55 protein-coding genes (2 of these 55 running past the window's edge) are annotated in these 57,671 nt (G+C 39.7%); 23 read left to right on the top strand and 32 right to left on the bottom strand.

Annotation, left to right across the window (positions count from 1 at the left end):
* Positions 1 to 485 carry the 3' portion of an outer membrane protein OmpK gene (locus ON073_RS01920; protein WP_274760164.1) on the top strand. 229 nt of this gene lie to the left of the window's left edge, so the window shows 485 of its 714 coding nt (coding positions 230-714); its start codon lies beyond the left edge, outside the window; its stop codon occupies positions 483 to 485.
* Positions 486 to 535: 50 nt separating this feature from the next.
* Here the strand turns inward: ON073_RS01920 and ON073_RS01915 are convergent, their stop codons facing one another.
* Both ON073_RS01915 and ggt read right to left on the bottom strand, forming a co-directional pair.
* Positions 536 to 2,230 (bottom strand): NAD-dependent malic enzyme, encoded by a 1,695-nt coding sequence (locus ON073_RS01915; protein WP_274760163.1) that lies wholly within the window; start codon positions 2,228 to 2,230, stop codon positions 536 to 538.
* A gap of 184 nt (positions 2,231 to 2,414) precedes the next feature.
* Positions 2,415 to 4,154, bottom strand: a complete 1,740-nt coding sequence (ggt, locus tag ON073_RS01910) for a gamma-glutamyltransferase (protein WP_274760162.1) — start codon at positions 4,152 to 4,154, stop codon at positions 2,415 to 2,417.
* A 66-nt stretch (positions 4,155 to 4,220) separates the two neighbouring features.
* Between ggt and rrtA the strand changes: the two genes are divergently transcribed.
* Positions 4,221 to 4,811, top strand: coding sequence for a rhombosortase (gene rrtA / locus ON073_RS01905; RefSeq protein WP_274760161.1), 591 nt, complete (start codon positions 4,221 to 4,223; stop codon positions 4,809 to 4,811).
* 33 nt (positions 4,812 to 4,844) lie between these two features.
* Here the strand turns inward: rrtA and ON073_RS01900 are convergent, their stop codons facing one another.
* Positions 4,845 to 7,322, bottom strand: coding sequence for a S9 family peptidase (locus ON073_RS01900; protein WP_274760160.1), 2,478 nt, complete (start codon positions 7,320 to 7,322; stop codon positions 4,845 to 4,847).
* A gap of 308 nt (positions 7,323 to 7,630) precedes the next feature.
* Between ON073_RS01900 and ON073_RS01895 the strand changes: the two genes are divergently transcribed.
* Entirely contained in the window at positions 7,631 to 7,924 is a 294-nt protein-coding gene (locus ON073_RS01895) for a hypothetical protein (protein WP_274760159.1), read from the top strand.
* Between the two features lie 30 nt (positions 7,925 to 7,954).
* Here ON073_RS01895 and ON073_RS01890 read toward each other — a convergent pair whose 3' ends face one another.
* Both ON073_RS01890 and purE read right to left on the bottom strand, forming a co-directional pair.
* Positions 7,955 to 9,100, bottom strand: coding sequence for a 5-(carboxyamino)imidazole ribonucleotide synthase (locus tag ON073_RS01890; protein WP_274760158.1), 1,146 nt, complete (start codon positions 9,098 to 9,100; stop codon positions 7,955 to 7,957).
* A 1-nt stretch (position 9,101) separates the two neighbouring features.
* Positions 9,102 to 9,584 carry a 5-(carboxyamino)imidazole ribonucleotide mutase gene (purE, locus tag ON073_RS01885; protein ID WP_274760157.1) on the bottom strand — a complete coding sequence of 161 codons (483 nt, stop codon included), beginning with the start codon at positions 9,582 to 9,584 and terminating at the stop codon, positions 9,102 to 9,104.
* A 213-nt stretch (positions 9,585 to 9,797) separates the two neighbouring features.
* On the opposite strand from purE, the gene ON073_RS01880 reads away from it, so the two are divergent.
* Positions 9,798 to 9,977: a hypothetical protein gene (locus tag ON073_RS01880; RefSeq protein WP_274760156.1), complete on the top strand. Its 180-nt coding sequence runs from the start codon at positions 9,798 to 9,800 to the stop codon at positions 9,975 to 9,977.
* A 16-nt stretch (positions 9,978 to 9,993) separates the two neighbouring features.
* Here the strand turns inward: ON073_RS01880 and htpX are convergent, their stop codons facing one another.
* The 5 genes from htpX to bioB all read right to left on the bottom strand — a co-directional run bounded on the left by htpX (position 9,994) and on the right by bioB (position 14,597).
* Positions 9,994 to 10,854, bottom strand: a complete 861-nt coding sequence (gene htpX, locus ON073_RS01875; protein ID WP_274760155.1) for a protease HtpX — start codon at positions 10,852 to 10,854, stop codon at positions 9,994 to 9,996.
* Positions 10,855 to 10,987: 133 nt separating this feature from the next.
* Positions 10,988 to 11,674 (bottom strand): dethiobiotin synthase, encoded by a 687-nt coding sequence (gene bioD / locus ON073_RS01870; protein WP_274760154.1) that lies wholly within the window; start codon positions 11,672 to 11,674, stop codon positions 10,988 to 10,990.
* Positions 11,671 to 12,429: a malonyl-ACP O-methyltransferase BioC gene (gene bioC / locus ON073_RS01865; RefSeq protein WP_274760153.1), complete on the bottom strand. Its 759-nt coding sequence runs from the start codon at positions 12,427 to 12,429 to the stop codon at positions 11,671 to 11,673. The genes bioD and bioC overlap by 4 nt, the downstream gene beginning before the upstream one ends.
* Complete coding sequence (locus ON073_RS01860; RefSeq protein WP_274760152.1) at positions 12,426 to 13,556, bottom strand: aminotransferase class I/II-fold pyridoxal phosphate-dependent enzyme; 1,131 nt, start codon at positions 13,554 to 13,556, stop codon at positions 12,426 to 12,428. The genes bioC and ON073_RS01860 overlap by 4 nt, the downstream gene beginning before the upstream one ends.
* The gene (gene bioB / locus ON073_RS01855; protein WP_038641515.1) at positions 13,557 to 14,597 is read right to left on the bottom strand and encodes a biotin synthase BioB; all 1,041 of its coding nucleotides are present in this window, start codon (positions 14,595 to 14,597) and stop codon (positions 13,557 to 13,559) included. It lies immediately after the preceding gene.
* 96 nt (positions 14,598 to 14,693) lie between these two features.
* On the opposite strand from bioB, the gene bioA reads away from it, so the two are divergent.
* Complete coding sequence (gene bioA, locus ON073_RS01850) at positions 14,694 to 15,971, top strand: adenosylmethionine--8-amino-7-oxononanoate transaminase (RefSeq protein WP_274760151.1); 1,278 nt, start codon at positions 14,694 to 14,696, stop codon at positions 15,969 to 15,971.
* A gap of 16 nt (positions 15,972 to 15,987) precedes the next feature.
* On the opposite strand, the gene ON073_RS01845 is transcribed toward bioA, so the two are convergent.
* Together ON073_RS01845 and ON073_RS01840 are read right to left on the bottom strand one after the other, a co-directional pair.
* The gene (locus tag ON073_RS01845; protein ID WP_274760150.1) at positions 15,988 to 16,419 is read right to left on the bottom strand and encodes an AAA family ATPase; all 432 of its coding nucleotides are present in this window, start codon (positions 16,417 to 16,419) and stop codon (positions 15,988 to 15,990) included.
* Positions 16,416 to 16,667, bottom strand: coding sequence for a hypothetical protein (locus tag ON073_RS01840; RefSeq protein WP_274760149.1), 252 nt, complete (start codon positions 16,665 to 16,667; stop codon positions 16,416 to 16,418). The genes ON073_RS01845 and ON073_RS01840 overlap by 4 nt, the downstream gene beginning before the upstream one ends.
* Positions 16,668 to 16,932: 265 nt before the next feature.
* On the opposite strand from ON073_RS01840, the gene asnS reads away from it, so the two are divergent.
* Positions 16,933 to 18,330: an asparagine--tRNA ligase gene (gene asnS, locus ON073_RS01835; protein ID WP_274760148.1), complete on the top strand. Its 1,398-nt coding sequence runs from the start codon at positions 16,933 to 16,935 to the stop codon at positions 18,328 to 18,330.
* A 265-nt stretch (positions 18,331 to 18,595) separates the two neighbouring features.
* On the opposite strand, the gene ON073_RS01830 is transcribed toward asnS, so the two are convergent.
* Both ON073_RS01830 and ON073_RS01825 read right to left on the bottom strand, forming a co-directional pair.
* A complete protein-coding gene (locus ON073_RS01830) occupies positions 18,596 to 19,522 on the bottom strand; it encodes an FAD-binding protein (RefSeq protein WP_274760147.1) in 927 nt (308 codons plus the stop codon).
* A complete protein-coding gene (locus tag ON073_RS01825; protein ID WP_274760146.1) occupies positions 19,522 to 20,271 on the bottom strand; it encodes an electron transfer flavoprotein subunit beta/FixA family protein in 750 nt (249 codons plus the stop codon). Before ON073_RS01825 ends, ON073_RS01830 begins: the two co-directional genes overlap by 1 nt.
* A 169-nt stretch (positions 20,272 to 20,440) precedes the next feature.
* Between ON073_RS01825 and ON073_RS01820 the strand changes: the two genes are divergently transcribed.
* The 4 genes from ON073_RS01820 to ON073_RS01805 all read left to right on the top strand — a co-directional run bounded on the left by ON073_RS01820 (position 20,441) and on the right by ON073_RS01805 (position 25,273).
* Positions 20,441 to 22,087 (top strand): electron transfer flavoprotein-ubiquinone oxidoreductase, encoded by a 1,647-nt coding sequence (locus ON073_RS01820; RefSeq protein WP_274760145.1) that lies wholly within the window; start codon positions 20,441 to 20,443, stop codon positions 22,085 to 22,087.
* A 119-nt stretch (positions 22,088 to 22,206) separates the two neighbouring features.
* Entirely contained in the window at positions 22,207 to 22,683 is a 477-nt protein-coding gene (locus ON073_RS01815; protein WP_038641500.1) for an acyl-CoA thioesterase, read from the top strand.
* A 62-nt stretch (positions 22,684 to 22,745) separates the two neighbouring features.
* A complete protein-coding gene (gene tsaA, locus ON073_RS01810) occupies positions 22,746 to 23,456 on the top strand; it encodes a tRNA (N6-threonylcarbamoyladenosine(37)-N6)-methyltransferase TrmO (protein ID WP_274760144.1) in 711 nt (236 codons plus the stop codon).
* Between the two features lie 92 nt (positions 23,457 to 23,548).
* Positions 23,549 to 25,273, top strand: a complete 1,725-nt coding sequence (locus ON073_RS01805) for a proline--tRNA ligase (protein ID WP_274760143.1) — start codon at positions 23,549 to 23,551, stop codon at positions 25,271 to 25,273.
* Positions 25,274 to 25,387: 114 nt separating this feature from the next.
* On the opposite strand, the gene ON073_RS01800 is transcribed toward ON073_RS01805, so the two are convergent.
* The 12 genes from ON073_RS01800 to lrp form a co-directional block, all read right to left on the bottom strand.
* Positions 25,388 to 26,605 (bottom strand): sensor histidine kinase, encoded by a 1,218-nt coding sequence (locus ON073_RS01800; RefSeq protein WP_274760142.1) that lies wholly within the window; start codon positions 26,603 to 26,605, stop codon positions 25,388 to 25,390.
* Positions 26,606 to 26,654: 49 nt separating this feature from the next.
* Entirely contained in the window at positions 26,655 to 28,022 is a 1,368-nt protein-coding gene (locus ON073_RS01795) for a sigma-54-dependent transcriptional regulator (protein ID WP_274760141.1), read from the bottom strand.
* 6 nt (positions 28,023 to 28,028) lie between these two features.
* Complete coding sequence (locus tag ON073_RS01790) at positions 28,029 to 30,425, bottom strand: ABC transporter permease (RefSeq protein ID WP_274760140.1); 2,397 nt, start codon at positions 30,423 to 30,425, stop codon at positions 28,029 to 28,031.
* A gap of 3 nt (positions 30,426 to 30,428) precedes the next feature.
* The gene (locus ON073_RS01785) at positions 30,429 to 31,151 is read right to left on the bottom strand and encodes an ABC transporter ATP-binding protein (RefSeq protein WP_274760139.1); all 723 of its coding nucleotides are present in this window, start codon (positions 31,149 to 31,151) and stop codon (positions 30,429 to 30,431) included.
* Between the two features lie 12 nt (positions 31,152 to 31,163).
* The gene (locus ON073_RS01780) at positions 31,164 to 32,414 is read right to left on the bottom strand and encodes an efflux RND transporter periplasmic adaptor subunit (protein WP_274760138.1); all 1,251 of its coding nucleotides are present in this window, start codon (positions 32,412 to 32,414) and stop codon (positions 31,164 to 31,166) included.
* A gap of 244 nt (positions 32,415 to 32,658) precedes the next feature.
* Positions 32,659 to 33,951 carry a serine--tRNA ligase gene (gene serS / locus ON073_RS01775; RefSeq protein WP_274760137.1) on the bottom strand — a complete coding sequence of 431 codons (1,293 nt, stop codon included), beginning with the start codon at positions 33,949 to 33,951 and terminating at the stop codon, positions 32,659 to 32,661.
* Between the two features lie 6 nt (positions 33,952 to 33,957).
* Entirely contained in the window at positions 33,958 to 34,344 is a 387-nt protein-coding gene (crcB, locus tag ON073_RS01770) for a fluoride efflux transporter CrcB (protein ID WP_010560173.1), read from the bottom strand.
* Complete coding sequence (locus tag ON073_RS01765) at positions 34,331 to 35,674, bottom strand: replication-associated recombination protein A (protein ID WP_274760136.1); 1,344 nt, start codon at positions 35,672 to 35,674, stop codon at positions 34,331 to 34,333. Before ON073_RS01765 ends, crcB begins: the two co-directional genes overlap by 14 nt.
* The gene (gene lolA, locus ON073_RS01760) at positions 35,667 to 36,035 is read right to left on the bottom strand and encodes an outer membrane lipoprotein chaperone LolA (RefSeq protein ID WP_274760180.1); all 369 of its coding nucleotides are present in this window, start codon (positions 36,033 to 36,035) and stop codon (positions 35,667 to 35,669) included. Before lolA ends, ON073_RS01765 begins: the two co-directional genes overlap by 8 nt.
* A gap of 4 nt (positions 36,036 to 36,039) precedes the next feature.
* Entirely contained in the window at positions 36,040 to 36,291 is a 252-nt protein-coding gene (locus ON073_RS01755; RefSeq protein WP_274760135.1) for a hypothetical protein, read from the bottom strand.
* 1 nt (position 36,292) lies between these two features.
* Complete coding sequence (locus ON073_RS01750) at positions 36,293 to 38,899, bottom strand: DNA translocase FtsK (protein WP_274760134.1); 2,607 nt, start codon at positions 38,897 to 38,899, stop codon at positions 36,293 to 36,295.
* Positions 38,900 to 38,994: 95 nt separating this feature from the next.
* Complete coding sequence (gene lrp / locus ON073_RS01745) at positions 38,995 to 39,462, bottom strand: leucine-responsive transcriptional regulator Lrp (protein WP_274760133.1); 468 nt, start codon at positions 39,460 to 39,462, stop codon at positions 38,995 to 38,997.
* Positions 39,463 to 39,609: 147 nt separating this feature from the next.
* Between lrp and ald the strand changes: the two genes are divergently transcribed.
* Positions 39,610 to 40,728 carry an alanine dehydrogenase gene (gene ald / locus ON073_RS01740; RefSeq protein WP_274760132.1) on the top strand — a complete coding sequence of 373 codons (1,119 nt, stop codon included), beginning with the start codon at positions 39,610 to 39,612 and terminating at the stop codon, positions 40,726 to 40,728.
* Positions 40,729 to 40,797: 69 nt separating this feature from the next.
* Here the strand turns inward: ald and pssA are convergent, their stop codons facing one another.
* Positions 40,798 to 42,123, bottom strand: a complete 1,326-nt coding sequence (pssA, locus tag ON073_RS01735) for a CDP-diacylglycerol--serine O-phosphatidyltransferase (RefSeq protein WP_274760179.1) — start codon at positions 42,121 to 42,123, stop codon at positions 40,798 to 40,800.
* A 245-nt stretch (positions 42,124 to 42,368) separates the two neighbouring features.
* Between pssA and trxB the strand changes: the two genes are divergently transcribed.
* The 4 genes from trxB to infA all read left to right on the top strand — a co-directional run bounded on the left by trxB (position 42,369) and on the right by infA (position 45,094).
* Entirely contained in the window at positions 42,369 to 43,322 is a 954-nt protein-coding gene (gene trxB, locus ON073_RS01730; RefSeq protein ID WP_274760131.1) for a thioredoxin-disulfide reductase, read from the top strand.
* Positions 43,323 to 43,363: 41 nt separating this feature from the next.
* Positions 43,364 to 44,083, top strand: coding sequence for a leucyl/phenylalanyl-tRNA--protein transferase (aat, locus tag ON073_RS01725; protein WP_274760130.1), 720 nt, complete (start codon positions 43,364 to 43,366; stop codon positions 44,081 to 44,083).
* Positions 44,076 to 44,786, top strand: a complete 711-nt coding sequence (locus ON073_RS01720; protein ID WP_274760129.1) for an arginyltransferase — start codon at positions 44,076 to 44,078, stop codon at positions 44,784 to 44,786. The genes aat and ON073_RS01720 overlap by 8 nt, the downstream gene beginning before the upstream one ends.
* An 89-nt stretch (positions 44,787 to 44,875) precedes the next feature.
* On the top strand, positions 44,876 to 45,094 hold the full coding sequence (gene infA / locus ON073_RS01715; RefSeq protein WP_010560183.1) for a translation initiation factor IF-1: 219 nt from the start codon (positions 44,876 to 44,878) through the stop codon (positions 45,092 to 45,094).
* 65 nt (positions 45,095 to 45,159) lie between these two features.
* Here infA and clpA read toward each other — a convergent pair whose 3' ends face one another.
* Together clpA and clpS are read right to left on the bottom strand one after the other, a co-directional pair.
* The gene (gene clpA, locus ON073_RS01710; RefSeq protein ID WP_274760128.1) at positions 45,160 to 47,427 is read right to left on the bottom strand and encodes an ATP-dependent Clp protease ATP-binding subunit ClpA; all 2,268 of its coding nucleotides are present in this window, start codon (positions 47,425 to 47,427) and stop codon (positions 45,160 to 45,162) included.
* Between the two features lie 24 nt (positions 47,428 to 47,451).
* Entirely contained in the window at positions 47,452 to 47,769 is a 318-nt protein-coding gene (gene clpS / locus ON073_RS01705; RefSeq protein ID WP_274760127.1) for an ATP-dependent Clp protease adapter ClpS, read from the bottom strand.
* A gap of 257 nt (positions 47,770 to 48,026) precedes the next feature.
* Between clpS and cspD the strand changes: the two genes are divergently transcribed.
* From cspD to ON073_RS01665, 8 genes are all read left to right on the top strand, one after another.
* Positions 48,027 to 48,242 carry a cold shock domain-containing protein CspD gene (gene cspD, locus ON073_RS01700; protein WP_010560186.1) on the top strand — a complete coding sequence of 72 codons (216 nt, stop codon included), beginning with the start codon at positions 48,027 to 48,029 and terminating at the stop codon, positions 48,240 to 48,242.
* Positions 48,243 to 48,518: 276 nt separating this feature from the next.
* Complete coding sequence (locus tag ON073_RS01695) at positions 48,519 to 50,747, top strand: NADP-dependent isocitrate dehydrogenase (protein ID WP_274760126.1); 2,229 nt, start codon at positions 48,519 to 48,521, stop codon at positions 50,745 to 50,747.
* Between the two features lie 89 nt (positions 50,748 to 50,836).
* A complete protein-coding gene (locus tag ON073_RS01690; protein WP_274760125.1) occupies positions 50,837 to 51,505 on the top strand; it encodes an rRNA large subunit pseudouridine synthase E in 669 nt (222 codons plus the stop codon).
* 87 nt (positions 51,506 to 51,592) lie between these two features.
* Positions 51,593 to 52,693 carry a tRNA 2-thiouridine(34) synthase MnmA gene (gene mnmA / locus ON073_RS01685; protein ID WP_274760124.1) on the top strand — a complete coding sequence of 367 codons (1,101 nt, stop codon included), beginning with the start codon at positions 51,593 to 51,595 and terminating at the stop codon, positions 52,691 to 52,693.
* Complete coding sequence (gene hflD, locus ON073_RS01680) at positions 52,693 to 53,292, top strand: high frequency lysogenization protein HflD (RefSeq protein ID WP_274760123.1); 600 nt, start codon at positions 52,693 to 52,695, stop codon at positions 53,290 to 53,292. Before mnmA ends, hflD begins: the two co-directional genes overlap by 1 nt.
* Positions 53,293 to 53,320: 28 nt before the next feature.
* Positions 53,321 to 54,691, top strand: a complete 1,371-nt coding sequence (purB, locus tag ON073_RS01675; RefSeq protein ID WP_274760122.1) for an adenylosuccinate lyase — start codon at positions 53,321 to 53,323, stop codon at positions 54,689 to 54,691.
* Positions 54,692 to 54,782: 91 nt separating this feature from the next.
* Complete coding sequence (locus ON073_RS01670) at positions 54,783 to 55,952, top strand: cupin domain-containing protein (protein WP_274760121.1); 1,170 nt, start codon at positions 54,783 to 54,785, stop codon at positions 55,950 to 55,952.
* 11 nt (positions 55,953 to 55,963) lie between these two features.
* The gene (locus ON073_RS01665; protein WP_274760120.1) at positions 55,964 to 56,422 is read left to right on the top strand and encodes a GNAT family N-acetyltransferase; all 459 of its coding nucleotides are present in this window, start codon (positions 55,964 to 55,966) and stop codon (positions 56,420 to 56,422) included.
* Here ON073_RS01665 and ON073_RS01660 read toward each other — a convergent pair.
* The 3 genes from ON073_RS01660 to gltS form a co-directional block, all read right to left on the bottom strand.
* A complete protein-coding gene (locus ON073_RS01660; protein ID WP_274760119.1) occupies positions 56,406 to 56,846 on the bottom strand; it encodes a DUF4826 family protein in 441 nt (146 codons plus the stop codon). The two genes, ON073_RS01665 and ON073_RS01660, sit on opposite strands and share 17 nt — an antisense overlap.
* A gap of 68 nt (positions 56,847 to 56,914) precedes the next feature.
* Complete coding sequence (locus ON073_RS01655) at positions 56,915 to 57,445, bottom strand: DUF924 family protein (RefSeq protein WP_274760178.1); 531 nt, start codon at positions 57,443 to 57,445, stop codon at positions 56,915 to 56,917.
* 11 nt (positions 57,446 to 57,456) lie between these two features.
* On the bottom strand, positions 57,457 to 57,671 hold the final stretch of the coding sequence (gene gltS / locus ON073_RS01650) for a sodium/glutamate symporter (RefSeq protein ID WP_274760118.1). 991 nt of this gene lie beyond the right edge of the window; only the last 215 of its 1,206 coding nucleotides appear in the window; its start codon lies off the right edge, out of view — the gene reads right to left on this strand; the stop codon is at positions 57,457 to 57,459.

Here is a 57,671-nt window from a genome sequence, read left to right as displayed (position 1 = left end):
TTTACGGTGAATTTTCACCACGTTTCAAAATTACTGATTTTGAAAACAGTCCAGTTAAAGCTTTGTATGTTGCAACCACTATTGAATATGGAAATTTTTCATCTCATGATGGTTTTGGCTCTAGCTTAACAAATTACTTATATGGTGTAGGTGCGGGTATTAATGTACCCTATTTCGACTATGTTAATGTGAACATGTATTACCGTAATAACGAGCATGGTGATAACAATTACCAAACTACCATTACTTGGGGTTTGCCTATCGGACCACTCTACTATGACGGCTTTATGGATTATGCCACCAGCCGTGATAACAGTGTTTCGCAAATGAATCTTACTTCTCAATTAAAATATGATGTTGCTCCACACCTTAATTTAGATTCAAAACTGTATGTGGGCATTGAATATGTTTATTGGCTTGATAAATTTGGCATTGATGGTGTTAACGAAAACAATGTGAATTTATTAGTTAAATATCACTTTTAACAAACACAAATAAAAAGCCCTGCAATTGCAGGGCTTTTTTATATTTTCGATTAAATGCTTACACGCTTGTAGTCACGGTATTCCGGTAACCAGTAATTCTTCTCAATTAAACTTGCAAGCTTTTCATCTGAAATTTCAAGCGCGACGTTTTGTTCAATGGCTTTTTTAGCAACGTTAAAGGCAATTTCCTTTGAAAGCGCTTCAACTTGCGTTAATGGTGGTAACAAGCTTCCTTCACCAGTATTAGCACGTGGTGACGCAGCAGCTAAGGTTTCACTTGCAACCATTAGCATTTCATCAGTAATTCGCTTAGCACCTACAGCGACAACTCCCAAACCAATACCAGGGAAAATATAACTGTTATTACATTGCGGAATAATATGCTCTTTACCATTAAAGCTAACAGGTTCAAATGGGCTACCTGTTGCTACAATTGCTTCACCATTTGTCCAAGCAATCACATCTTCTGGCATTGCTTCTACTTGTTTAATTGGGTTACTCAGTGGGAAGATAATTGGTTGCTCACTGCCCTGATGCATAGCCTTAATAACTTGTTCAGTGAATAAGCCTGGTTGACCTGATACACCAATTAGAATATTTGGTTTTGCACAGTGCATTACATCGAGTAACGACGCATAGTCACCACTAAAGGTCCAGTCACTTAACGCGTCTTTCTTCTGCGTTAGGACTTCTTGGAAATCTCGTAGGTCGCTCATACCTTCGGTCAATAAGCCAAAGCGGTCAACCATAAAGATTTGTGAACGAGCCTGCGCTTCACTGATACCCTCGCTTACCATTTGCGCAATGATCTGCTCTGCAATACCACAACCTGCTGAGCCTGCACCAACAAACACTACTTTTTGTGATGAAAGAGCTTCACCTTTCACGCGACACGCAGCAAGTAATGAACCTACTGTTACCGATGCAGTACCTTGAATGTCATCGTTAAAACTACAAATTTGGTTGCGGTAGCGTTGTAGTAATGGCATTGCATTTGGTTGTGCAAAATCTTCAAATTGCAGCATCACATTTGGCCAACGACGTTTCACTGCGTTAATGAACAAATCCAAAAACTCATCATATTGTTCTTGTGAAATACGCTTATGGCGACGACCCATATACATAGGATCATCAAGTAATGTTTGGTTATTAGTACCCACATCAAGCATTACAGGTAAGGTATATGCTGGGCTAATGCCACCCACAGCGGTATAAAGTGATAATTTACCAATTGGAATACCCATACCACCAATACCTTGGTCACCTAAACCAAGAATACGTTCACCATCAGTCACTACGATAACTTTCACTTTACCTTTGGTGGCGTTACGTAAAATGTCATCAATGTTATGGCGGTCTTCGTAAGAAATAAATAATCCACGGTGTTTACGGTAAATATCTGAGAAGCGCTCACATGCTTCACCTACCGTTGGCGTGTAGATAATAGGCATCATTTCTTCTAAATGATCACGCACTAAACGGAAGAAAAGCGTTTCATTGGTATCGTGGATAGCACGTAAATAAATATGCTTATTCAGATTGTTTGTGAAACTTTTATATTGTTGATAACAACGTTCAACTTGCTCTTCGATTGATTCAAAAATTGGCGGTAATAAACCCGCTAAGTTAAATTGCTCACGTTCACGTTGACTAAAAGCACTGCCTTTATTCAATAGCGGCGTTTCAATCAGCGTTGGCCCTGCATATGGGATATACAAGTAATTCTTTTGTGTGTGTTCTGTCATTATATTCTTGGTGGTGTGTTGTAATAGCTTTAATTATTAAACTAAAGTTTAAAAATGCAAAACTATAAGATAATTAACGGATAATTGAAAACATTATCTAAGCAGCAATAAGTTAAAGCAATGGTTGATGCGAAGAATTAACCAAGTTTAACTTATTCCTAGCATTTTATTTACGTGCTTTGGTTTATTGCCCTAAAGCAATGCCCTCTCTGCGAGGATCGGCTGCGCCAAGTAGTTTATCGCCCTCAATCATCACAGCATGAATACCCGAATTTAAGTCGCGAATAACAACGGTGTGGCCTTTTGCTTCGAGCGCCGGTTTTATGAACTCGATATCCGAGCCTTTTTCAAGCGTAGTAACACGATTACGGTTTGTAATATTTGCAAGTTCAATTGCTTGTTGCGGTGACAAGCCAAAATCTAAAATGCCAACAAGCGCTTTTGCAACATAATTTATGATGCGTGAACCACCCGGTGAACCAATTACTAATTTTAGCGTGCCGTCTTTGTTAAACACCATTACCGGTGCCATAGAAGAACGAGGACGTTTAATAGGCTCAACACGATTTGCAACTGGTTTACCATCAATTTTGGGATTAAATGTAAAATCTGTAAGTTGGTTGTTGAGTAAATAGCCATTCACCATTAGGGCTGAGCCAAAACCCATTTCAATGGATGTTGTCATAGACACAGCATTTCCGTCAGCATCGACAATCGATACATGCGAGGTATTGGGCTGTTCATAATTAACTTGTGCTACTGACCAGTCAGTTGAAAAATCACCCGGTAATGCACGGCCCATATCCGATTGACTAATTAGCAAACTACGCTCTTTTAAATACGTGGCGTTTAACATATTTTCGGTAGGTACTTTTACAAAATCAGGGTCTGCTATGTAGAAGTCTCTATCTGCAAAGGCCAATCTAGACGCTTGTGTAAAGGCATGAACAGAGTCAACATCCCAATTTTCTTTTAATGGCGCATTACTTTGTTCCAACAGTGCCATGATTTGTAACACGGTAATGCCACCAGAACTAGGTGGTGCCATTGAACACACGTTGTAAGCTTTATAAGGTGCACATACAGGCTTGCGTTCAACACTACGATAGTTAGCAAGATCTTGCTCTGAAATTGTGCCAGGCGCAATATCTGATTTGGTCACTGTGTTTACTAATTGTTTGGCATTATCACCTTGATAAAATGCCAAAACGCCTTTTTCTGCTATTTCACGATATAGCGCTGCTAACTCGGGGTTTTTCTTAACTGTTCCGGCTTTTAACGGCTCTCCATTTGGCATAAAGTAGGCTTTGGTATTATCAATTAAAGAAACACCTGGGTTTATTTTAAGGCTAACAAGCTTTTCTAATCGCGGGGACACAATAAAGCCGTTTTCACTTAACTTAATTGCATCGACAAATAATTCTGCCCAAGGTAATTTACCATACCGGCTATGCGCCTGGTTAAGTGCTGCAAGAGCGCCAGGTACTCCTACTGAACGACCGCCAACAACCGCTTCAATCCAACGAATAGGTTTACCCTTACCATCTAAGAAGAGTGATTCAGTGGCTTTTGCAGGTGCTGTTTCACGACCATCAAAGCTCGTCAGATGTTGCTGTGATTTATCATAATGCAATAGAAATAAGCCACCACCAATACCCGATGATTGCGGCTCTACTAAGGTTAGTACTAATTGCACGGCAATAGCAGCATCAACCGCACTGCCGCCTTTTGCAAGTACTGCGGCTCCTGCTTCAACAGCATAAGGGTTTGCTGCAGATACCATGTATTTGTGGGCGACAACCTGCTGTTTTTCAGTTAAACCGGTATTAGCTTCTGGCTCACCAACAATCGTTGCGAAAGTATTGAGTGAAACGAGGCTTGACGCCAAAATTACGCGCGAGAGAGTTTGTTTTAATTTTTTCATAATTATGGAATCAATTTATTTGTGATAATCTTACCTACATTTAATGCCTATTAACACCTATCACTTATGTTAAACCTGCCATTTGATAAACGATTTATCTCTGCACCGATTATTTTAATACTTGCCGCCCTTATCATTTTCGCGACGCCGTTAAGTGAATTGTTCGAATATAACCGTGCCCTATTTGCCAAAGGAGAATATTGGCGCATTGTAACGGGTCATTTTAGCCATTCTAACAGCTACCATTTAATGCTTAATTTAGCGGGAGTTGCTCTTATTTGGACACTACACGGCGAATATTATGACAGTAAAAAATATGCCTTAGCTTTATTACTCCTGGCACTTTACACCGGTGGTGGTATCTATATTTTCTACCCAGAAAATACCCTATATAACGGGCTTAGCGGTGTTTTGCATGGTCTCATTATTATCGGTGCATTAATCGATTGCCAAAAAGGCATGAAAACGGGTTACTTATTATTTATTGGTGTGTGGCTAAAAATTGCGTGGGAGCAATATTCTGGTCCAAGTGCTGAACTTGGTGAACTAATAGAAGCACGTGTGGCGATTGAGGCACATTTAATCGGTGCAATTTCAGGGATATTTGTTTATGCAAAACTCAATCGGCACGCTATGCGTCAACAACTAACACAATAAAAAAGGCCGCTTAGCGGCCTTTTTCTATTTAAATTATAAGTTCTGTTCAAATAACTTATAAATGCGACGATATTCATCTAACCAGCTTGATGGTTGTTTAAAACCATGCGGTTCTACTGGGTAAATCGCCGTTTCATAATTTTCTTTTTCAAGTTCAATAAAACGTTGTACCAAACGTACTACATCTTGGAAAAATACATTGTCATCAACCATTGGCGCATTGATTAGTAATGGTTTTTCCAGCCCTTCTGCAAAATAAATTGGCGAGCTACGCTTATACGCAATTGGATCAACATCAGGATGGTTTAAGATATTTGATGTGTATGGGTTGTTATAATAAGCCCAGTCAGACACAGGGCGAAGTGCAGCGCCTGCTTGGAATAACTCAGGCCGCGTTAATAACGCCATAAATGTCATAAAGCCACCATATGAGCCACCATAGGTACCCACGCGTTCTTTATTTACATTGGCATTTTCTGCCATCCAGTTTACACCATCCGCCAAATCTTCAATTTCTGGTTTACCCATATGACGATAAATCGCGGTGCGCCAATCACGGCCATAACCTTTAGACGCTCGGTAATCCATATCCATTACCACATAACCCTGCTCTGCAAGGAAAGAATGGAACATAAATTCGCGGAAATAACCTGACCAACCTAAATGAGAGTTTTGTAAATAACCTGCACCATGGTTAAAAATAACCGCTTTACGTGCTTGGCCTGTCTCACCTTCTTTATAATCACGCGGGTAATACACTTTTGCGTAAATTGGCTGCTCTGTATTGCTCGATGGCACCGCAACCACTTTTGGTGCAATAAGTTGGGTATTTAAAAACTTTTCAGAAACAGTATTTGTTAAACGCGTCACCTTTTCGCCATCAACATCTGATACATACAACTCTGGCGGTAACGCTAATTTAGAATGTGTCAGTAATAACTTAGATTCATCCGGGCTTAACTGGTAATCCGTCATACCATTTAAATCTGTTTGAGCGCTACTTTCACCCGTGGTCAGATCTAATTTATAAATTTCATAAATGCCAGGGTGTTTCTTATTTGCTTTGTAAAAAATAGATTGGCTATTACGCGCTTGTGTTAATTCTGAGACAACAAACTGACCTTTCGTAAGTTGCTTGGCTTTGCCCTTTAGCGGTTTTGTATAAATGTGGCTATAGCCCGACTCTTCAGACAAATAATAAAGCGTATCGTCTTGCTGATTTAACCAGCCAAAGTTGTTGTAAGTGTAATTAACCCATGCTTTGTCATGTAGACGATGTTGAGATACAAGCGTGTTTTGCTTGAAATCAACGGTAGCTATCCAACGGTCTTTATTGTCAAACGCTTCTAGCATTACTGCCACTTGAGAGCCAGATTGATTCCATTGAATTGCACTTTGTGACCAGCCCCAATCCATCATTAAATTAATATGACGTGGCGCTTTTTGAGATTTATACGTTTTACCCTCTGCTTTTGCATTTTCAGCTTTAACATCCGCTAAAACATCTTCGTCAAAACCAGGTAATGTATTAAACGGCAAAGTCGTATGCGTGTTTTCTTCTAAATTTATAAGAATAAGTTCTGAACCAGATGGTTTTGTATCCGCTACGCGACGACGTACTTTTTCAGCAACAATTTCACCGTTTTGACCAATGTAATTTGGCATAATATCGCCATCATCACGCCAAGGTTTGCTTTCACTAATAACAGTGATTAACTTATCACCCGCAGGTGATAAAACCGCACTAACAATACGATTACCTTTACCAAGGTAATAGGTATCGTTCATGATGCTGTTATTTTGCTCAGTAAGACGTTGATTATAACTTTCTTTATCTTTTGAGTTTTTGTGGGTAAGCGCCACAAAATCAATGAGTTTATGTTGCTCTTTTGCAATGTAGCTAGATGGCTCAGCGACCCCTTTTGGTTTGTCAGCCGCTTTTAATGCAACAATTTGCTGACGCATGCCAGATTCAACATTTACTTTATAAAAACTATCTTTAACACGGTAAGACAATTCACCCGATGTTAAAAATTGAAGCTGAGATGCACTATCGTCAGATAAGGTTAATTGCTTTAACTGGCCGCTTGACTGCTCTAACGCAAAGATATTCCCTTTGAAAGTATAAGCAACCCATTTGTTATCTTGGCTAAATGTAAGCTGTTTTGCACCAAGTGTATGTAGTTTATCAAGGCTGACTAATTGCCCATTGCCTTCACCACTAAGTGATTTTGTAAATGTATCTCTTAACTCATTGCCTGCTTGTTTACGTGAATAATGAACTGCGTTTGAATCAAGCGACCAAAATGCACGTTCAGGCTGTCGGCCTAACCAATCCGGATGTGCCATTGCTTGTTTAAGTGTGATTGTTTCAGGTCCCTGGTGTGTCGTTGTTTCAACAACGGTTGGGAATGTTTGTGATGCTTCTTGCTGTGTTGAATCGGTTGTTTTACAACCTGTTAAACTGATACATGCAGTAACAGCTAACGCGATAAGAGATTTATTATACATGGGTATTTTTTTATAGTTTAAATTATCCCAATTTAATCAAACTACATTGCAAATTAAAACTGTTCTTATCGTTTAAATATGTGATTTTGACGATTACATTTGCAGTAAAAAAAAAGGCCAACGAGGTGTTGGCCGAATACTCTGCGCTAGCAATTTAGGTCGAAACGAAATGATTAATTGTCGTTTCATAATAATAGACCGTGACCATTTCAAGATAGTTCAAAATTTATTCAAAAAATTTAAATTTATTTCTCAAAGTTGAAAGCCATTGTCTACCCTTAACATATATGGAACAAGGTTAACCTGTTATGAGCAAATTTAGATTACGCATTTATCGCGGACCTGATAAAACAAGTATAGCTAAATGGCTTAAACAAGATGAGCTTGCTAACTGGTCTCGCTATCAATATTTTTATTGCGATGGCAATGAATCAATTATCTCACTTTATATTGGTGACTTTTGGCAAAATATGCTGCGCAACAAACAAACTCATTACGAACAAGGTTTAAAAGGGCAAGAGCGATTGTTGCAAGGCAAATACATTTCTAATGCAACAGTGCCTTTTTATGTTGAAGTGGATATACGAAATGAAGCAAACTGACACTGTAGTGGCGTCAGTTTGCTTAGAAGATTAGTTAGACAGCAATTGTGCTCTTGCTGCAACACCTGGGTAGGCATCTTCTGGTAAATAATTTGCAAGCTGCGCTAACTTTTCGCCAAGTTCTTTATCACTGTTAGCAACAACGTTGATGTGGCCCATTTTACGACCCGCACGAACACCTTTACCATACCAATGACTTGTTACACCAGGTACAGTTAACACTTCTTTTGGAATATCAGCTTGACCAAGCACATTGATCATCGCACTTGGGCCAATCATCTGCGTATCACCTAACGGTAAATTAGCCACTGCGCGAAGATGATTTTCAAACTGACTACATACCGTACCTTGCTGAGTCCAATGGCCAGAGTTATGAACACGTGGTGCAATTTCATTCACCATAAGCTCGCCATCAACATCGAAGAACTCAATAGCAAGCACACCAACATAATCCATTTCTGCACTTAACTTGTTAAATGCGTCTAATGCTTGAGATTGAATGCCAGCATCCATGTCTGAAGCAATTGATAATGTCAGTACACCGTTTGTGTGCTCGTTTTCAGTAACAGGATAAACAGCGGTATTACCTTGTTTGTCGCGTGCACCAATAACAGACACTTCACGGTTAAATGGGATCATTTTCTCAGCAATAATGGTATGCGGAAAATCAACTGTACCACTTGCAATAAATGCCGCCATTTCAGACCAAATCTCATCTACATTTGAATCCGCTTTGATACGCCATTGCCCTTTACCGTCGTAACCTGCTTGGCACGTTTTAATTACAAGTGGCAACTCTAAATTAGCAATAGCCTCGTCTAAATGTGCACGTTCGGTAATTAATTGATATGGAGCGCAGTTAACACCGGCTTTATCAAGTAACGCTTTTTCAATACTGCGATCACCGCCTGCTTTAATGGCATTTTTACCGGGATAGAATTTGCCACTTTGGCAACAAAGAGCAAGCACATCATCAGGAATGTGCTCAAATTCTGCGGTAATTGCATCACTCTCGGCAATTGCTGCTTTTAAATCTTGTTCATATACGTGTAATGTCAGTGGGTGAACTACCTGTTTAGTACCAACATCATACGCTTTGATATTTAAATTAAGTGGTGCACCAGCTAAGCTCATCATACGTGCTAACTGGCCTGCCCCTAACACTAAAATATTCATATTACTCTGCTGGATTTGGGTTCGCTAAAACAGTTTCTGTTTGGTTCTTTCTGAACTCATCAATTTTTGCTAGTAGCTCAGGCTGTTGGCAACCTAAAATTTGTGCTGCAAGTAAACCTGCGTTTGCTGCACCTGGCTCACCAATCGCCAAAGTACCCACCGCAACGCCTTTTGGCATTTGGCAGATAGAAAGAAGTGAATCAACACCGTTAAGTGCTTTTGATTTAACAGGAACACCTAATACAGGAAGGCTTGTAAAGGCTGCAGCCATTCCAGGAAGGTGCGCTGCACCACCGGCGCCAGCGATAATCACTTTAATTCCACGCTCAGCAGCAGTGCTGGCATAATCGGCTAATAACTGTGGCGTACGGTGAGCTGAAACCACTTTTGTTTCATACTTAACACCGAATTTATCAAGCATCTCGGCAGCATGTTGCATGGTAGGCCAATCTGATTTTGAACCCATAATAATGCCAACAGTCATAGTCACTCCTTATCGTTAGGCACTTAATTCACACTATAAACGCTGCTGAATACGCCTCATTTACAGTGTGTAATATAAAATTTTTGATTTCGCGATGTGGGATTGCGAGTTGCGAATTATCCAATAATCGCAGGGTTTTCTCAATTAAAAACTGTGAATTAACGCCATGCTAAGGTAAATTACGCCAATCGTTTTTAATCGCTAGGGGGTTAGATGACAAAATTCAAAGTAATCCCACCTACCACAACTGTTTATTGCAAACAGCGCGGCGAAGGTTGGACATTAACAGGCATTACAGATATTGACGAAAATACATCGGTGATGTTTGGCGGTACCCGGTATACCATTCCGGCAAAAGAAATTATTGAAATGCGCCTAATGGCGCCTTTTTAATGCATGTTCACATAGATTATTTTAACGCATTAATACGTGCATCTAACGGTGGGTGTGAGCTCATTAAGTCCATTAACCCTTTACCCGATGCAATACCAAACGCCATCATCGACCCTTCAAGTTGTGATGGGTGATTTACTTTTAAACGCTCAAGTGCAGCACGCATTTTATGTGCACCGACTAAATCTGCTGCGCCCTTGTCGGCTGCAAATTCACGTTGACGGCTGAAATACGCAACAACAAAGCTTGCTAAAATACCGAATAACACTTGGAAAATCATATCGAAGATAAAATAAGTCCAAGAACCACCCGACTCTTCTTCATCGCTATTTAGGAAATTATCTACAATTCCTGCTAACACCTTCGAAATAGCAATTACAAAGGTATTCACTACACCCTGAATAAGTGTCAGGGTTACCATATCACCATTTGCAATGTGCGATACTTCATGAGCAAGCACGGCTTCTGCTTCATCTTGACTCATATTATGTAAAAGGCCTGTGCTTACTGCGACAAGTGAATTATTTTTACTTGGTCCCGTTGCAAATGCATTCATTTCAGGGCTGTCGTAAATTGCCACTTCTGGCATCGCAATATTGGCTTTCTTTGCTTGTTCAGCAACACGGTCAACTAACCACTTTTCAATATCTGAACGTGGTTGCTCAATTACGTGTGCGCCAGTTGATTTTTTAGCCATCCATTTCGACATAAACAGTGAAATAAATGAGCCACCAAAACCAAATAATGTAGCAATAAGTAAAATACCACCTAAGCTACGGTGCTCTATACCCAGTACTGACATAATCACTGACAGTACAATACCTAACACTAGCATTACCGCTAAGTTAGTAATTAAAAACAGAACGACTCTTTTCATTGTTACCTCAAAACGTGTTTTCTACTGCTTTATATAGTGTCAATAGCGCTAGATTCAAGATAAATTTACAAAATGACACAAATATTATTAGTTACTAAATACACCTTAAAATTTATGTGAAATTGATTTAAATTCAGTTATCTAGTTTCAGTACTGTATTCAGTTCTTTGTACACTTGAAGCTTAGGTTTTTCATTTTGAGTATTCGGTGCGATTGCAAGTAACGGGCAATCTAGTCGCGCTTTTAACGTTGCCAGATTTTCATCTTGCTCAAGCATATGCGCATCAACATAGTTTGCTATCCAACCAACACATTTTGCGCCACTTTGTTTTATATGACTCAATGTGAGAAGGGCATGATTTAAACAACCAAGTTTTAAACCCACTACCATAATCACAGGTAATCCTTCTTCGGCAACCCATTCTGATAACAAGTCAGTGTCATTTATTGGCAGCGCCCAGCCACCTGCACCTTCAACGATAAGGTGATCAAGTTCTTGCTGGTTTAACACTTTAAGGTGCTGAGACAACTCAGCTTTGGAAATGGTTACACCCACCTGTTTAGCTGCAATATGCGGGGCAATAGGTGGTTCAAAAACATAAGGGTTAATTAATTTGTATGGTAATGCAACATTACCTGATTCCATCAATGTTAACGCATCTTCATTTACCAGTTCGCCAAATGCACGCTCTGCACCTGCAGCGATTGGCTTAAACCCTGTCACTGCTTTTTGAAATTGTTTAATGTATTTAATTAAAAGGCTAGATACATGAGTTTTACCTACTTCTGTATCAGTGCCTGTTATAAATATTGATTTCATTTTTCTATCACTATGTAAGCAACATGATAGCTAACCGGAAACTGCGATTGCTCTTTTTTATAGTTAGCTAACAATGTTTTATATTTTTCTTTGCCCATTAAACCAGTCGATTTTTCACCGCTATTCACTTTATGGTTAGCACCAATCTCTTTAATCGAGTTAAGTGCCTCTTTTGCTGTTTCGTAAAATACTTTGTGATGACAAAAGCTCGTTGAAATACGTTTGAACGTGGTTTGTTTTAACGCAGCTTCGATTTCATCTTGTGACACAAACTGATTGATATGGCGTTTTGAATCGACTGCTGCAAAGGCGTTTATCATCTCTCTCAGCGTGCCGTCAGCCACTAAACTAAAATGCGCTCGCCCACCCGGTTTCAATACAGCATAAAGTGATTGAAATAGTGCTGGTAAATTACTGCTCCACTGCATTGCAAAATTACTAAAAACCAAGTCAAAACTATTATTTTTGAACGGTAAGTTATCCATATCAGCGCACACACTGGCTGTCACCTGTTGTTGTAACATAGCAGGGCTTAAGTCCATACTGATCACTGTGTTGCAGCGTTTTTTAAGTTCAAACGAGTTAACAAACGGGCCACAACCTAAATCAAGGGCAACACCATAATCAGTATCTAATGATTTAATTAAGATATCAGCTGCCTGTTTTTGCACATGAGCATGATTGTGATAACGCTCTGCTGCTTTTGAAAAATGCTGCGCAGTTATCTTCTTTTGGGCGTTTAATAGTTGGCTCATAACGTCTTTAGGCCTGTTACAAGGTGGCTTATTAATTGGTCAATATCATCTTGCTGATGCGCTGCTGTTAACGTAATTCTTAATCTTGCTGTATTATGCGGCACAGTTGGTGGCCTAATTGCCGTAAGCCAAATACCCTTTTCTTTCAAATAACCACTCAGCTTTAAACACGCTTCACTATCGCCTAACACCAGAGGTTGAATGGCACTATTTGAAGGCATTAATGCTAATTTATGATCTGCTGCAAGGTCTCTAAAATATAGGATATTGTGTTGCAACTTTTGACGTTCAATTGTTGCATTATACACCTGCTGCAAGCGCACATAAGTTGCACTTGCAAGCCACGGTGACATTGCCGTTGAATAGGTGTAATCTCGATTAAATTGCACAAGATAATTTGCTACTTCTTGACTACAAAGCACAGCGGCACCACTACTCGCACACGCTTTGCCAAAGGTAATAATTAAAATCTCAGGCTTAATTTTTGTCGCGCTGCCAAGTCCATTTTCACCTATCACACCAAATGCATGGGCATCATCAATCATTAACCACGCATTATGTTCAGATGCTATCGTTGCAAGGTCTTCAATTGGGGCGTTATCACCATCCATTGAAAAAACACCTTCACTTACAATCAGTTTGTGTTTTGCTTTTGACTTTTCTAAGCGGCGCTTTAAATGTTTGAGGTCGTTATGATTAAAACGTGTATTGGTCGCACTTGCCGCTAAACCACCGTCAATTAAACTGGCATGATTAAGCTTATCTTGAAATATTTCACTTTCAGGTGCATTCATTAAGCTTTTAAGCACACTGGCATTGGCGCTAAAGCCAGAATTAAACAATAAACACGCATCGTATTTAAGTGTTTCTGTTAAATACTGCTCTAATGCTAAATGTGCGTGTTGATAACCCGTCACTAACGATGAACTCGTACTGCCATGTTGTGATTCAATTGAATTGATAGGCGCTTGGCTGAGTGCTAAATAATCGTTCGATGCAAAGTTTAGGTATTCATGACCTTGGTACGTTAAAGTACGCGGCCCTACCTTATCAAACGCAATTCGTGTGCGGTATAAAGACACTTGTTTGCGTTCAACAAGTGCCTTTTGAATATACTCAAACGCCATTTATGCTGGGTAAAATAGTTCTGAGGTTTCTTTATCAGCAATTGCAGATTCAAGCGATGCGGCATAGGCCTCATCAGAATAATCTTCAACACTTTCAGGCGACATACCCAACTTTTTAATCAGCATCATGTCGCTGTCAGCTTCTGGGTTATCGGTAGTTAATAACTTATCACCGTAAAAGATTGAGTTCGCACCAGCAAAGAAACACATTGATTGCATTTGCTCGTTCATCGCTGTGCGACCTGCACTTAAACGTACATAACTTTTAGGCATCATAATTCGCGCTACCGCAATGGTACGAATAAACTCAAAGTGATCTAAGTCATCAACATTCTCAAGCGGGGTACCTTTTACTTTAACTAGCATATTGATTGGTACACTTTCTGGTTGTTTTGGTAGGTTGGCTAATTGCATTAGTAAGCCGTAGCGATCTTTTGCTTCTTCACCCATACCCACAATACCACCAGAACATACTTTCATACCTGCATCACGCACATGATCTAGGGTATCTAAACGGTCTTGGTAAGTACGTGTAGTAATAATCTGCTGATAATATTCAGGCGATGTATCTAAGTTGTGATTATAGTAATCAAGACCTGCATCTCTAAGTGCATGTGCTTTATCGTTATCAAGCATACCTAAGGTCATACAGGTTTCTAAGCCAAGTTCTTTTACTTCTTTAACCATTTTTTCAATGTATGGCATATCGCGATCTTTCGGATCAGACCATGCTGCACCCATACAAAAACGTGTTGCGCCTTTACTCTTAGCAATACGTGCTTGCTCAACAACTTTTTCTACTTCCATTAAACGTTCACGTTCAAGATCTGTTTTGTAATGACCTGATTGCGGGCAATACTTACAATCTTCTGGACAGGCACCTGTTTTAATCGAAAGTAATGTCGAAATTTGTACTTTATTAGGATTAAAGTTTTGACGGTGCACACTGGCTGCTTGAAAAAGCAGGTCGTTAAACGGCATATTAAATAACGCTTTTACTTCACTAAGCGTCCAATCATTACGAACCTGTGCTTGTTCCATGGAATTCTCTTTTTTAATTGTTTCTCGAACTTAATTTCGCTAGTCTACGCAGCAACTCTTAATTGTCAACCAAGCAAGCAACAACAAGGTTTACATTTGAATATTAATAATACAATCGATTTGAATTTTGATAAAAATCACTTGTGGCACCCCTACACTTCAATGATAAACCCATTGCCGGTATATCCCGTAACACATGCCGATGGCGTTCACATTTACCTTGAAAGCGGTGAAAAATTACTCGATGGTATGGCATCTTGGTGGAGTGTGCTCCATGGCTATAACCATCCAGAGCTAAATCAAGCGATTAAAGATCAAGTTGACCAAATGAGCCATGTAATGTTTGGCGGGTTAACCCATCGACCTGCGGTTGAACTTGGTAAAAAGTTAATTGAAATAACGCCCCCATCGCTTACTCGTATCTTTTTTGCAGATTCAGGCTCAGTTGCTGTTGAAGTTGCTATTAAGATGGCTATGCAATACTGGCAAAGTAAAGGCATTAAAACAAAAAATAAGCTAATGGCGTTAAGTAAGGGCTATCACGGTGATACGTTTGCTGCGATGAGCGTTTGCGACCCTGTAAACAGCATGCATTCTTTATATAAAGGCTTTTTGCCAAAGCATTATTTTGTGCCAGCGCCCACAAGCCGTTTTAATGACGCGTTTGATGAGAGTGAAATTAAGGTACTTGAACAACATTTTGCCGAGCATCACAATGAAGTAGCGGCATTTATTCTTGAGCCAATCGTTCAAAATGCCGGTGGTATGAACTTTTACCATGCTGATTATTTAAAGGCCGTAAGAGAGCTTTGCAACAAATATAACGTGCTTTTAATTTGTGATGAAATCGCTACTGGTTTTGGTCGTACTGGCAAAATGTTTGCCGTTGAACATGCTGATATTGAGCCTGATATATTGTGTATTGGTAAAGCCATTACTGGCGGTTATATGACATTATCGGCCACCCTTACCAGTGACAAAATCGCGCTTGGGATCAGTGAAGGCGAAGCTGGCGTAATGATGCATGGCCCAACCTTTATGGCAAACCCATTAGCATGTGCAGTGGCTAATAAAAGTATAGAGCTATTACTTGAAAGTGATTGGCAAAACACTATTTCGCGTATTGAAACTTGCTTGAAAATTCATTTAACACCACTTGTCAGTTATGACTCAGTAGCCGACGTGCGAATTCTTGGTGCAATCGGTGTGATTGAGATGAAACACCCAGTTGATGTTGCGGCAGTACAAAAACACCTTATTTCAAAAGGTGTTTGGCTTAGACCTTTCGGTAAACTAATTTATATGATGCCGCCGTATGTAATGCAGGATGAAGAGTTAATTCAAATTATCGATGCAATCAAAACACTGCTGTGATGGCACCATTTATGGCTTACCATTCAAATTGGTAAGCCATTTTGTTAATTGTTTTAAGCGGAACTTTGTGAATATTACGCTGGTAATATAAATGCTGCATCGCTTTGTCTTTTATTTCACCCACCACCACTTCTTTTACTTGATAGCCAAGAGCATGTGCAGCCTCAGCGTAAGCAGCAAATTCCCATTTTTTAATATTGGTATTATCCAAAATCACTAAAGGAATTTGTTGACTAAGCGCTCGAATAAAACGCGCTAGGTTAAGGTTGTGATATTCACTTAACTTCGCTTTATCAAAACGGTATTCACCATCGGTAATAAAAAAGTCGTCGGTAGAACACACAACAAATTGTGCCTCATCACCCTTTACCATTTCATCACACAAACTGTGTGCGTAATGGCTTTTCCCTGAGCCTGGAAGCCCTCTTAAAATAAATACTTGTTTCATTTAAATACAATAACCAATAAACAAATAATGCAAACAATTAATAAACTAATCTGGTTTACGCCAATACTGTCTTGCGAGCGACGATTGTAATGTTGGCGTACAAAAAGCGAAATACTCGACATAATACCAGTTAGTATCAAAAAAAGAATCAGCAGGTTGCGTGGTGTAACTAGCCAATGGTCACGATATTCCATACCAAAATAGCGGATAACCCCATATTCAAGTTCGGGGCGCGCATAATGAAACATTATTAATGCGAGTATAAAAAAGAACCAAGCAGTAATAGACAATGCATGGATAACGAATTGTCGAACACTCTTGTTTTTGCGCCTTTCTGTACTCATATTACTTTTCGTGAATGAAAATTAGCTATTTTGTTAGCTTATTACCAATTAACGCTAAATTTGCTGTTTTTTTATTTTTCTTTCACAGGTAAGATAACAAACTTTCTTAGCGCATGCTAAGTGAGAACAAAAAGAATTTTATTTAGGCATTTTAATCATTGGAGTGAAAATGAGCCATATAGCTATCACAGATCTTTTGAAAGGTCGTGTAGAAGTAGGTGCAACCGTTACTATTAAAGGTTGGATCCGTACACGTCGCGATTCAAAAGCAGGAATCTCTTTCTTAGCCGTTCATGACGGTAGTTGTTTCGATCCTATCCAAGCTGTGGTACCGAATTCGCTCAATAATTATGATGAAGTGACTAAATTAACTGCAGGTTGTTCAGTAACCGTAGTTGGTACAATCGTTGAATCACAAGGTCAAGGCCAATCATTTGAAATTCAAGCTGAATCTGTGGAAGTAATGGGTTGGGTAGAAAACCCAGACACCTACCCAATGGCAGCAAAGCGTCACAGTATTGAATACCTACGTGAGCATGCACATTTACGTCCTCGCACTAACATTATCGGTGCAGTAACACGTGTACGTAACTGTTTATCTCAGGCAATTCACCGTTTTTACCATGAGCGTGGTTATGTGTGGATCTCAACACCAATTATCACAGCAAGTGACTGTGAAGGTGCAGGCGAAATGTTCCGTGTATCTACATTAGATATGCAAAACTTGCCGCTTACAGATAAAGGTGATGTAGATTACAGTGAAGATTTCTTCGGTAAAGAAGCGTTTTTAACGGTATCTGGTCAGTTAAACGGTGAGACTTATTGCTCAGCAATGTCAAAAATCTATACCTTTGGCCCAACATTCCGAGCTGAAAACTCAAATACATCTCGTCACTTAGCTGAATTCTGGATGGTAGAGCCTGAAGTTGCATTTGCTGATCTAAACGATATTGCTGCACTTGCAGAAGACATGCTTAAATACGTGTTTAAAGCAGTACTTGAAGAGCGTCGTGATGACATGGAATTCTTTGCACAACGTGTAGAGAAAACCGCTATTTCACGCTTAGAAGATTTCGTTGAAAAAGACTTCGCGCAAGTTGACTACACAGATGCCGTTGAAATATTAAAAGGTTGTGGTAAAAAATTCGAATTCCCTGTTGAATGGGGTGTAGATTTACAATCTGAGCACGAGCGTTACCTTGCTGAAGAGCACTTTAATGCACCTGTAGTTATCAAAAACTACCCGAAAGACATCAAAGCATTCTACATGCGTCAAAATGAAGACGGTAAAACAGTAGCAGCGATGGACGTAGTTGCACCTGGTATTGGTGAAATCATCGGCGGTTCTCAACGTGAAGAGCGTTTAGACGTATTAGATGCACGTTTAGAAGAAATGGGCTTAGACAAAGAAGATTACTCTTGGTACCGCGACTTACGTAAGTACGGTACGGTTCCTCACTCAGGTTTTGGCCTAGGTTTTGAACGTCTTGTAGCTTACGTAACAGGTATGGGTAACGTACGTGACGTTATCGCATTCCCGCGTACAAAAGGTTCAGCGACTTACTAAACGTATATGATTTAGTTTGTGAAAAACCGGCTTAATCGCCGGTTTTTTTATACCTATTAATAACCTAAGAACAGTTTTATAAGTTAACTAATCAATAATTTATTAGCGATGGTGCTAATATCCTCTAGCTCACAAGGCTCAAATACATCGAGATACTGATGTAATGAGATACTCAGGATATAAAACAGTTAACTCTCATACACATGCCAATAAAAAAGCCTTGTTAATAACAAGGCTTTGAACAACTGGAATACTAATTAACGTTTTATAATGAGGCTTCTAACTCAGGAAGTACATCAAATAAGTCTGCAACTAAACCATAATCAGCCACTTGGAAAATTGGTGCATCAGGATCTTTGTTAATTGCAACAATGACTTTTGAATCTTTCATACCTGCGAGATGCTGAATTGCACCACTAATGCCGACAGCAATGTAGAGTTGCGGCGCAACAATTTTACCCGTCTGCCCTACTTGCATATCATTTGGTACAAATCCCGCGTCAACAGCGGCACGAGAAGCACCGATTGCTGCGCCTAATTTGTCAGCGATACCGTTTAATAAAGCAAAATTTTCGCCATTTTGCATACCACGACCGCCTGAAATAATTACATTGGCAGCGGTTAACTCAGGGCGCTCACTTTCTGTTTCTTGCTGTGAAACAAAGCTGCTTAAGGTATTTTCTTTAACAGCGTCAATTGTTGACACAGCAGCTGGCGCTTGTTCACCTGCAACATCAAACGCACTCGAGCGCACAGTTACAATGTGTTTATCTTCAGCGCTTTGAACTGTAGCAATTGCATTACCTGCGTAAATTGGGCGCTTAAAGGTGTTTTCATCAATCACATCGATAATGTCTGAAATTTGCACTTTATCTAAAAGCGCTGCCACACGTGGCATAAAGTTTTTGCCCGTTGTGGTTGCTGCTGCAAAAATATGCGAATAGTCACCAGCAAGTTCAACAACTAAATCAGCTAAGTCCTCAGCAAGTTGATGCTCAAATGCTGCATTATCAGCGACAATTACATTTGAGACGCCTTCAATTTTGCTTGCTGCTGCAGCTACTTCTGAAACATTAAGACCAGCAACTAATACCGTGATCGATTTACCTAATTTTTGAGTTGCTGAAACAACTTTAGATGTGTCGCTTTTAAGCACACCATGTTCGTGCTCTGCAATAATAAGTACTGACATTAGATCACCTTCGCTTCATTCTTTAGTTTTTCAACTAACGTTGCTACGTCTGCCACAATTTCACCCGCTTCACGTTTGCTTGGCTCTTCTACTTTTACAGTTGTAATACGAGGCGTGAGATCAACACCAAGATCTGCTGCACTTATAACATCAAGTGGTTTACGTTTTGCTTTCATGATGTTCGGTAGTGTTGCATAACGCGGCTCGTTTAAACGCAAATCGGTAGTCACAACTGCAGGTAAGTTAACTGCGATTGTTTGAAGACCACCATCAACCTCACGGGTTACATTTACTTTGTCACCTTCAACAATCACCTCTGATGCAAAGGTCGCTTGTGCACGACTCGTGAGAGCAGCAAGCATTTGACCTGTTTGGTTGTTATCTGAATCAATCGCTTGCTTACCAAGAATAACTAACTCAGGATTTTCTTGTTCAACTACTTTCGCTAACAACTTTGCCACATGTAATGATTCAAGCTTTTCAGCGGTGTCAATTTGAATTGCTTTATCTGCGCCAAGCGCCAGTGCGGTGCGAAGTTGCTCTTGGCATGCTTTGTCACCAATTGAAACAACCACAACTTCAGTTGCTTTGCCTGCTTCTTTAATACGGATAGCTTCTTCTACCGCGATTTCACAAAATGGGTTAAGGGCCATTTTTACATTGTTAAGATCAACATCACTATTGTCGGCTTTTACGCGCGCTTTTACGTTATAGTCGATCACACGTTTGACCGGAACTAGGATTTTCATAACCTCTCCTTTAATGTTTACGCGTACGTAAACCTAGGTAAACATATTTAGTCGTTATTTGGTTTTAAGGCTACTTCCTGTTGACGTAAACGTCAACCTAAAATATGCTAAAGCCCATCACAGGTTATTTGTTTAGCAAATACCAGCTTAATTCAACAGGGGCATAATCATGGTAGAACGTGAAACCATGGAGTTTGACGTAGTTATTGTAGGCGCAGGGCCTGCAGGCTTATCAAGCGCTATTAAACTGGCACAATTAGCACAAGAAAATGAACAAGAGCTAATGATTTGTGTCGTTGAAAAAGGTTCAGAGGTCGGAGCACATATTTTATCGGGTGCCGTATTTGAACCTCGTGCATTAAATGAATTACTGCCAAATTGGCTTGAATTAGGTGCACCGCTCAAAACCAAAGTTACACAAGATGACATTTATTGGTTTGGCAGTGAAACTTCAGCAAAAAAACTGCCTTCTTTTGCAACGCCTAAAACATTTCATAACGAAGACAACTTTATTGTCTCTATGGGTAACGTTTGTCGTTTCTTAGCTGAACAGGCTGAAAGCTTAGGTGTTGAAATTTTCCCAGGATTTAGCGCACATTCATTAATTGTAGAAGATGGCACTGTTAAAGGCATTATCACAGGCGATATGGGTGTTAGTGAGTCTGGTGAGCAAAAAGACAGTTTTATGCCAGGTATGGAACTTCGCGCAAAATACACCATTTTTGCTGAAGGTTGTCGTGGTCACTTAGGTAAAGAGTTAATTAGCACCTTTAAGTTAGATGACGGCAAATCACCGCAACACTATGGCCTAGGGTTTAAAGAGATTTGGGAAATCCCAAGCGAGCATCATCAACCTGGTTTAGTAGTACATGGTGCTGGATGGCCACTTGATAAAGACACTGGTGGTGGCTCTTACATGTACCATGGTGATGATAACCAAGTAGTTGTTGGTTTAATTATTGATTTGAACTATAGCAATCCTCATCTTTCACCATTTGATGAGTTTCAACGAATGAAACATCATGCAATTTTTGCAGATACCCTAAAACACGGTAAACGTATCGCTTATGGTGCCCGTGCAATTGCTAAAGGTGGTTTAAACTCACTGCCTAAAATGACCTTCCCAGGCGGCGTATTAGTTGGCTGTAACGCTGGTACGCTTAATTTTGCTAAGATTAAAGGCAATCACACTGCAATGAAATCAGGCATGCTTGCTGCTGAAAGTATTTTTGCAGCCATTTCAGCGGGTAGTGAGCACACAGAATTAAGTGATTTTGAAACGCGTTTTAAAGAATCATGGTTATTTCAAGAGCTTGATAGCAGCAAAAACTTTGGCCCTGTTATGCACAAATTAGGCAAGTTTTTCGGTGGCATGTATAACACCATTGATCAAAACATTTTTAATGGCGGTTTACCATTTAGCTTTAAAGATGACACACCGGATCACGCATGCCTAGAACCTGCAAGTCGCCATAGCGAGATTAACTATGCAAAACCAGATGGTGTTTTAAGCTTTGATAAACTGAGTTCAGTGTTTTTATCAAACACTAACCATGAAGAAGATCAACCATGCCATTTGAAACTGGCGGATATGAATATTCCTCTTGCTAAAAACTTAACTGATTTTAATGAACCTGCGCAGCGTTATTGCCCTGCCGGTGTTTATGAAATCAATGAAGTAGAAGGTAAGCAGGCCTTTGTAATTAACTCGCAAAACTGTATTCATTGTAAAACCTGCGATATTAAAGATCCGAGTCAAAACATCACTTGGGTAACACCTGAAGGTGCTGGTGGCCCTAACTACCCTAATATGTAATTTTCCAATTGTATTTGTCAAAGGCATGCAAACTTATGTTTTCATGCCTTTTTTATTACTTGTTAAAAGCATTTTTATAGCTAATACTCAATAAACAACATACTGATTATCAAGTAATTATGAGTAAAGATAACGTAACTTTTCGTTTTTTAGCGGAGCCAACGGATGTTAACTTCGGTGGTAAGGTCCATGGTGGCATCGTGATGAAATGGATTGACCAAGCAGGATATGCCTGTGCTGCGCAGTGGAGCGGCCATTATTGTGTCACAGTGTCGGTTGCAGCAATAAAATTTCACCGCCCTATTTTAGTGGGTCAACTGGTTGAAGTAGAAGCCAAAATTGCAAACACTGGCAAAACCAGCATGCAAATATTTATAGCGGTACGCTGTGGCGACCCTAAAACTGGGCAAATGGTGGAATCTAATAATTGCATCATTAATTTTGTAGCCACCGATCAAGCAGGCTATCCAGTGCCAGTACCCGCATTTGAAGCGAAAACAGCCGATGAAAAACGCATTCAAAAATACGCACAAAAAATGAAAGAAATGTCATTACAAGCGGAAAAAGTATTCGAACAAGAAATGAAAGAAGAATAATATCAATCACCCTAAAATACTGGCAAAATAGGCACTTTTAAGTGCCCTATTAAGTTTGTTTTATGAGCGACTATCAATTAAGCCCCATCGCCTTTATCGAATCTCCCTATAAACAAAAATTTGCTATCCCTCGTCAGCCTCGCCTTATTCCAGAAGCCAAAGCAAAATGTAAATTTGTAGGTGAATTTAACCGTGAAGAATTTGTCCGCGGCATTGAAGACTTTAGCCATGTTTGGCTGATTTTCCGCTTTCATGAAACGGCCGATAAAGGCTGGTCACCTCTAGTACGCCCTCCGCGCTTAGGTGGTAATGATAAAAAAGGTGTATTTGCCACACGTGCCACCTTTAGGCCAAATGGTATTGGCATGAGCGCGGTTAAACTTGAAGCTGTTCATTATGAAAATAGTCAACTTTGGCTTGAGCTTTCAGGCATAGACTTACTTGATGGTACGCCAATCTTAGATATTAAACCTTATTTGCCTTACTCGGATAGTTTACCAAACGCGACAGCAGGTTTCGCTGATACGCGACCTGAAACCCCGCTTTTAGTTGAGTTTAGCGATGAAGCTACTGCATTTTGCTTGAATAATTCGGCACTTTACCCTGAGTTACAAAGCTTTATCGAGAAAGTATTAAAGCAAGACCCACGCCCAGCTTACAAAAAAACAAAAGCAGGTATTCAAGAGTATGGCATGAGCCTGTTTGATCTGAATATCAAATGGCAAGTGCTAGAAACCCAAGTAAGCGTATTAGAAATTATTAAAAATACATAAAAGCCGCTATTGTTAGGCTTTTGAAATTGCCAAGACACTGATAAACTTGGCGCCTTAACTTATAAAAACAGATTTAACATTTCGGAAAGCAAATGCGTACCAGTCAATATATTTTAGCGACGTTAAAAGAAACGCCATCTGATGCTGAAATTATCAGCCATCAGCTTATGTTACGCGCGGGTATGATCCGCAAACTAGCATCAGGATTATACACTTGGTTACCAAGTGGTTTAAAAGTACTACGTAAAGTAGAAAACATTGTTCGTGAAGAAATGAACAAAGCTGGTGCAATTGAAATGTTAATGCCCATTATCCAGCCTGCCGATCTTTGGCAAGAGTCTGGTCGTTGGGAGCAATTTGGCCCTGAGTTATTACGTATTAATGACCGCCATAATCGTCCTTTTGCGTTAGGTCCAACACACGAAGAAGTAATTACTGAATTTGTTCGTAAAGAAATTAGCAGCTATAAGCAATTGCCAATTAACTTGTACCAAATTCAAACTAAGGTACGCGATGAAGTGCGTCCTCGTTTTGGTGTAATGCGTGCACGCGAATTCACCATGAAAGATGCTTATTCTTTCCACTTAAGTGAAGAGTGTCTAAACGAGACTTACAAAAAAATGCACCAAGCATACTGTAATGTATTTGAGCGCTTAGGTTTAGATTACCGCCCAGTAATTGCTGATACTGGTTCAATTGGTGGTTCTGTTTCGCATGAATTCCACGTACTTGCTGAATCAGGTGAAGATGCTATTGCATTTAGTTCTGAGTCAGATTACGCAGCAAACATTGAAAAAGCGGAAGCTGTTGCACCAAGTATTGAACGCCCTGCACCATCTAAAGAGCTAAACCGTTTTGATACGCCAAACGCAAGAACAATTGAAGAATTAAAACAGCAACACGGTGTTAAACCACATCGCGGTGTTAAAACATTAATTGCTTATGGTGCACCTAATGAAAACGAAGAGCGTGGCTTGGTAGCCTTAGTTGTTCGTGGCGACCATGAACTAAATGAGCTTAAAGCTGAAAAGCTAGCACTTGTTGACTCACCGCTTGAATTTGCAACGGAAGAAGACATTGTTAAAGCAACTGGTGCAAAACCTGGTTCTTTAGGCCCTGTTGGCCTAAATATGCCAATTATTGTTGACCGTTCAGCGGCTGTAATGGCTGATTTTGTTGCTGGTGCAAACGAAGATGGTGTTCACTACAGCGGCATTAACTTTGACCGCGACGTTACAGACTATGTTGTTGAAGATATTCGTAATGTTGTTGAAGGCGACGCAAGCCCATGTGGTAAAGGTGTTCTAAACATCAAACGCGGTATTGAAGTTGGTCATATTTTCCAACTAGGTACTAAGTACTCTGAAGCAATGAAAGCAGGTGTACTTGCTGAAAGCGGTAAAAACCAAATTATGACCATGGGTTGTTATGGTATTGGTGTATCACGTATCGTTGCAGCGGCAATCGAACAAAACCACGACCAATACGGCATCAAATGGCCAACTGCCCTAGCTCCATTTGAGCTTGCAATTGTGCCAATGAACATGCACAAATCGCATCGTATTCCTGAAATTGCCGAAAAGCTATACGCAGATCTGCAAGCGGCTGGCATTGATATACTATTTGATGACCGTAAAGAGCGCCCAGGTGTAATGTTTAACGATATGGAGCTTGTTGGTGTTCCACATACGCTTGTTATCGGTGAACGTAACCTAGACAATAATCAGGTTGAGTACAAAAACCGCATCACTGGCGAGAAAGAACTGATTGATTTAGACAAAGCTGTTGAAGTTTTACTAAATCATGTAAAAGGTTAATTGCCATTGAAAACAAAAAAGCCGTCTTATGACGGCTTTTTTGTTTTTATCGTATTGTGTCAGAACCACTTTAACTCTTACTATTGGGCTAAATATAGCCTTGAATCCCTTACATCACTTCACAGCTTTTTCAGTTATCCGTTCTAGTGAAAATGTCACTAATGCCCCGCCACTCGTTTGGTTTTTAAGCTCTAATTGCCCTTTATGGTTTTCGACAATGATGCGCGACAACATTAAACCAATACCATTGCCACTTTGCTTTGTTGTATAAAAAGCAGTACTTGCATCTGCTAAATTTGAAAACCCAGGACCGTTATCTGACACACAAAAGATAAGCTTTTCATGCTTTGCATATATTGTAAATTCGATATCAGGCGATGGTAAATGAGCTTCAAGTGCATTGTTAATGAGATGACACAATACTTGTTTTATTTGGCTAACATCAAAATAACCATAAAGGTTTTCTTCACATGAAATGCTAATTAACGGGTAAATTTCGGCGATTTCATTACATAAATTACCACAGCTTTCGACTGATTTATTAGCTGAAGGTAATTTAGCAAGCGACACATAATTATCCATAAACGATTTTAAATAGTTAGCTCGTTCATTAATAAGTGTTAATCCTGTAGCAAAACTATAAACATCAATTTCATTCGAGAGGCGCTTATTAAGGCTTCTTGCAACAGTTCCTATAGGGGCAAGTGTGTTATTTATTTCGTGGCTCAAGATACGTACGAATTTTTGTAATGCATCTTTTTCTTGTTGGTACAAAATCGAATCGAGCTGCTTTAACACTAACAAAGTATACGGTTCAGCGCCCATGTAACAAATAGAATGCTCAATCAAAAATGCATGTTGTTTATCATTTATAGTGAGATTAACGCGACCATTTTGGCTTTTATCTATTAAACCTTGATACCACTGCCAACGACTATTCTCTACTTCATTGTTAAAGGAATTTTTTGCGTAGTCATTTTCATAAATGCACTGCGACTCATTAAACACCATAAGAGCAAAATCGACTTTTTCAATAATTTGTTTTAATAAGTCTTGTTGCTCTGCAAGTAATCTTTGGTCGTTTTGCATGGTTGTTGCAAGTGCATTTAAATGCGAGACCGTTGTGCTTAAAGCACTATCTTGTACTTCATTGGCTCTAATTGAATAATCACCTTGTCGTAAAGAAATTAATAAAGTATCAATAAGGTTGATGGTGTTTTGTTTCGCGACCCTATCGCGGTATGTTTCAATTAAATACCAAAGAACAACGATTAAATCGATAAGTAAAATAAGTGATACTGGATAATTATGCGTGATTAAAAGTCCATTCACTAAAGACAACAAAAGTAGGCTCGTTAACCATCGCCCTGAAAATAACATCTTAAATTGCATCGTATTTTGTCATTTTTCGATACCAAGCACTGCGAGACATTCCGAGACTTTTAGCTGCTTTAGATGCGTTGCCATTAAAGTACTCAAGTCGTGACAACAATGCTTGTTCAATCACCTCATCAATGCTCAGCGTCATATCAATAGTATTAGGTACATTTATATTCTTGTTACTCGTTGAAGAAGTTAGCATTAGGTCTTGAGCAGTAATTTGCTGTCCATTCGCCATAAATATAACGCGCTCAATAATATGTTTAAGCTCCCTAACATTACCGGGAAAACCATAGTTAAGCAGTGCCTGTTTAGCGCACTGTGCTAGTGATAAAGCAGGCTTATCGTATTGCTTACAAAATGATGTTAAAAACTGGTTTGCTAGCGGTAAAATATCGTCTTTACACGATCTTAACGGGGGGATTTCAATTTCAATGGTATTTAAGCGGTAATACAAATCTTGACGAAAATCGCCCTCCGCAATTGCATTTACCAAGTTGGCATTAGTAGCAGAGATAATTCGTGCTGTATTGTCTAACACCTTGCTGCTACCAAGGGCTGTGTATTTACGCTCTTCAAGCACATGCAACAACTTAGCTTGTGATTTCTTCGATAAATTAGCGATTTCATCTAAAAACAAGGTGCCATTTTCTGCTAATGTAAATGCACCTAAACGGTCTTGGCTTGCGTCAGTAAACGCTCCTTTTTTATGGCCAAACATTTCTGAATTAAACAATTCATCAGTAAAAGCCCCCATATTGAGTGCAATAAAACTGGCATTAGAGCGATTAGAATGCTGATGTATATACTGCGCGTAATAGCTTTTACCGGTGCCGTTTTCACCCGTTAGCAGAATATTCATATCACTTTTTGCAAGGTTTTCGAGTTGGCTCAACACCTGCTGCTTTTGTGGGCTATAAGCTAATAATGACGATTGGCTTGCGCCTGCTCTTTGTTTTTCTTGGGTTAATCGCGCTAAATCTTGCTTATCGCGACGAGCGTTCAGCTGTTGTTTAATTGCATGGGCTAAGCGTTCGTCCTGCCACGGTTTTTCGATGAAATCGGCAGCGCCCGTGGTTAACGCTTTTACAGCCAAATCAAGCGTAGCCCAACCCGTCATAACAATCACAGGCAACAGTGGGTCTAGTTCTTTCAGCCCTTCAATTGCAGTTAACCCCTCAGCACCACTTGTGGTATCTTGGCTAAAATTCATATCGAGCAGCACTAAATCAACATTGTTTTTTGCAACGTAATCAAGCGCTGTATCAGGTGAAAGCACTCCGTGACAAAGATACCCTTCGTCTTCTAAAAAAAACTTAAGACTCGCTTGAATATCAAGCGAGTCGTCGATAACTAAAATTGTTTTCAAGAAACCTTAATCCATTCTTAAACTTGTTGCAGGCTGCTGTTTAATAACGTGCCTTACTGGAACATATAGTGCGAGACAAACCGCTGCAAGTACCACAATTACGGTCAATACACCTGCCTCTAACATAAGGTTAATTGGCACATTTCCTCTTAAAAAGCCTTCCGCAAGATAACATAGAATGCCAAACACTAACAACGACGTACCAATGCCGTACAAAATATGCTTAATGTTCTTTTTAATAAATAACCGCATAATTTGACTATCTTTAGCACCAATCGCTCGACGAATACCTATCTCATAACGGGATTTATTGATATTACTAATACCCATCGCATAAATACCGATTAACGATAGCGTTAGAGCGAAACCACCTACCAGCAAGAATACATAAATAATTGCTGCAAATGAATTAATCATGGATGTGTGGTTATCATAATGATCGAACATGTAATACATGGTTAAATCATGAGATAACTGCACCTTTACGCGATAGAAGTCCTCCAACGCCTCATTTGCCGTGTTATTGGTCAATAATCGAATGTTTACACTGTCATTCATAAAATGGGTTTGGCGTAAACTAAAGTAAAGCTCATGGCGCGAGTCACCTGATACTCCGCTGATTACATCTTTTGCAACGCCGATAATCTCAACACTTGGCCACATTGCGTCTTGCAACATAATTTGTGAACCGAGCACATTTTTATTACCAAACAAAGCATTAGCAAGCGACTCACTAATGATGACTACTGGTTTTGATTCACTGTTGTCATTGCTATTGAAATTTCGCCCAGTTAACAACTCACGATCAAACAAATGTGACTCTGCACTAATACTGATAAACTTCTCATTATAGACATCACGATTTGGGTACAGTACGTCAGCGTCTATATGCGAATCAAACACTACCGCGTCAATAATATTGCCTTGCTTTGAAAGCCCAGCCGCTAATGTATTTATAAGCGTTAATTGTTCGTCGTTGGTTAGCTCATCATTATTATCAAAATCCAGATAAACCGAGTAAACGCCTTTACTGAGCTCGCCATCAATATTCGTTGCAATTGAATACATCACATAACCAACAGTACTTGCAATCATTAGCAAAAAACTCACCAATGATACTTGTACGCACAATAAGCGGCGTGACATCAGTGTGGTTTCTTTACCCGTTGCGCCTCGTGTACCATCGCGCAGTACATTGCTAATATTAAACTTTGCCGATTTATATGCTGGCAGTAACACGGCAAATGTAAAAATAATGGCTAATAGTAAAAGCGAGACTAATACAGTATTCATATTTAAATGCCAATACCACCAATACGGCATTTTTCCGCCAAACATTACATTCATGTAAAAATTCAGTATTTCCAGTCCTAACGATGTAAATATCAAGGCAAATACCCAACTAACGATGCAATATATTAAACCTTCTGTGACATGCTGCTGGATCACACGCTTTTGTGTCGCACCGATTGCAGCGCGAATAGCTGACTCCTTTTGCTTTTCCATAATCTTCGCAAACAGTAAGTTGCCAATATTAATCCCTGAAATAAACAGCACAATCACAATACCAAACACAAACATACCAAATACGAATACGGCTTCGCCATCGGTATTGAGCTCAACCAAGGTGAGTGACTCAATACGCACACCCTGCCCAGTTTGTTTATCACTATCACTTACCTGATCTTTGATTGCATTGTAAAAATAATGAGCGATTTGCGTTTCGAAGGTGCGTTCAAATTCGGCATTTGGCAGTTTATAAAGAATATCGATACCATCATCAGGCTTCATATTCGCCTGCTTTAGCGGCAACCAAATCTTTGAAAAAATCGGAAAATGATTACGCTTTTCCATTACGCCAACAATAGTATGCGGCTTACCTGCCACGTTTAACTGTTTACCGAGAATAGCGTTATCGCCTTGAAATAGTTGCTGCCACACAATATGTGAAATCACCACCACATCGGGCGCATTATTACTGTAATCAGCGTTCTTAAAGCCACGCCCAAGTACCGGTTCTTGCCCCAAAAACTTAAAAAAAGACGGGTCAACATAAGACGCTCGAAAATGCTTTCCATGATGTTGCGTGCTCAACCATAAACTGCTTCGCTTAATGATGATCCAGCTATCAAGCGAATTGACCTCATCCAGCTTTTTAAAGCCATCTAACATCGAATACGTAAATTCTCGTTGCGATGTTAACGAATTCAATACCTTTAAGATGCGAATGTCTTCTTTGTTGTGATTAAAATTTGAGTGCGAAAACGCGATAGTATGAATAAAGTTAAATCCTATTAATGAAATGGTTAAACTACCTACCATAATAAAAATCATTAACAGTGAAAAACGCAGTGATTTAACAATATTGCGCAGCGCGTAGCGAAAGTCTAATAACAGTCCCATAACTTATACCTCTAGCGCCACTGAAGGATTAGTATCAGAGGTTTTCTGTTTATCACGTACAATTGCACCGTCTAACATGTTCAGGGTACGACTGGCATAGTGTGTTGACTCAGCATCGTGGGTAACCATACAAATTGTTTTACCTGACTGGTGTAAATCTTTTAGTAACTGCAATACTTGTTGCGCGTTTTTCGAATCTAAGTTACCCGTTGGTTCATCCGCTAAGATTAAATCAGGCTCGTTAATAAGCGCGCGAGCTACCGCAACGCGCTGCTGTTGCCCCCCTGATAACTGTGAAGGAAAGTGATTAATGCGATTTTCGAGGTCAACTAACATCAAAACCTTACGCGCTTTTTCTATCATTTGTTGTTCCGAGTACCCACCGATATAGGTCAGTGGCAACATCACATTTTCGAGTACATTTAAGTCACTTATCAGGTTAAAAGCCTGGAATATAAAACCAATATGATTAGCGCGAATATGCGCGCGTTGATCAGAACTTAAATTAACTGCTTGTTTGCCGCTGATGGTGTAGTTGCCTGCTGTTGGCTCATCAATCAGCCCTAACACAGAAAGTAACGTCGACTTACCGCAACCAGACGGCCCTGTGATCGCCACAAACTCCCCTTGGTTAACCACTAGATTAATACCATTAAGTGCTTGCGTTGCAATTTCATAGGTTTTAAATAATTTTTCGATGTTTTTTAAAGTAATAACTGGATTCATTGTAATTTCCTTCTAGCGTACAAGCACTTGCGTGTCGTTGGTGTATTTTTCCATATCTGAAATAATAATTTCTTGGTCGATTGTTAACCCTGCTACAACCTCAATATAATTCACGGAGCGTTTACCAAATGTTACCGCTTGTTTGGTTGCAAGATGCTTTTCCAGAACAAATACATTGTTTGTGCTTTCGGCAATGGCGTTACGCGGTAGCGCAACAAATAGTGTGTGAGTTTTAAAGCTAGTGTTAATAATGCCTTCAATATTGAGTTTATCGCGCGCTTCTGACGGAATTGCATCAATTAATGAAAGTTCAACTTCAACATGGCCGTTGTTCACTTTTGGCGATACGCGAATGACTTGTGCATCTAAGCGAGACGTATAGGTATCAATTGTAGCCTGCTGGCCTACTTTAACGTTGGGTGCATCAAGTTCTGCTACATTTATTTTGGCAATTAGTTTGGTTTGATCTGCAACTTCGGCAACTGAGCCAGTACTTGCCAGCTGCGTGCCTAGCTCAACAAACACATCTTGGATTTGCCCAGTAATTGGCGATTTCACATCTAACTGTGAAATATGTTGGCTAAGCAAATTGATTTCTGATTTTAAGCTTTGCTGCTCTGCTTGTTGCGCGTTTTGTTTTGCGGTGAGTATTTCTTTTTGCGTCGCCACTTTCGCTTTTTGTAACGCAAGTTGTTTTAAACTGCGCTTTACTGTGAATTCGCTGCGCTGATGTTCAAGTTTCGAAATGGTGCTATTGCCCTGTGCGATTAAGGTTGCCTGCGCTTGCCACTCCATTGTATTGGCTTTATGCGCAAGGTCGGCATCATGGTAGGCGGTTTCAGCTTCTTGAAGATATGCTTTTTGCTGTGCCAACTCCGCTTTATGTTGCGCAACCATTTTAAGCAAAAGGCTATTTTTTTGAATGAGTGTCTCTTTGATTTGCGGGTTGTCTAAGCGCGCTATAATATCGCCTCGCTCAACATATTCGCCCGGCTTTATCAACACTTCAACAACTTTTCCACCCGCATTAGTCGTTATCAAATGGCGTTTTTCAAGTGCTAAACTGCCTAGCCCTTTTACGTCTATCACAAAATCGCCCTGTTTAACTTTTGCGACCAAGATTTCGTCTCGTTTAACTAAGTTTGACGCACCTTGGGTATAGTGACGAATAAACATAACAGCGCTTAGTAACAGACACGCAAAAATTGCGTAGGTCAATGGCCTTTTAAGCTTATGTGATTTATTCTCTATTTTTATGTCCATAAAGCATAATCCAATAATTGCATTACATTGATAATTACAATTATCAGGCCAAGTTTATTTAATATATTTTTCATATAGTTATGATTTCTATATTAAAATAAATCCAGATAACTGTGCCACTTTCGATACAGTATCTGTTTTTAATGTGTATCGATAGCGAAACACTATTTATCGCAGTAATAGACAGGCAATTCAACAGGCATAAAAAAACCGGCATATCGCCGGTTTTTAATACTATTAACTGTTATGCAGTAATAACTTCTAAGCCACCCATATATGGACGAAGTACTTCTGGTACCACTACCGAGCCATCTGCTTGCTGGTAGTTCTCTAGAATCGCTACAAGTGTACGACCCACAGCTAAACCAGAACCATTTAGTGTGTGTAATAACTCAGGCTTTTTCTCACCTTGACGACGGAAACGTGCTTGCATACGGCGTGCTTGGAAATCTTGCATATTTGAGCAGCTTGAAATTTCACGGTAGGTGTCTTGCGCTGGAAGCCATACTTCTAAGTCGTATGTTTTGCTTGCGCCAAAGCCCATATCACCAGTACATAAAATTACTTTACGGTACGGTAGTTCAAGTGCTTGTAAAATACCTTCGGCGTGGTTAGTCAGATCTTCTAACGCTTGCATTGAGTCTTCAGGTTTAACTAGCTGTACTAATTCAACTTTGTCGAACTGGTGCTGACGAATAAGACCACGCGTGTCACGGCCATAACTACCTGCTTCACTGCGGAAACACGGTGTATGTGCGGTCATTTTTAATGGTAATTCAGCTTCATCAAAAATAACATCACGACCAAGGTTCGTTAACGGTACTTCAGCTGTAGGAATTAGGCTAAACCCTTCATTGTGCTCGCTGATTGCTTCAGTATGGAATAAATCTTCTGCGAACTTAGGTAACTGACCTGTGCCGTATAAGCTGTCTTTGTTAACTAAATACGGTACATACATTTCGGTGTAACCGTTTGTGTCTGTGTGCGTATCAAGCATAAATTGCACAAGCGCACGGTGCATACGTGCTACTTTACCGCGCATTACAGTAAAGCGTGCGCCTGAAAGTTTAACACCTGCTTCAAAATCTAAGCCTTTTGCTAAACCTTCACCTAAATCAACATGATCTTTTACTTCAAAGTCATATTGCTTTGGCTCGCCCCATTTAACAACTTCAACGTTATCGTCTTCATCATTACCAAATGGCACTTCGCTATCAGGTAAGTTAGGGATCGTTGCAGCAATGGCATTTAATTCAGCAAGGATTTCGTCTTGTTCTTTTTTAGCAGCGTCCAGCTCGTCACCTAATGAACCCACAGCAGCTAATAGTGGTGCAATGTCTTCGCCTTTTGCTTTTGCTTGACCAATTGCTTTAGAGCGTGTGTTACGCTCATTTTGTAATTCTTGTGTTTTAACTTGTAGCGCTTTACGCTTTTCTTCAAGCGCTTGAATTTCTGCTACGTTTAATTCAAAACCTCGGCCTTTTAGGCGATCTGCGGCTTCTTCGATATCCTGACGTAAAAATCGTGGGTCTAACATTCTTTCTTAACCTTTTTGCATTGCTAGCTGCATACCTAAATAAGCAACAAAAACACAACCAATTACATTTAAAAATACATTGAGTGTTGCTTTCAACCAGTGCCCTTGCTGTAACAGCAATAGCGTATCTATCGAGAAGGTTGAAAACGTTGTTAACGCCCCTAAAAAGCCAATTCCGATAAGTGATTTGGTGGGGTTAACAACAATTAATTCTTTTTCTAGTAGGCCGTATAAAACGCCTAACATTAATGAACCGAGAATATTAACTGTCAGGGTAGCAAAAGGGAATCCCTTTCCCAAAAGTTTTATCATTGATTCACTAATAAAATAACGAAGACACGCGCCTGTTGCACCGCCAAGAGCAACGTAAAAATAGAGTTTAATCCCTGTCATAACGTTTCCTAGTGGCTAAATTGTCTTGCTCAGTTAAATAATCGAGCTTTGCTTTTATCTTTTGTTCAAGACCACGCTCTGTTGGTTGATAGTATTTTCTATCTGCGATTTCTTCGGGCAGATATTTCTCACCGGCAGCATAAGCACCTGGCTCGTCATGGGCATAGCGATACTCTGCACCATAACCTAGGTCTTTCATTAAATTGGTTGGTGCATTACGCAGATGATGTGGCACTTCAAAACTTGGTTCATTGGCAATATCGTGTTTTGCTTGCTTAAACGCTGTGTAAACTGCGTTACTCTTTGGTGCACTGGCTAAATATATCGCGGCTTGGGCGAGCGCCCTTTCCCCCTCTGCAGCCCCTACACGATGATAAATATCCCAAGCATTAAGTGCGACTTGCATCGCACGAGGATCGGCGTTGCCGATATCTTCTGTAGCAATCGCTAATAATCGTCTACCAACGTAAAGTGGATCGCCACCACCTGCTAAAATACGGCAAAGCCAATAAAGCGCTCCATCAGGACTAGAGCCGCGAACTGACTTATGAAACGCTGAAATAAGATCGTAAAATAAATCGCCGCCTTTATCGTATTTTGCAATATGTGCAGGCAGAACATTCGCCAGCACATTTTCGCTCACAATCAGTTTATCATTTTGTTGATCGGCCATATCAATGGCTTGCTCAAGTAAATTAAGCGTACGTCTAGCGTCACCATCTCCTGCAAGTGCCAGTTTTTCAATCGCAGCATTATCAATTTCGATATGTTTTTGCTGTAGCTGCTCATCGTTATTTAGTGCACTGTGTATGGCTTGTATTAAGTCTTGCTGTTCAAGCGCTTTTAATTGATACACACGTGCACGCGATAAAATTGCATTATTAAGTGAAAACGAAGGATTTTCCGTTGTGGCACCAATAAAGATAAAGGTGCCATCTTCGATATGGGGTAAAAACGCATCTTGCTGCGACTTGTTAAAGCGGTGTACTTCATCAATAAATAAGAGTGTGCGCTGCCCTTGCATTGCTAAATGATCTTTTGCCGATGCAACGCTTTCTCGTATTTCCTTCACGCCTGAGGTAACTGCTGACAAACGGATCACGTTTGCATCTGCGTGATGAGCGATGACTTCAGCTAACGTTGTTTTACCAACGCCAGGCGGCCCCCATAAAATAAGGCTGTGGCAACGACCAGCTAAAATAGCGTTGTACAGTGGTGAACCTTCGCTAAGCAGATGTTTTTGCCCTATGTATTGGCTTAAATTAGTTGGCCGCATGCGTGCAGCAAGCGGCCTAATTTCTGGGGCAAATGAAAAGCTTAAATTACTCACCTTGACTTTGATCGTCCACTAATACGTCAGCTGGAATGGTGAATTGAAAATACGCATCATCAATGGTTTGATTAACTTGCTGCTTTGAGAACACATAAATGGATGTTTGACCTGTGTTATCAAATACTGTCATTGAGCGCAGTGCATCTGCATCAAATTTAAGCTCTAAGCGTTCAACTTGGCTTTGACCTTGATTGTTCGGTGTAATCACAAACGTGTTATCTGCGTGAGTTACAGCGTAATTTTGCCATAAGCTTTGATCCGCAGAAGTTAACAACGCAAACGGCGTATTATCAATTAGTTTTTTGCTATCTAAAATAGTGACTTGTTCTGCAAACTCATCGTAATAAAAGGTTTTAATGCCATCAGAAACCAGAACCGTTTTTAATTTTTAATAAACCCTTACCTTGCATAATTTCGCTACCGGTATTGTCGATCACGGTTTGAGAAAAATCTGCTTGTAAGTTGTTTAGCTGTGTTAAACGCGTTTTTAATTCAGTTTGCGCTTTACTGTTTACTACGTGTTGCGTTGTTTCTGTTTGCGCGTGCACAGCTGTTACACTTGCCGTGCTCATCGCTAATACGCTCGCAACAATTAATGTGATTTTTTTTTTCATATTATCCTGCATTATTCGGAACAATTACTTCACGAGTGCCATTATGCCCCGGCGCTGATACGATACCGGACATTTCCATCTGCTCGACTAAGCGTGCTGCACGGTTGTAACCAACACGCAATTTACGCTGAACACTCGATACAGACGCGCGACGACTTTCAATTACAAACGCAACCGCTTCATCGTAAAGCGGATCGCTTTCTTCGTCGCTTTCGGCAGTCTCACCTGGTAGTAAGACATCTTCAACGGCTTCTCCGTTCAATATCTCGTCGACATAATTTGGTTTACCGCGCGCTTTCCAATCATTTACCACCGCATGAACTTCATGGTCATCAACAAATGCACCATGCACACGAATTGGCACGCTAGTACCTGGCGGTAAGTAAAGCATGTCACCCATGCCTAATAAATGCTCTGCACCTTGTTGATCTAGAATCGTACGTGAATCAATTTTACTTGATACTTGGAACGCCATACGCGTTGGAATATTCGCTTTAATCAAACCCGTAATTACATCGACTGACGGACGCTGAGTTGCTAGCACTAAATGAATACCCGCGGCACGTGCTTTTTGAGCAATACGGGCAATGAGCTCTTCAACTTTTTTACCAACAATCATCATCATGTCGGCAAATTCATCAATAACCACAACGATGGCTGGTAACTTGCCCAAATCAGGCGCTTCCGTTTCCATACCGTCAGTATCTTTCCAAAGCGGGTCTTTAATTGGGTCGCCCGCTTCAATAGCGTCAAGCACTTTTTGGTTATAACCCGTTAAGTTTCTTACGCCTAATGCTGACATTAATTTGTATCGACGTTCCATTTCACCAACACACCAACGCAGCGCGTTAGCCGCTTCTTTCATGTCAGTTACAACTTCGCAAAGTAAGTGTGGAATGCCTTCATAAACTGATAGTTCAAGCATCTTAGGATCTATCATGATCATGCGAACATCATCAGGGGTCGATTTAAATAGCAATGATAAAATCATTACGTTTACACCAACTGATTTACCTGAGCCTGTGGTACCTGCAACTAAAAGGTGTGGCATTTTTGCAAGGTCAGCGACAACCGGTACACCCGCAATATCTTTACCAAGCACCATGGCTAAGTCAGAAGGGTTATCTGAGAATTTTTTAGCGCCAATGACTTCAGAGAGGCGTACTATTTCACGGTGCTGGTTTGGCAGCTCAATCCCTACATAGGTTTTACCAGGGATAACTTCAACAACACGAACACTGATGGCTGAAAGAGAACGTGCTAAGTCTTTTGCTAATCCGCTAATTTTAGCGACTTTAACACCCGGAGCTAAATCAAGTTCAAAACGAGTAACAACTGGTCCTGGGTACACTCCCACTACTTGCGCTTGAACACCGAAATCTAATAATTTTGCTTCAACCAAACGGGACACAGCTTCAAGCTCTTCCTTTGTGATTGGATTTTCTTTTTTGTCTGGTCTATCAAGCAAATCTAACGTCGGCATTGGCGTTGCTGGCGGTGTCGCTTCAAGTAGGTCTTCAAACTGCTCTTTGGCTGTTTTTGGCTTAACATAGGTCGATTTGCGCGCAGACTCTGTTGGGATTTCATTTTCGCTTGGCTGCACAACTGTTGCCAACGTAAGCTCTGCATCTGATTGTGGTTCTAGCGTGCTTAAAAAGTCTTCAGAAACACTTTTAGGCGAATTCGTTTGTTTGTCGTCATCAAATGGAATATCGTCAAGTGCTGAAAAGCTCAAGTCATCACTAATGATCTCATCGAACTCTTGTAATGCTGGATGCATTTCTTTTTTACTGTTTGACTCAGGGGGTTGTGATGTGTCAACTTCAGTATTTGCAATATCATCGCCAAAGGTTGGTTCAATTGCGGTTTCAGGCTGAACATCAATTGTCGGTTCCTGTGGCTCAACGATTACTTCCTGGTCTGGTAATTCATCAACATGATAGGTTACTTGTTTTGGCTCTGCAGATACCGATTCATTAGTTACTGTTTTAAGCGGTGTGTGTTTCACTTCTTTTCGTTCTGCTAATCGCTGTGGTAACGCTTTTAACCATTGAAAAGCATGCATTGCAAAACGGCCTATTTGGTCGACAAACTGCACCCAAGAAACCCCTGTTAGCAGGGTTAAGCTTGAAAAGAAGAAACACAGTAAAATGATACTGGTTCCAGTAAAATTAAAGGTCGGTAACATGGCGTTTGCAAACACATCGCCAATCACACCACCAGAAGAAAACTCATAGAAGTCATCAAAATTAATACTACTAATAGCAGTGGATGAAATAACAAATAAAACTAAACCAACAACACGCAGTGACAGGGTTAAATAATCGAGTTTAAATACTTGATGCGTTTTTTTGAAAAGTAGATAACCAATGCCTTGAATAATGACAGGCACTAACAGTGCTAACCAACCAAAGCTAAAATAAAGTAAATCTGCTGTCCAAGCACCTGCTGTGCCAGTTAGATTTTTTACTTTTATATAATCACCAGTCTGTGACCACGAAGGATCAACAGGGTCAAACGTTAATAAAGCAACTAAAACAAACGCTGCAAGTGCAGTTGTTAATATAAGGCCTGCTTCTAATAATCTTTGAACACCGTTCAGGCGCATTACAACTCCCCTTTTTATTATTCTTTACTTCCTGCTATTTGCACTGTAGTTGGTAAATGAAGATACAAAAATTAAATAGCTTAGTTATTCTATTACTATGGGGCTATTTTTAGAAGCGAAACATCGTCACTTTTAACCTCTTCCATCACTACATAAGTACGACTTTCTGAAACCGCAGGTAAACGCAGAAGAATATCGCCTAATAAGTCACGATATGCAGTCATATCTGCTACACGGGTTTTAAGTAAAAAATCAAAATTACCGGATACTAAATGACATTCCAAGATTTCGTCATGTGTTTTTACCGCTTTACTAAAATCTTCAAATACATCAGGTGATGTTTTGGTAAGCGTAATTTCAACGTAAACTAATAATGCTGCGCCTACTTTTTTTGGGTCAACAATGGCTTTATAGCCTTTTATAAAGCCTTCCCTTTCAAGCTTTTTAACACGCTCTAAACAGGGGGTTGCACTCAAACCGATACGTCTTGCTAATTCGACATTTGAAATTCTGCCATCTTTTTGTAATTCGACTATTATCTTTTTATCAATACGATCTAACACTAGCTCAACCAAATTGGAATATTACTCTTTATTTTTTGATTATATAGTTTTATCAACCAGAAATTCAACAAAATAAAGTTACATCAACCAATTAAAGCTAGATAAAATAGTATTATCTATTACCACAGTTCAAAGTAAGGTGAATTTATGATTATCGGTGTACCTAAAGAGATTAAAAACCACGAATATCGTGTAGGTATGGTTCCGGCAAGTGTTCGTGAGTTAATCAACCACGGTCACAGTGTGTTTGTAGAAACTAATGCAGGTATTGGCATTGGTTTTACAAACGAAGATTATGAAGCCGCAGGTGCTGAAATTCTAAATACTGCTGAAGAAGTTTTCGCTAAAGCAGACATGATTGTTAAAGTGAAAGAGCCTCAAGCAGTTGAGCGTGCAATGCTACGCGAAGACCAAATTCTATTCACTTACTTACACTTAGCACCAGATCTTCCACAAACTGAAGACCTAATTAAGTCTAAGTCTATTTGTATCGCTTACGAAACAGTAACAGATGCACGCGGTGGTTTACCACTTCTTGCACCTATGTCAGAAGTAGCAGGCCGTATGTCAATTCAAGCTGGTGCACAGGCACTTGAGAAATCAAATGCAGGTCGCGGTATGCTGCTTGGTGGCGTACCAGGTGTTGAGCCAGCAAAAGTTGTTGTTATTGGTGCAGGTATGGTTGGTAACAACGCTGCTCAAATGGCTGTTGGCATGGGCGCTGATGTTGTTGTTCTTGACCGTAACGTTGATGTTTTACGTCGTATCGATGCACAATTCGGTAACCGTGTTAAAGCTGTTTACTCAACTGCTGATGCATTAGAAAAGCACGTTTTAGAAGCAGACCTTGTAATTGGTGGTGTTCTAATCCCTGGTGCAGCGGCACCAAAACTAGTTACAGCGGATCACATCAAACGTATGAAGCCTGGTGCAGCTATTGTTGACGTTGCAATCGACCAAGGTGGTTGTATTGAAACTTCTAAAGCTACAACTCATGCAGAACCAACTTATATTGTTGATGATGTTGTTCACTACTGTGTTGCAAATATGCCAGGTGCGGTTCCACGTACGTCAACATTTGCACTTAACAATGCAACATTACCATACATCATTAAGTTAGCTAACAAAGGCTACAAAGCAGCATTACTTGAAGATTCACACTTCATGAATGGCTTAAATGTATTCAAAGGTAAAGTAACATGTAAAGAAGTTGCTGAAGGCTTTGGTATGGAATATGTATCACCTGTAGACGCTTTAAACAGCTAATTCAGATACAGTAATAAGAAAAAGCAGCGAAAGCTGCTTTTTTTTGTTTTTAAAAGAATCAATTAAAAATTAAATAAAACGTTTAATAATAAAATCAACCTTAACACGTTTAGCCTGGCCTAATAACTTTGCAACAGGTTCAGGGTAATCATGCATTGTTTCAAGCTCTTTATAGCCGTTTAACTTAGTACAATGCGTCAAGATTTGTTGTTTTTCTTGCTCAAGCTGCTCGGTTAATAGCCCTTGGCTATCATCAAACAAAATTCCGTTCTCGATATCTAAACCCCACGCACGAGGATTTAAGTTATGCCCCGTCATCATTTGATAACGATTATCGACACTAATCCCTTTTAAATGGAATGAGTTTGTTTCGTGTCGCCACAAATGTACATTTAATAAACCCGCTTGCACAAACTTATCATTAATTTTTAAAAACTTAGCCAATATAGTTTCATACAAATATGGCAGTGCGCCAATTTTACTAAACGGTTTATCGGGAGAAATATAAAAATCGTTAGCCGTTTTATCACCTACAACGATAGTTACTTTTAAACCTTGCTTTAATTTTTTTCTTAATACTCTCAAAAGTGGCGCTGGAAAGTTAAAGTAAGGGGTGTAAAGTACTAATTCTTTTTCACCCAATTCAAAAAGATTTTTAATCGCGCGGTTGAGCATATTGCCACGACGACCAAAACCTAAAAATAAGAAGCTATCAATAGTGCCTATTTGTGATGTGTTATTGCTCGGATATTTTGCTCGTTTTAGCGACTTCATTAATGCTTTGTGATCTGATTTACACTCAGCTAATTTTTTGATTGGACGCTGATCAAGGCGAATAACGGCTTTAGATGCGATTAGCTCATCGTCTATAAACTGGGTAAATGCATTTGCTAACGCATTGTTTTGAATAGTGAAGTAACGGTCAAGACGGTAACGGTCTTGGTATTGTAAGTACACATTATTTAGACTTGCACCGCTATATAATACGGTATCATCAATTACCATGCCTTTGAGGTGTAATACACCAAACACTTCTTTGCCTTTTACCGGCACACCAAACACTCGAACATTATTTTGATGCGTTTGATGTTCTTTTAAATAAAGTGCTGCATTACCTTCACTTGTGGCTTCACCAATGAGACCACGCTGTGCACGATGATAATCAACTAAGATATCAACACGTAAATTTGGGTTTGCATTGGATGCCTCGTGCAGTGCAGATAAAATTTCACGCCCTGCTTCATCATCTTGTAAATACAGCGCTGTAATTACAATACGCTTTTGAGCAGATTTAATTAATGATAATAATTGTGCTCGATAAGAAGCCGCATCAAGCAAAATTGAGATTTGCTCGCTTTCAAGTTTAAAGCTTGGCTCTTTTTGCCAAAAATCCAAACGCACCCTGTTATCCTATAGCATTATTCTTTTGTAAAAGCGTCAACATAACAAATTATCAGATTAAACGCACAATTTTTGAGAGAAAGTTTTGCTAAGTGGCTAAATTTACAACGGGTGTTACGTTAAATTGACGCTTCGCTCAACTCGGTAATATCAAATTCCTTAAAAAAATTTACATCTGTCTTGTTTTTAATAGAATCAACCGCATTAATTAGCAAGAGCAGTATTAATTAGGAAATGCGATGAGCGCAAGCAAACACAGTAAATTACTTATTTTAGGTTCGGGCCCTGCAGGTTATACAGCTGCAGTTTACGCAGCGCGAGCTAACTTAAACCCGGTTTTAATTACAGGTATGCAACAAGGTGGTCAGCTGACTACGACTACAGAAGTTGAGAACTGGCCTGGTGATGCACACGGGTTAACAGGTCCTGCATTGATGGAGCGTATGAAAGAACATGCAGAGCGTTTCGAAACTGAAATCATTTTTGATCATATTCATACCGTAGATGTAAATAATCGCCCATTTACACTTATAGGTGATTCAGGTACTTATACTTGTGATGCACTTATTATCGCAACTGGTGCATCAGCGCGTTACTTAGGTTTAGACTCTGAAGAAGCATTTAAAGGCCGCGGTGTTTCAGCATGTGCAACATGTGATGGATTCTTCTACCGCAATCAAAAAGTGGCGGTTGTAGGTGGTGGTAACACCGCTGTTGAAGAAGCACTTTACCTTTCAAACATTGCGTCTGAAGTTCATTTAGTTCACCGTCGTGATACTTTCCGAAGTGAAAAGATCCTAACAGATCGTTTAATGGATAAGGTTGAAAACGGTAATATTACCCTGCACTTAAACCAAACACTTGATGAAGTACTTGGTGATGATATGGGTGTAACTGGTTTACGTACTAAATCAACTTCAGACGAAAGTACTAAAGAGCTTGAGGTTGCAGGTGTATTTATTGCTATCGGTCACTCGCCAAATACAGGTATGTTTGAAGGTCAACTTGAAATGAAAGATGGCTATTTAGTAGTTGAGTCTGGTTTAAATGGCAACGCTACACAAACCAGCGTTAAAGGTGTTTTCGCAGCAGGTGACGTTAGCGATCATATCTATCGCCAAGCAATTACCTCTGCGGGCACCGGTTGTATGGCAGCACTTGATGCCGAGCGCTACCTAGACAATTTGAAGTAAAATTCGTTAAACTCAAGGCTGCAATTAACGCAGCCTTTTTTATGACAGCACAACTCACAATACTTGATCCTATATCTACAGATTTTCCCCCAGCTGATTTCGCATTAAGCGAACCAGATGGCCTGCTCGCAATTGGTGGTGACTTGTCACTGTCACGTTTAATTACAGCCTATAAAAGCGGTATATTCCCTTGGTTTAATCAAGGTGAACCCATAATGTGGTGGAGCCCAAGTAGTCGAGCTGTACTCAATATTGGTGAAATAAATACAAGTCGAAGCCTTCGTAAATTAGCAAGACAAAATAAATACTCTGTTAGCGTTAACACTAATTTTAGCCAAGTAATTCATAACTGTATAAAGCAACGTGAAAATCAAGAAGGCACATGGATCACCAATGAAATGAAATTGGCTTATATCGCTTTGCATAAAGCAGGCTTTGCGCACAGTATCGAAGTTTATAATTGTCATCAAGAATTAGTTGGTGGGCTCTATGGCATTATGGTTAATCACGTATTTTGTGGTGAATCGATGTTTCACTTTGAAAGTAATTGTTCCAAACTTGCCTTTTGGGCATTGCACAACCATTTAGAAAATTATGGTGTTTCGTTGATAGATTGCCAACTAGAAAATCCCCATTTAACCTCTTTAGGCGTTACAACAATTTCAAGAAATGAATTTTTAGCTAAACTTAAGGAAAGTAAGCAAAGAGAAATTAATGTTTCGATGTGGCATAGCCAACAATTAATGGAAATTTATGACTGAACATATGCCTGTTAAGCTTGGGATAAGCCAACAATTCCCATGCAGTTATATAGATAATGAGCAAGAGCGGCTACTAGTGGTTCTTGATCATGATTTTTATACACAGCAAAAGTTTGAACATCTATTAGCTTTGGGATTTCGTCGTTCAAGTGATCAAATTTACCGACCACACTGCCCTAGCTGCAATGCTTGCAAAGCTATTCGTTTAGAAGTTTCTGAATTTAAACCGAGTAGATCGCAAAAACGAATTATTGCTAAAAGTAATGAATTTAGACTCGAAACCAGCAAAAAGAGTAAAGATATTTACTACACCTTATACGAAAAATACATAGTTCTTAGGCATCATGATGGCGCGATGTTTCCGCCATCAATTGAACAATATGAAAGTTTTTTAACCTGTAGCTGGTTAAACATTAATTATCTAGAATTATGGCATCAAGATAAACTTATTGCAGTTGCAGTAACTGACACACTTTTCGAATCTTTATCAGCTATTTACACTTTTTTCGACCCTGAATATGAACATTATAGTTTGGGGACTATGATGATCTTAAAACAAATTGAATTTGCCAAGCAGATAAATAAGCGCTTTTTATATCTTGGTTACCAAATTGATGCTTGTCGTAAAATGAACTATAAAACTAAATTTAAGCCCTACCAAAAACTTAACAACAATGTTTGGCAGCTAGAAATTAAAAAATAAGGCGAAATGCCAATGATCACTTTACATATGCATGGCTTTTCGGCAAAATCTGCAGCTTTAAAGAATACAACTGAGGTTATACGCTCAATATGGCGAAAGAAGACGTAATTGAAATGCAAGGCACTGTCCTTGACACACTCCCTAACACTATGTTCCGCGTTGAATTAGAAAACGGTCACGTGGTTGTTGCACACATTTCTGGTAAAATGCGCAAAAACTATATTCGTATTTTAACTGGCGACAAGGTTACGGTTGAGTTGACGCCATATGACCTTTCTAAAGGTCGCATTGTATTCCGTGCTCGCTAATTATTTTAGCAGTATCGAATATAAAAAAAGCCCGCTAAATTAGCGGGCTTTTTGTTGTTTAAAGATTAGGCTTCAACGCTTTCCTTTTCATAACTAAAGGTGAGCTGTTTATCTTTAATACTCACTTTTACGTTTCCGCCATCACATAACTCACCAAACAGAATTTCGTTAGCTAATGGCTTTTTAAGTTTTTCCTGAATCAAACGGGCCATCGGGCGTGCACCCATTGCCTTATCATACCCTTCTTTTGCAAGCCACTTACGTGCAGGCTCAGTAACTTCAATTGAAACAGATTTAGCATCCAGTTGAGATTCTAGTTCAACAATAAACTTATCTACCACTTGTAGAATTACTTTTTCATCTAAGTGATTAAACCAAATCGTGTTGTCTAAGCGGTTTCTAAATTCAGGGGTGAATGTTTTATTAATCTCGCTCATAGCGTCATGGCTGTGATCTTGCTGCTTAAAGCCAATTGATTTACGTATGGTTTCTTGTACACCTGCATTAGTGGTCATCACAAGCACCACGTTTCTAAAATCAGCTTTACGACCGTTATTATCTGTTAGCGTACCATGATCCATTACTTGCAATAATACATTGTAAATATCAGGATGTGCTTTCTCGATTTCATCTAATAACACCACGCAATGAGGTTGTTTAATTACCGCATCTGTTAATAAGCCACCTTGTTCGTAGCCAACATAACCAGGAGGCGCACCAATTAAGCGACTAACCGCGTGTTTTTCCATGTATTCAGACATATCAAAGCGGACTAACTCAACCCCTAAACACTTCGCTAATTGTTTTGTGATCTCTGTTTTACCAACCCCAGTAGGACCTGCAAACAGGAATGAACCAATGGGTTTATCATCACTTGATAGACCTGAACGTGATAGGCGAATTGCTGCGCTTAGCGCATCAATGGCATCATCTTGACCAAACACCACCATCTTTAGATTACGGTCAAGCAATTGCAAAACTTGTTTATCTGAATTGGATACATTTTGCTCAGGAATGCGTGCAATCTTCGCAATGATTTGTTCAATATCAGATACTGTTACTGTCTTCTTACGGCGTGAAACAGGTAATAAACGTTGGCTTGCACCTGCTTCATCAATAACATCAATTGCTTTGTCCGGAAGGTGGCGCTCATTGATATATTTAGCCGATAGCTCAGCAGCAGCTTTTAGTGCCGTTTGAGTGTAACGGATGCCATGATGCTCTTCGTATCGTTCTTTTAAGCCCATTAATATTTTGGTGGTGTCCGCAATTGACGGCTCAACAATATCAATTTTTTGGAAACGACGAACTAGAGCGCGGTCTTTTTCAAAAATATTTTTGAACTCGTTGTAAGTAGTCGAGCCCATACAACGCAGCTTACCACTTGAAAGTAATGGTTTGATTAGGTTTGATGCATCCATTACCCCACCAGAGGCTGCACCCGCACCAATAATGGTGTGGATTTCATCTATAAACAAAATTGCATTTTTGTGTTGCTGCAGCTGTTTTAACAATGATTTAAAACGTTTTTCAAAGTCACCGCGGTATTTTGTACCAGCAAGTAAAGCACCCATGTCTAGTGAAAATACGGTTGCGTCAGAGATAACTTCAGGTACTTGTTCATTTACAATTCTGTAAGCAAGCCCTTCTGCAATGGCAGTTTTACCTACACCTGCTTCACCAACAAGCAGTGGATTATTCTTTTTACGACGACACAGCACTTGAATCGTGCGTTCTATTTCACTATCCCGCCCTATCAGTGGATCGATTAAGCCAAGTTCTGCTTGAGTATTTAGATTGGTTGTAAAGTTTTCAAGTTTTGATTTTTCATCAACCGCTTGTTCAGAGCTGTTTTCAATTTCTTGCTCTTCTTCAGAATGATGATTTTCTTCTTCATCTAAACGTGAAATGCCATGAGAAATGTAGTTAACAATATCAAGTCGAGTAATATCGCTCTTTTTAAGTAAATACACCGCCTGACTTTCTTGTTCGCTGAAAATTGCAACAAGAACATTGGCACCATTTACTTCACTTTTTCCTGATGATTGAACATGAAAAACAGCGCGTTGCAATACACGTTGAAAGCCAAGTGTTGGTTGTGTTTCTCGTTCATCTTCCAATTCTGGAATGATTGGCGTTGTTTCATCAATAAAATCTGACAACGCAATTTTTAGTGATTGTAGATCTGTGCCACAACTAGATAATGCATCAATGGCTGACGGATTATCTAGCAGGGCTAACAATAAGTGCTCCACAGTCATAAATTCATGTCTGCGACTACGCGCTTCTCTGAATGCGGAGTTTAAGGTAATTTCCAAGTCTTTATTTAGCATAATAAACTCCTCTCATAACTTCTTTTATTCGGGCTCAAAACTACACAACAGTGGATGTTCATTATCACGCGCATATTGATTAACCTGCGCTACCTTTGTTTCTGCAACTTCCGCGCTGTAAATACCACACACAGCTTTGCCATCGTAATGTACCTTCAACATGATTTCAGTCGCCCTGTCTGAATCCATATTAAAAAAACGTGCTAGAACTTCAACAACAAAATCCATCGGCGTGTAGTCATCGTTATTTAAAATGACTTTATACTTGCGCGGCGGTTTAATGCTTTGTCGCTGCTTTTCCTTTTGGTTGTCTACTAAATCTGAAAATTGTGTACCACTCATAATTTAATATAGTCATCTCTTGTAAACTCAAGCAACTTTGAGTCTTAAAAATTAAAAATTTATTTAAATTGTTAAAAACAATTAAAAAACACTTGACTGTTTGTTCATATAAACTACAGTCAATAGGTGATTATTTACTAAGCAATTTACGAACGTTAGCTTGTGTAATCCGCAGCACTGGTTCGTTTTAGCCTTGGTATATAATTTACCATGTAGAATAACATGATTTTAGTCAACTTATAGAAGGATGTTGAGGTATGGCTTGCGGAAAAGTCAAATGGTTCAATAACGCAAAAGGGTTTGGGTTTATCGTAGAAGAAGGTAGCACAGAGGATATCTTTGCTCATTTTTCAACCATTCAAATGGATGGCTACAAAACACTTAAAGCCGGCCAAGATGTAACATTTGAGTTGCAACAAGGTCCAAAAGGCCTACACGCGACCAATATTGCGCCAACTGAAGGCGAAGTTTAAAGGGTTTCCCTTAAACAAATTATAATAATAAAGAAGCGGATCGCCCGCTTTTTTTATGCCTAAAAAACAGCTTATCCTTGTCAATTGAACATTTTGTGATTGCTAATTCTTTTTATTTAAACTAGCCCTGCTATACTATCGGCCAATTGTCAGCAATAAAAATAACGCTAGACTAAGTCAATTACATTCAATTTTTGTGATTTAGCAAAATCACACCCCTTTCAATGTAAGTATTGAACGCCGAGTTTAAATGGCATTTAAAAGTTAGGAATAATAATGACTAGTAAATCTAAGATAATTTATACAAAAACGGATGAAGCACCGGCATTAGCCACGTACTCGTTTTTACCAATAGTAAAAGCGTTTAGCGCTGTATCTGACGTGAACGTAGAAACACGTGATATCTCTTTAGCAGGTCGTGTAATCGCGAATTTCCCTGAATATTTAACTGAAGAACAACGTATCGGCGATGCGCTTGCAGAATTAGGTGAACTAGCCAAAACACCTGAAGCAAATATTATTAAACTTCCTAACATCAGTGCTTCTATTCCACAGTTACAAGCTGTTATAAAAGAACTTCAAGCACAAGGTTATGCACTTCCAGAATACCCTGAAGAACCTAAGAACGAAGAAGAAGCAAAAGTTAAAGCTACTTACGACAAAATTAAAGGTAGTGCTGTAAACCCAGTATTACGAGAAGGTAACTCTGACCGACGTGCACCTGGTTCTGTTAAAAACTACGCGAAAAATAATCCACACTCAATGGGTGCGTGGGCAAGCGATTCTAAATCACACGTAGCATCTATGACAGAAGGTGATTTCTTTGCATCAGAGCAATCAGTAACCGTTGAGTCTGCTGATGATGTTCGTATTGAGTTCGTAAACGAAAACGGTGATGTTGAAGTATTAAAAGCATCTGTACCATTACTTGCAGGTGAAATCATCGATAGCTCTGTAATGAATGCAGCTGCGTTAAACAGCTACTTAGAGCGTGAAATCAACGCAGCAAAAGATGAAGATGTACTACTTTCATTACATATGAAAGCAACAATGATGAAAGTGTCTGATCCAATCATCTTCGGTCACGCAGTAAAAGTATTCTACAAAGATGTATTTGCAAAACACGCTGCAACATTTGAAAAATTAGGTGTTGATGCAAACAATGGTATTGGTGACGTTTACGCTAAAATCGCACAATTAGATGACGCAACTCGCGCTGAAATTGAAGCTGATTTACAAGCTGTTTATGCTAACCGCCCTGCACTTGCAATGGTTGATTCTGACCGTGGTATTACTAACCTACATGTTCCAAGTGACATCATCATTGATGCGTCAATGCCAGCATGTATTCGTTCATCAGGCCAAATGTGGGGCCCAGATGGCAAACTAAAAGACACCAAAGCACTTATTCCAGACCGTTGTTATGCAAGTGTTTACCAAGCAACGATTGACTTCTGTAAAGAAAACGGTGCATTTGATCCAACAACTATGGGTAGCGTACCAAACGTTGGCCTTATGGCTCAAAAAGCAGAAGAATACGGTTCACATGACAAGACATTTGAAATTAAAGCAAAAGGTCAAGTTCGCGTAGTTAACCAAGCAGGTGTTGCTGTAATGTCTCACGACGTTGATGCGGGCGATATCTTCCGCATGTGTCAAGTTAAAGACTTACCAATTCAAGACTGGGTTAAGCTTGCAGTGAATCGTGCACGTGCAACTGGCACGCCAGCGGTATTCTGGTTAAACGAGAACCGTGCTCACGATGCGCAGTTAATTAAGAAAGTTAACCAATACCTACAAGACCACGATACTAACGGCCTTGATATTCGCATTCTTGCACCATTTGAAGCAACGCAATTCTCATTAGCACGCATCAAAGAAGGTCAAGATACTATTTCAGTAACCGGTAACGTACTACGTGACTACCTAACTGACTTATTCCCAATTCTTGAACTTGGTACAAGTGCTAAAATGCTATCAATCGTTCCATTAATGAACGGTGGTGGTTTATTTGAAACAGGTGCAGGTGGTTCAGCACCTAAGCACGTTCAGCAGTTCGAAAAAGAAAACCACTTACGTTGGGATTCACTTGGTGAATTCTTAGCGTTAGCGGCTTCTTACGAGCACCTTGCTGTAAACGCAGGTAACTCTAAAGCGCAAGTATTAGCAGATACGCTTGACGCGGCAACAGCTAAATTCTTACTTGAGAACAAATCACCTTCTCGTAAGGTAAACGAATTAGATAACCGTGGTAGCCACTTCTATCTAACGATGTTCTGGGCACAAGAACTTGCTGCACAAGACAAAGACGCTGAACTTAAAGCGAAGTTTACGCCAATTGCAGAGCAATTAACTGCAAATGAAGATGTTATCGTTAAAGAGCTTAACGATGCACAGGGCGTTGCTGTTGATATTAAAGGCTACTTCCAGCCTAGCGAAGAGCTTGCATACAAAGCAATGCGTCCAAGCGAAACATTCAACAACATTATCGCGCAAATCGCATAATCGTACTGTTTGAATAAGAAAAAGGGCAACATGTTGTTGCCCTTTTTTATTTGCTACAATGTCTACCTTGCTTGTAATTAATCAAAGTCATGACTCGATTATCTAAACCTAAATCTGCACAACTTACTAAAAAGCCAACACGACTAAATAAACAACGTGTTAGCACAGCTAAAAAACACATCAAAACTCGTGATGTAAAGCCACATCAAGGGCCAACTCATATCGTTCTATTTAACAAGCCTTTTGATGTGCTAAGCCAATTTACCGATGAAGGTAATCGCAAAACACTGGCTGATTTTATCGACATTAAAGATGTGTATGCAGCAGGTCGTCTCGATAGAGACAGTGAGGGATTATTACTGCTTACCAATAACGGTAAGCTACAACACAAAATCGCGTCACCTAAACATAAATCACCGAAAACCTACTGGGTCCAAGTAGAAGGTGATGTAACAGAAGAGGCAATAAACGCCCTATCGCAAGGCGTTGTACTGAAAGATGGTAAAACCCTACCTGCAAACGTTAAGCGCATCAATGAGCCCAACGTTTGGCACCGTAACCCACCGATTCGTGAGCGCAAAGCAATTCCTACAACTTGGTTATCAATCACCATCACAGAAGGTAAAAATCGCCAAGTAAGACGTATGACAGCACATGTTGGCTTTCCGACGTTACGCTTAATTCGTTATGCCATTGGTAAATATACCTTGGACGGTATTGAAAATGGCGAATATAGACTTATAACAGAGAATAATTAAGCATTACGCGTAGACATTTTAGAACATGTTTTATTAAAACAGCTATGATATAATTCGCGCCTCAAATTTTCGGAGCAATTCAATACTATGAGTGACAACAGTAACATCAAAGTCATCGTTGGCATGTCTGGCGGTGTAGACTCTTCAGTTTCAGCTTATCTACTGAAGCAACAAGGCTATCAGGTTGAAGGCTTGTTTATGAAAAACTGGGAAGAAGATGATACTGATGAATATTGTGCTGCTGCACAAGATTTAAAAGATGCTCAAGCAGTTTGTGAAAAACTGGGCATTGAATTACACACGGTAAACTTTGCTGCAGAGTACTGGGACAACGTATTTGAGTATTTCCTCGCTGAATATAAAGCAGGTCGTACGCCTAACCCAGATATCATGTGCAACAAAGAAATTAAATTTAAGGCATTTTTAGAGTTTGCTGCAGAAGCGCTTGGCGCAGACTATATTGCAACAGGTCACTACGTTCGCCGCGCTGAAATAGACGGTAAAGCGACGTTAGTTCGCGGCCTTGATGACAATAAAGATCAAAGCTATTTTCTTTATACATTAAGCCACGAGCATGTAGCACAAACCTTATTCCCTGTTGGTGAAATTGAAAAACCTGAAGTTCGCCGTATTGCTGAAGAACAAGGTCTAATTACGCACGATAAGAAAGACAGTACAGGTATCTGTTTTATTGGTGAGCGTAAATTTAAAGACTTCTTACAGAAATTCTTACCAGCGCAGCCGGGTAGCATTGAAGATTGCGAAGGTAACCATGTAGGCGAACACGAAGGCTTAATGTACCACACGCTCGGTCAGCGCAAAGGCTTACTAATCGGTGGTATGAAAGAAGGCTCAGGTGAACCTTGGTATGTTGTTGATAAAGACATCGCACGTAATGTGCTTGTGGTTGGCCAAGGCAAAGATCACCCTCGCCTATATTCAAACGGTTTAATGGCCAATCAGCTGCACTGGGTTGACCGTGTAGGCCCTCAATCAACATTACGTTGTACAGTAAAAACCCGTTATCGCCAAACGGATATCCCGTGTACCTTACTTGTCGGTGAAGACGGTGTTGCACGCGTATTATTTGATGAGCCGCAAAAAGCCGTTACCCCTGGTCAGTCTGCGGTATTTTACCTAAATGAAACATGTTTAGGTGGCGGTATTATTGACTCGGTGATCCGCTAATGGATAAAAATCAGGTTATGGCGCTTGCCGCCATGTGCCAAATTACCAAAGCAGTGCAAAAAGTTGCGCAAACCGGTTCAATTACCGATTATGAAATGCAGCAACTACTTTCGGGTATTTTAGTAACTAATCCAGATGTACCGTCAGATGTATTTCGTGATATGGATTTACGCCAAGGTTATCAATTAGTTGTTGAACAACTGGAATCTGGCCAAAATAAAAGCATTGAACTTGTAAAGTACGTTGGTGGTTTAATTCAGTTAGAACGTTCTTTAAACGCAAACCCCAAAGCATTAAATGAACTTGGCTCGCGCATTAATTCAATCGACGCACGATTGGCACATTTATCAATTTCAGATGACGCCATTATTGCAAGCCTTGCAGATATTTATTCAGATGTAATTAGTCCGCTTGGACAACGTATTCAAGTATTTGGTAAACCAGCATTGCTACAACAAAAATCGGTGCAACATCGTATTCGCGCCCTGTTGTTAGCTGGTATACGCGCCGCAGTATTATGGCGCCAAGTTGGTGGTAAACGCCGCCACTTCTTTTTTGGCAAAGGTAAAATTGTCAAAATTGCAAAACAGTATTGTTAATCTCTAGTACAAATATTTAGGAGTGATTATGGAGCTTTCAGCGTTAACTGCTATTTCACCTGTTGATGGTCGTTACGGCAGCAAAACAACTGAGCTTAGAGAAATCTTTAGTGAGTATGGCCTAATTAAATACCGCGTTACTGTAGAAGTTCGCTGGTTACAAGCACTTGCTGCTGCCGAGGGTATCGACGAAGTACCATCACTAAGCGCTGAAGCAAATCAAATCTTAGATAACATCGTTGCAAACTTTAATGAAGAAGATGCAATGCGTGTTAAAGACATTGAGCGCACCACAAACCACGACGTGAAAGCAGTTGAATACCTACTAAAAGAAAAAGTAGCTGACAACGCCGAACTTAATGCAATTAACGAATTTATTCACTTTGCATGTACTTCAGAAGACATCAACAACCTATCACACGGTTTAATGTTAAAAGAAGCACGTGAAAACGTTCTTTTACCATACTGCGATAAACTACTTGATGCTGTTCACGCACTTGCAAAAGAATACCAAACAATTCCGATGATGTGTCGTACACACGGTCAGCCGGCTTCACCTTCAACTATGGGTAAAGAAATGGCAAACGTGTACATGCGCCTTAAGCGTCAGCGCGACCAAATCGCAAATGTAGAACTACTTGGCAAAATTAATGGTGCTGTTGGTAACTACAATGCACACCTGAGCGCTTATCCAAACTACGACTGGCATGCACACGCAGAAAAGTTTGTAACTAGCCTTGGTCTTGAGTGGAACGCTTTCACAACACAAATCGAGCCACACGATTACATCGCTGAGCTTTACGATGCGATTGCACGTTTCAACACAATCTTAATCGACTTTGACCGTGACGTTTGGGGCTATATTGCACTTAACCACTTCAAGCAAAAAACAATTGCAGGTGAAATCGGTTCATCAACAATGCCACACAAAGTTAACCCAATTGACTTTGAAAACTCTGAAGGTAACTTAGGTATTGCAAATGCTATTTTTGCACACCTTGCACAAAAACTACCAGTATCTCGCTGGCAGCGTGACCTAACTGATTCAACCGTATTACGTAACTTAGGTGTAGGCATGGGCTATGCGTTAATCGCATACCAAGCAACTCTTAAAGGTATTAGCAAATTAGAAGTTAACCAAGATAAGCTATTAGCTGAACTTGATCAAAACTGGGAACTTTTAGCTGAGCCAATTCAAACGGTAATGCGTAAATACGGTATCGAAAAGCCATATGAAAAACTAAAAGAGTTAACACGTGGTAAGCGCGTTAATAAAGAAATTATGGCAGATTTCATCGATAATCTTGAATTACCAGAAGCAGTAAAAGAAGAATTAAAACAACTTACACCTGCTAATTACATTGGCCGTGCAGTTGAATTTATCGACGACATCAAATAAACGTTAATTAAAAAACGTTTTTACTTGAATAAAAAGCGGAAGGTATTTTTAATATCTTTCGCTTTTTTAATACTAATTTTCAGAGACAGTTATGTATCAGCTCAGCTTTAATATCAAAACGCCAGATGGAATAATTACACTCTCACAGCAAGAGTTTATCAATCAGTATTGGCAAAAAAAACCAGCATTAATTAAGTCAGGTTTTGCTGATTTTGCTGATCCAATAAGTCCTGATGAACTTGCCGGCCTTGCGATGGAGGAATGCATTGAGTCGCGTCTTATTTCTAATCACAACAATGAATGGCAAGCACACCATGGCCCGTTTGAAGATTTCGAATTATTAACACCAAAAAACAGCACACTTCTTGTGCAAGCCGTTGACCACTGGCATCCTGAGGCTGCCGAGTTAATCGAACCGTTTCGCTTTATTCCAAACTGGCGTATTGATGATCTGATGATCAGCTTCTCAACGCCCGATGGTGGCGTTGGGCCTCACCTAGACCAATACGATGTATTTATTATTCAAGGACAAGGTAAACGACATTGGCGCGTTGGCGAATCTAAGCAAACCTTCAATGAAGTGATTCCGTGTAAAGATCTGCTGCAAATTGACGGGTTTGATGCCTGTATTGATGAAGTACTTGAACCTGGCGATATTTTATATATTCCACCTGGCTGCCCGCACGAAGGTTACGCAGTCGAAAACGCCATGAACTATTCGGTTGGCTTTAGAGCACCAAACCAGCGCGAATTATTGTCGTCATTTTCAGACTATTTAATCGATAATGATTCGGGTAATAAACGTTATAGCGATCCATCAATTCAACTTCGAAACAATCCTGGAAAATTTTTACAAAATGAAGTTAACGACATTAAAACACAAATGATAAATGCGCTTAATAACGCTAAAGACTTTAATTTGTGGCTTTTACAAAGTCTCAGCGAAGCTAAACACGACTTAGATTTAGCGCCAGTTGAAGATCAATTTGATGAAGATTACGTGCATGAATTACTAAAACAAGATATTGAAATTCATCGTTTAGGTGGCCTTCGTTGCTTTTATTTATCAACAGAAGATACGTTGTTATTTGCAGTGAACGGTGACGTATTAACCCTGCCAAATGACTGCTTAGCGTGGGTGAAAACACTTTGTGAGAACGTGTCTATGACATCCGATCAGATAAAAAGTTCCACAAGTTGTTCACACTTTATACAAAACTTTACTAATCTTTTAAATGAGGGCTATTGGTATTTTGATTAGTTGAGGCATTGATGAGCTTTACATTTAAGCAAGTGACGTGGCGCGAAAAACGCAAAGAATTAAAACAAGTTAGGGAAAAAGTATTTGTTTATGAATACCATATACCTATTGATATTGAATTTGATAACTGTGATTTAAACTGCCAACATTTGCTTGGTATTGATCATCAAGGTAATAGTATTGCTACCGCTCGGATAAACAACCAAGGTGAAATTGGCCGAGTAGCAGTACTTCAAGCGTATCGTACCAATGAGTTTTATAATTTGATATTTCAGCAAATAGCCCTTTGTGTAAAGCAACTAGGTGCAGATGAATTGTCTTTCAATTGTAATTTGATTGAAAAAGATAAGTTTACACAGTGTGGTTATGCTGCAAGAGGTAATGTGTTTATGGAAGCGGGTATACCGCGACAAAGACTAGCATGCCCTTTGTCGCGTTTTGACCCAAAACCTTTTACGCTGGTTCACTAGCCCACAATTTTTCATTATTGTAGAGCTCATATAATCCCTGAGCTCTATTTACCAGTAAATTAGCAAAGTCCACTTGGGCTTTTTCACGTGCGCCTGTGCTCATAATTTCTTCTGCTTTCATTTGCCATTGAAATGAAAAATAGCGTAACGCATCTCGAGCATTAGATGCAGCAGTTACTTCAACATGATCTGTTGGTAAATTACCCGAAACTACCCAGTATGTTTTTCCCTGCTGACTTTTAATTTTCCAAATAGCACACATAGGCACGAGATAACGACTTTCTTTGTCTAATATCGTTTTTGGTAAAATGCCCTTTTCTGCTAAGTGTTTATTTGCACGATCAAGTGTTTCACGTGTCCATTGATTATGCGCTGCTTCAATTTCAGCTTGAGTTGGTTGTGGTTTTTGTTCTTGGTTTTCCATAATACATCTTTAGAAAATTTCAATTGCCTCACTCTACTGATTCAACAACGGCAAAGCAAGCGGTAACGTTAAAAAGATGAATTGGGATGTGTCAAAAATGTTAATTCTTGTTCACTCGACACTCGACCAAGAATTTCATTGCGATGCGGATAGCGACCAAAGCGATCAATAATGTTTTTATGAGCGACTTCAAAATCATAATTTGGGTGACCGCGGTAAAGTTGTTCAGCTACCTCATGAATTTGTTTACTTTCACTGTGCATAAAAGGCAAATACATAAATCCGACTTCTTCTTCTGATAGCTGTTTATTAAAACCACGTGCAATTGCCCACTGGGCTAAAACGAGTGCTTGTGGGTCTTGCGAAAATGCATCAGGTAAGTCACGGTAAATATTACGCGAAAACTGGTCCAGCACAATAATCTCACAAAGTGCACCTTTTGCTGTTTCACGCCAATGATGAAGCTCACCTTGCTTCGCCGCAAGCAGGGTAGTTTCAAATTGCTGCTTTATAGCGTCATCTACCTCTTGTGACACACTAAACCATTGTTTAGCAGTGAGTGTTTCGAACCAAAAAGAATAAACCGTTTGCCAAGACATCATTTCCCTCTCTACCCTAACCAACTAACAAATTGACTTATAACCAATGCATTTAAAATATCAATAAAAAACGCACCGACTAGTGGCACTACAATAAATGCTTTAGTTGAAGGTGCATAGTGTTGCGTCACTGCCGTCATATTTGCAATTGCAGTAGGTGTAGCGCCTAAAGTTAAACCTGCATAACCGGATGCCATTACCGCCGCGTCATAATCTTTTCCTAACA

Origin of the sequence: Pseudoalteromonas sp. G4 (assembly GCF_028875915.1) — a bacterium.
Classification (GTDB): Bacteria; Pseudomonadota; Gammaproteobacteria; order Enterobacterales; family Alteromonadaceae; genus Pseudoalteromonas.
This window is presented reverse-complemented; position numbering and strand designations above follow the sequence as displayed.

What these genes read in the sequence shown, in the direction of transcription:
- ON073_RS01915 (WP_274760163.1), bottom strand. Translation starts at nt 2,230, where the DNA reads ATGACAGAACACACACAAAAGAATTACTTGTATATCCCATATGCAGGG.
- ggt (WP_274760162.1), bottom strand. Translation starts at nt 4,154, where the DNA reads ATGAAAAAATTAAAACAAACTCTCTCGCGCGTAATTTTGGCGTCAAGC.
- rrtA (WP_274760161.1), top strand. Translation starts at nt 4,221, where the DNA reads ATGTTAAACCTGCCATTTGATAAACGATTTATCTCTGCACCGATTATT.
- ON073_RS01900 (WP_274760160.1), bottom strand. Translation starts at nt 7,322, where the DNA reads ATGTATAATAAATCTCTTATCGCGTTAGCTGTTACTGCATGTATCAGT.
- ON073_RS01895 (WP_274760159.1), top strand. Translation starts at nt 7,631, where the DNA reads ATGAGCAAATTTAGATTACGCATTTATCGCGGACCTGATAAAACAAGT.
- ON073_RS01890 (WP_274760158.1), bottom strand. Translation starts at nt 9,100, where the DNA reads ATGAATATTTTAGTGTTAGGGGCAGGCCAGTTAGCACGTATGATGAGC.
- purE (WP_274760157.1), bottom strand. Translation starts at nt 9,584, where the DNA reads ATGACTGTTGGCATTATTATGGGTTCAAAATCAGATTGGCCTACCATG.
- ON073_RS01880 (WP_274760156.1), top strand. Translation starts at nt 9,798, where the DNA reads ATGACAAAATTCAAAGTAATCCCACCTACCACAACTGTTTATTGCAAA.
- htpX (WP_274760155.1), bottom strand. Translation starts at nt 10,854, where the DNA reads ATGAAAAGAGTCGTTCTGTTTTTAATTACTAACTTAGCGGTAATGCTA.
- bioD (WP_274760154.1), bottom strand. Translation starts at nt 11,674, where the DNA reads ATGAAATCAATATTTATAACAGGCACTGATACAGAAGTAGGTAAAACT.
- bioC (WP_274760153.1), bottom strand. Translation starts at nt 12,429, where the DNA reads ATGAGCCAACTATTAAACGCCCAAAAGAAGATAACTGCGCAGCATTTT.
- ON073_RS01860 (WP_274760152.1), bottom strand. Translation starts at nt 13,556, where the DNA reads ATGGCGTTTGAGTATATTCAAAAGGCACTTGTTGAACGCAAACAAGTG.
- bioB (WP_038641515.1), bottom strand. Translation starts at nt 14,597, where the DNA reads ATGGAACAAGCACAGGTTCGTAATGATTGGACGCTTAGTGAAGTAAAA.
- ON073_RS01845 (WP_274760150.1), bottom strand. Translation starts at nt 16,419, where the DNA reads ATGAAACAAGTATTTATTTTAAGAGGGCTTCCAGGCTCAGGGAAAAGC.
- ON073_RS01840 (WP_274760149.1), bottom strand. Translation starts at nt 16,667, where the DNA reads ATGTTTCATTATGCGCGCCCCGAACTTGAATATGGGGTTATCCGCTAT.
- asnS (WP_274760148.1), top strand. Translation starts at nt 16,933, where the DNA reads ATGAGCCATATAGCTATCACAGATCTTTTGAAAGGTCGTGTAGAAGTA.
- ON073_RS01830 (WP_274760147.1), bottom strand. Translation starts at nt 19,522, where the DNA reads ATGTCAGTACTTATTATTGCAGAGCACGAACATGGTGTGCTTAAAAGC.
- ON073_RS01825 (WP_274760146.1), bottom strand. Translation starts at nt 20,271, where the DNA reads ATGAAAATCCTAGTTCCGGTCAAACGTGTGATCGACTATAACGTAAAA.
- ON073_RS01820 (WP_274760145.1), top strand. Translation starts at nt 20,441, where the DNA reads ATGGTAGAACGTGAAACCATGGAGTTTGACGTAGTTATTGTAGGCGCA.
- ON073_RS01815 (WP_038641500.1), top strand. Translation starts at nt 22,207, where the DNA reads ATGAGTAAAGATAACGTAACTTTTCGTTTTTTAGCGGAGCCAACGGAT.
- tsaA (WP_274760144.1), top strand. Translation starts at nt 22,746, where the DNA reads ATGAGCGACTATCAATTAAGCCCCATCGCCTTTATCGAATCTCCCTAT.
- ON073_RS01805 (WP_274760143.1), top strand. Translation starts at nt 23,549, where the DNA reads ATGCGTACCAGTCAATATATTTTAGCGACGTTAAAAGAAACGCCATCT.
- ON073_RS01790 (WP_274760140.1), bottom strand. Translation starts at nt 30,425, where the DNA reads ATGGGACTGTTATTAGACTTTCGCTACGCGCTGCGCAATATTGTTAAA.
- ON073_RS01785 (WP_274760139.1), bottom strand. Translation starts at nt 31,151, where the DNA reads ATGAATCCAGTTATTACTTTAAAAAACATCGAAAAATTATTTAAAACC.
- ON073_RS01780 (WP_274760138.1), bottom strand. Translation starts at nt 32,414, where the DNA reads ATGGACATAAAAATAGAGAATAAATCACATAAGCTTAAAAGGCCATTG.
- serS (WP_274760137.1), bottom strand. Translation starts at nt 33,951, where the DNA reads ATGTTAGACCCACGATTTTTACGTCAGGATATCGAAGAAGCCGCAGAT.
- crcB (WP_010560173.1), bottom strand. Translation starts at nt 34,344, where the DNA reads ATGACAGGGATTAAACTCTATTTTTACGTTGCTCTTGGCGGTGCAACA.
- ON073_RS01755 (WP_274760135.1), bottom strand. Translation starts at nt 36,291, where the DNA reads ATGAAAAAAAAAATCACATTAATTGTTGCGAGCGTATTAGCGATGAGC.
- ON073_RS01750 (WP_274760134.1), bottom strand. Translation starts at nt 38,899, where the DNA reads ATGCGCCTGAACGGTGTTCAAAGATTATTAGAAGCAGGCCTTATATTA.
- ald (WP_274760132.1), top strand. Translation starts at nt 39,610, where the DNA reads ATGATTATCGGTGTACCTAAAGAGATTAAAAACCACGAATATCGTGTA.
- trxB (WP_274760131.1), top strand. Translation starts at nt 42,369, where the DNA reads ATGAGCGCAAGCAAACACAGTAAATTACTTATTTTAGGTTCGGGCCCT.
- aat (WP_274760130.1), top strand. Translation starts at nt 43,364, where the DNA reads ATGACAGCACAACTCACAATACTTGATCCTATATCTACAGATTTTCCC.
- ON073_RS01720 (WP_274760129.1), top strand. Translation starts at nt 44,076, where the DNA reads ATGACTGAACATATGCCTGTTAAGCTTGGGATAAGCCAACAATTCCCA.
- infA (WP_010560183.1), top strand. Translation starts at nt 44,876, where the DNA reads ATGGCGAAAGAAGACGTAATTGAAATGCAAGGCACTGTCCTTGACACA.
- clpA (WP_274760128.1), bottom strand. Translation starts at nt 47,427, where the DNA reads ATGCTAAATAAAGACTTGGAAATTACCTTAAACTCCGCATTCAGAGAA.
- clpS (WP_274760127.1), bottom strand. Translation starts at nt 47,769, where the DNA reads ATGAGTGGTACACAATTTTCAGATTTAGTAGACAACCAAAAGGAAAAG.
- cspD (WP_010560186.1), top strand. Translation starts at nt 48,027, where the DNA reads ATGGCTTGCGGAAAAGTCAAATGGTTCAATAACGCAAAAGGGTTTGGG.
- ON073_RS01695 (WP_274760126.1), top strand. Translation starts at nt 48,519, where the DNA reads ATGACTAGTAAATCTAAGATAATTTATACAAAAACGGATGAAGCACCG.
- ON073_RS01690 (WP_274760125.1), top strand. Translation starts at nt 50,837, where the DNA reads ATGACTCGATTATCTAAACCTAAATCTGCACAACTTACTAAAAAGCCA.
- mnmA (WP_274760124.1), top strand. Translation starts at nt 51,593, where the DNA reads ATGAGTGACAACAGTAACATCAAAGTCATCGTTGGCATGTCTGGCGGT.
- hflD (WP_274760123.1), top strand. Translation starts at nt 52,693, where the DNA reads ATGGATAAAAATCAGGTTATGGCGCTTGCCGCCATGTGCCAAATTACC.
- purB (WP_274760122.1), top strand. Translation starts at nt 53,321, where the DNA reads ATGGAGCTTTCAGCGTTAACTGCTATTTCACCTGTTGATGGTCGTTAC.
- ON073_RS01670 (WP_274760121.1), top strand. Translation starts at nt 54,783, where the DNA reads ATGTATCAGCTCAGCTTTAATATCAAAACGCCAGATGGAATAATTACA.
- ON073_RS01665 (WP_274760120.1), top strand. Translation starts at nt 55,964, where the DNA reads ATGAGCTTTACATTTAAGCAAGTGACGTGGCGCGAAAAACGCAAAGAA.
- ON073_RS01660 (WP_274760119.1), bottom strand. Translation starts at nt 56,846, where the DNA reads ATGGAAAACCAAGAACAAAAACCACAACCAACTCAAGCTGAAATTGAA.
- ON073_RS01655 (WP_274760178.1), bottom strand. Translation starts at nt 57,445, where the DNA reads ATGTCTTGGCAAACGGTTTATTCTTTTTGGTTCGAAACACTCACTGCT.